The organism is Pseudomonas fluorescens (assembly GCF_001623525.1).
Lineage (GTDB): Bacteria > Pseudomonadota > Gammaproteobacteria > Pseudomonadales > Pseudomonadaceae > Aquipseudomonas > Aquipseudomonas fluorescens_Q.
Map to the genome: position 1 here is coordinate 3,038,809 of NZ_CP015225.1, position 57,671 is coordinate 3,096,479.

Annotated in this window: 53 protein-coding genes and 1 pseudogene (2 of these 54 only partly in view); 4 read left to right on the plus strand and 50 right to left on the minus strand. The window is 60.2% G+C overall.

The annotated features are described in order from the left end of the window. From fliQ to TK06_RS13220, 49 genes and pseudogenes are all read right to left on the minus strand, one after another. Nucleotides 1-109, minus strand: partial view of a flagellar biosynthesis protein FliQ gene (gene fliQ, locus TK06_RS12980; protein ID WP_014337170.1) — the start only. The gene continues 161 nt to the left of window position 1, outside the view; 109 of the gene's 270 nt are visible here — the first part of the coding sequence; it begins with the start codon at nucleotides 107-109; the stop codon falls past the left edge of the window. A 23-nt stretch (nucleotides 110-132) separates the two neighbouring features. Then, entirely contained in the window at nucleotides 133-882 is a 750-nt protein-coding gene (gene fliP / locus TK06_RS12985) for a flagellar type III secretion system pore protein FliP (RefSeq protein ID WP_003199111.1), read from the minus strand. Continuing rightward, nucleotides 882-1,292, minus strand: a complete 411-nt coding sequence (gene fliO / locus TK06_RS12990) for a flagellar biosynthetic protein FliO (protein ID WP_063325145.1) — start codon at nucleotides 1,290-1,292, stop codon at nucleotides 882-884. Before fliO ends, fliP begins: the two co-directional genes overlap by 1 nt. Nucleotides 1,293-1,319: 27 nt before the next feature. Beyond that, nucleotides 1,320-1,778 (minus strand): flagellar motor switch protein FliN, encoded by a 459-nt coding sequence (gene fliN, locus TK06_RS12995; protein ID WP_003199107.1) that lies wholly within the window; start codon nucleotides 1,776-1,778, stop codon nucleotides 1,320-1,322. A 72-nt stretch (nucleotides 1,779-1,850) separates the two neighbouring features. Next, the gene (gene fliM / locus TK06_RS13000; RefSeq protein ID WP_003184019.1) at nucleotides 1,851-2,819 is read right to left on the minus strand and encodes a flagellar motor switch protein FliM; all 969 of its coding nucleotides are present in this window, start codon (nucleotides 2,817-2,819) and stop codon (nucleotides 1,851-1,853) included. A 9-nt stretch (nucleotides 2,820-2,828) separates the two neighbouring features. Continuing rightward, the gene (gene fliL / locus TK06_RS13005; protein WP_013692537.1) at nucleotides 2,829-3,332 is read right to left on the minus strand and encodes a flagellar basal body-associated protein FliL; all 504 of its coding nucleotides are present in this window, start codon (nucleotides 3,330-3,332) and stop codon (nucleotides 2,829-2,831) included. A gap of 232 nt (nucleotides 3,333-3,564) precedes the next feature. Continuing rightward, a complete protein-coding gene (locus tag TK06_RS13010) occupies nucleotides 3,565-4,938 on the minus strand; it encodes a flagellar hook-length control protein FliK (protein ID WP_063322399.1) in 1,374 nt (457 codons plus the stop codon). An 88-nt stretch (nucleotides 4,939-5,026) separates the two neighbouring features. After that, entirely contained in the window at nucleotides 5,027-5,371 is a 345-nt protein-coding gene (locus tag TK06_RS13015; protein ID WP_063322400.1) for an Hpt domain-containing protein, read from the minus strand. Between the two features lie 31 nt (nucleotides 5,372-5,402). Then, complete coding sequence (locus TK06_RS13020; RefSeq protein ID WP_063322401.1) at nucleotides 5,403-7,109, minus strand: ATP-binding SpoIIE family protein phosphatase; 1,707 nt, start codon at nucleotides 7,107-7,109, stop codon at nucleotides 5,403-5,405. Between the two features lie 5 nt (nucleotides 7,110-7,114). Then, nucleotides 7,115-7,420, minus strand: a complete 306-nt coding sequence (locus TK06_RS13025) for an STAS domain-containing protein (protein ID WP_053182985.1) — start codon at nucleotides 7,418-7,420, stop codon at nucleotides 7,115-7,117. A gap of 102 nt (nucleotides 7,421-7,522) precedes the next feature. After that, entirely contained in the window at nucleotides 7,523-7,972 is a 450-nt protein-coding gene (gene fliJ, locus TK06_RS13030) for a flagellar export protein FliJ (protein WP_003199091.1), read from the minus strand. A 6-nt stretch (nucleotides 7,973-7,978) separates the two neighbouring features. Beyond that, entirely contained in the window at nucleotides 7,979-9,337 is a 1,359-nt protein-coding gene (fliI, locus tag TK06_RS13035) for a flagellar protein export ATPase FliI (protein WP_063322402.1), read from the minus strand. Further along, entirely contained in the window at nucleotides 9,327-10,172 is an 846-nt protein-coding gene (gene fliH, locus TK06_RS13040; RefSeq protein WP_063322403.1) for a flagellar assembly protein FliH, read from the minus strand. Before fliH ends, fliI begins: the two co-directional genes overlap by 11 nt. 7 nt (nucleotides 10,173-10,179) lie before the next feature. Further along, nucleotides 10,180-11,199, minus strand: coding sequence for a flagellar motor switch protein FliG (fliG, locus tag TK06_RS13045; protein ID WP_003199086.1), 1,020 nt, complete (start codon nucleotides 11,197-11,199; stop codon nucleotides 10,180-10,182). Continuing rightward, a complete protein-coding gene (fliF, locus tag TK06_RS13050; RefSeq protein WP_063322404.1) occupies nucleotides 11,192-12,976 on the minus strand; it encodes a flagellar basal-body MS-ring/collar protein FliF in 1,785 nt (594 codons plus the stop codon). Before fliF ends, fliG begins: the two co-directional genes overlap by 8 nt. Nucleotides 12,977-12,991: 15 nt before the next feature. Next, entirely contained in the window at nucleotides 12,992-13,318 is a 327-nt protein-coding gene (fliE, locus tag TK06_RS13055; protein WP_003199082.1) for a flagellar hook-basal body complex protein FliE, read from the minus strand. 200 nt (nucleotides 13,319-13,518) lie between these two features. Further along, entirely contained in the window at nucleotides 13,519-14,913 is a 1,395-nt protein-coding gene (fleR, locus tag TK06_RS13060; RefSeq protein ID WP_063322405.1) for a sigma-54-dependent response regulator transcription factor FleR, read from the minus strand. Nucleotides 14,914-14,918: 5 nt separating this feature from the next. After that, complete coding sequence (locus tag TK06_RS13065) at nucleotides 14,919-16,127, minus strand: sensor histidine kinase (RefSeq protein ID WP_063322406.1); 1,209 nt, start codon at nucleotides 16,125-16,127, stop codon at nucleotides 14,919-14,921. A gap of 110 nt (nucleotides 16,128-16,237) precedes the next feature. Further along, nucleotides 16,238-17,713 (minus strand): sigma-54 dependent transcriptional regulator, encoded by a 1,476-nt coding sequence (locus TK06_RS13070; RefSeq protein WP_003199076.1) that lies wholly within the window; start codon nucleotides 17,711-17,713, stop codon nucleotides 16,238-16,240. A gap of 169 nt (nucleotides 17,714-17,882) precedes the next feature. Further along, nucleotides 17,883-18,179 carry a hypothetical protein gene (locus tag TK06_RS13075; protein ID WP_063322407.1) on the minus strand — a complete coding sequence of 99 codons (297 nt, stop codon included), beginning with the start codon at nucleotides 18,177-18,179 and terminating at the stop codon, nucleotides 17,883-17,885. Between the two features lie 11 nt (nucleotides 18,180-18,190). Next, complete coding sequence (gene fliS / locus TK06_RS13080; protein WP_030141090.1) at nucleotides 18,191-18,586, minus strand: flagellar export chaperone FliS; 396 nt, start codon at nucleotides 18,584-18,586, stop codon at nucleotides 18,191-18,193. Between the two features lie 131 nt (nucleotides 18,587-18,717). After that, nucleotides 18,718-20,151, minus strand: coding sequence for a flagellar filament capping protein FliD (gene fliD, locus TK06_RS13085; protein ID WP_063322408.1), 1,434 nt, complete (start codon nucleotides 20,149-20,151; stop codon nucleotides 18,718-18,720). A gap of 82 nt (nucleotides 20,152-20,233) precedes the next feature. Beyond that, the gene (locus TK06_RS13090; protein ID WP_063322409.1) at nucleotides 20,234-20,599 is read right to left on the minus strand and encodes a flagellar protein FlaG; all 366 of its coding nucleotides are present in this window, start codon (nucleotides 20,597-20,599) and stop codon (nucleotides 20,234-20,236) included. 72 nt (nucleotides 20,600-20,671) lie between these two features. Continuing rightward, complete coding sequence (locus tag TK06_RS13095; protein WP_063322410.1) at nucleotides 20,672-21,523, minus strand: flagellin domain-containing protein; 852 nt, start codon at nucleotides 21,521-21,523, stop codon at nucleotides 20,672-20,674. A gap of 249 nt (nucleotides 21,524-21,772) precedes the next feature. After that, on the minus strand, nucleotides 21,773-22,042 hold the full coding sequence (locus TK06_RS13100; RefSeq protein ID WP_063322411.1) for a hypothetical protein: 270 nt from the start codon (nucleotides 22,040-22,042) through the stop codon (nucleotides 21,773-21,775). Then, entirely contained in the window at nucleotides 22,039-23,331 is a 1,293-nt protein-coding gene (locus TK06_RS13105) for a motility associated factor glycosyltransferase family protein (RefSeq protein WP_063322412.1), read from the minus strand. Before TK06_RS13105 ends, TK06_RS13100 begins: the two co-directional genes overlap by 4 nt. A gap of 83 nt (nucleotides 23,332-23,414) precedes the next feature. Further along, nucleotides 23,415-24,341 (minus strand): ketoacyl-ACP synthase III, encoded by a 927-nt coding sequence (locus TK06_RS13110; protein WP_063322413.1) that lies wholly within the window; start codon nucleotides 24,339-24,341, stop codon nucleotides 23,415-23,417. Nucleotides 24,342-24,540: 199 nt separating this feature from the next. After that, the gene (gene pseI / locus TK06_RS13115; protein ID WP_063322414.1) at nucleotides 24,541-25,593 is read right to left on the minus strand and encodes a pseudaminic acid synthase; all 1,053 of its coding nucleotides are present in this window, start codon (nucleotides 25,591-25,593) and stop codon (nucleotides 24,541-24,543) included. Continuing rightward, nucleotides 25,586-27,091 carry a UDP-2,4-diacetamido-2,4,6-trideoxy-beta-L-altropyranose hydrolase gene (gene pseG, locus TK06_RS13120; protein ID WP_063322415.1) on the minus strand — a complete coding sequence of 502 codons (1,506 nt, stop codon included), beginning with the start codon at nucleotides 27,089-27,091 and terminating at the stop codon, nucleotides 25,586-25,588. Before pseG ends, pseI begins: the two co-directional genes overlap by 8 nt. After that, nucleotides 27,088-27,789 (minus strand): pseudaminic acid cytidylyltransferase, encoded by a 702-nt coding sequence (gene pseF, locus TK06_RS13125; protein ID WP_063322416.1) that lies wholly within the window; start codon nucleotides 27,787-27,789, stop codon nucleotides 27,088-27,090. Before pseF ends, pseG begins: the two co-directional genes overlap by 4 nt. A 2-nt stretch (nucleotides 27,790-27,791) precedes the next feature. After that, nucleotides 27,792-28,952: a UDP-4-amino-4,6-dideoxy-N-acetyl-beta-L-altrosamine transaminase gene (gene pseC / locus TK06_RS13130; protein WP_063322417.1), complete on the minus strand. Its 1,161-nt coding sequence runs from the start codon at nucleotides 28,950-28,952 to the stop codon at nucleotides 27,792-27,794. Beyond that, nucleotides 28,949-29,950: a UDP-N-acetylglucosamine 4,6-dehydratase (inverting) gene (gene pseB / locus TK06_RS13135; protein WP_063322418.1), complete on the minus strand. Its 1,002-nt coding sequence runs from the start codon at nucleotides 29,948-29,950 to the stop codon at nucleotides 28,949-28,951. The genes pseC and pseB overlap by 4 nt, the downstream gene beginning before the upstream one ends. Nucleotides 29,951-29,975: 25 nt before the next feature. Beyond that, nucleotides 29,976-32,909, minus strand: a complete 2,934-nt coding sequence (locus tag TK06_RS13140) for a TIGR00180 family glycosyltransferase (protein ID WP_063322419.1) — start codon at nucleotides 32,907-32,909, stop codon at nucleotides 29,976-29,978. A gap of 51 nt (nucleotides 32,910-32,960) precedes the next feature. Further along, nucleotides 32,961-33,698 carry a cephalosporin hydroxylase family protein gene (locus tag TK06_RS13145; protein ID WP_063322420.1) on the minus strand — a complete coding sequence of 246 codons (738 nt, stop codon included), beginning with the start codon at nucleotides 33,696-33,698 and terminating at the stop codon, nucleotides 32,961-32,963. A 15-nt stretch (nucleotides 33,699-33,713) separates the two neighbouring features. Further along, entirely contained in the window at nucleotides 33,714-34,784 is a 1,071-nt protein-coding gene (locus TK06_RS13150) for a class I SAM-dependent methyltransferase (RefSeq protein ID WP_063322421.1), read from the minus strand. Continuing rightward, nucleotides 34,774-35,631, minus strand: coding sequence for an NAD-dependent epimerase/dehydratase family protein (locus TK06_RS13155; protein ID WP_063322422.1), 858 nt, complete (start codon nucleotides 35,629-35,631; stop codon nucleotides 34,774-34,776). The genes TK06_RS13150 and TK06_RS13155 overlap by 11 nt, the downstream gene beginning before the upstream one ends. Beyond that, a complete protein-coding gene (locus TK06_RS13160) occupies nucleotides 35,628-36,854 on the minus strand; it encodes a class I SAM-dependent methyltransferase (RefSeq protein ID WP_063322423.1) in 1,227 nt (408 codons plus the stop codon). The genes TK06_RS13155 and TK06_RS13160 overlap by 4 nt, the downstream gene beginning before the upstream one ends. After that, entirely contained in the window at nucleotides 36,851-37,411 is a 561-nt protein-coding gene (locus TK06_RS13165; protein ID WP_063322424.1) for a dTDP-4-dehydrorhamnose 3,5-epimerase family protein, read from the minus strand. The genes TK06_RS13160 and TK06_RS13165 overlap by 4 nt, the downstream gene beginning before the upstream one ends. Continuing rightward, entirely contained in the window at nucleotides 37,408-38,490 is a 1,083-nt protein-coding gene (gene rfbG, locus TK06_RS13170) for a CDP-glucose 4,6-dehydratase (protein WP_063322425.1), read from the minus strand. Before rfbG ends, TK06_RS13165 begins: the two co-directional genes overlap by 4 nt. After that, entirely contained in the window at nucleotides 38,472-39,245 is a 774-nt protein-coding gene (rfbF, locus tag TK06_RS13175; protein WP_063322426.1) for a glucose-1-phosphate cytidylyltransferase, read from the minus strand. The genes rfbG and rfbF overlap by 19 nt, the downstream gene beginning before the upstream one ends. A 269-nt stretch (nucleotides 39,246-39,514) precedes the next feature. Further along, nucleotides 39,515-43,086, minus strand: a pseudogene (locus tag TK06_RS13180) (glycosyltransferase). A gap of 94 nt (nucleotides 43,087-43,180) precedes the next feature. Continuing rightward, nucleotides 43,181-44,746, minus strand: a complete 1,566-nt coding sequence (locus TK06_RS13185) for a flagellar hook-associated protein 3 (RefSeq protein WP_063322427.1) — start codon at nucleotides 44,744-44,746, stop codon at nucleotides 43,181-43,183. A gap of 13 nt (nucleotides 44,747-44,759) precedes the next feature. Then, entirely contained in the window at nucleotides 44,760-46,826 is a 2,067-nt protein-coding gene (gene flgK / locus TK06_RS13190) for a flagellar hook-associated protein FlgK (protein ID WP_063322428.1), read from the minus strand. A gap of 10 nt (nucleotides 46,827-46,836) precedes the next feature. Next, the gene (flgJ, locus tag TK06_RS13195) at nucleotides 46,837-48,138 is read right to left on the minus strand and encodes a flagellar assembly peptidoglycan hydrolase FlgJ (protein ID WP_063325146.1); all 1,302 of its coding nucleotides are present in this window, start codon (nucleotides 48,136-48,138) and stop codon (nucleotides 46,837-46,839) included. 14 nt (nucleotides 48,139-48,152) lie between these two features. Beyond that, nucleotides 48,153-49,223, minus strand: coding sequence for a flagellar basal body P-ring protein FlgI (locus tag TK06_RS13200; RefSeq protein WP_161951755.1), 1,071 nt, complete (start codon nucleotides 49,221-49,223; stop codon nucleotides 48,153-48,155). A gap of 45 nt (nucleotides 49,224-49,268) precedes the next feature. After that, nucleotides 49,269-49,964, minus strand: a complete 696-nt coding sequence (gene flgH / locus TK06_RS13205) for a flagellar basal body L-ring protein FlgH (RefSeq protein WP_018614454.1) — start codon at nucleotides 49,962-49,964, stop codon at nucleotides 49,269-49,271. A 70-nt stretch (nucleotides 49,965-50,034) separates the two neighbouring features. Next, the gene (gene flgG, locus TK06_RS13210; RefSeq protein WP_053120245.1) at nucleotides 50,035-50,820 is read right to left on the minus strand and encodes a flagellar basal-body rod protein FlgG; all 786 of its coding nucleotides are present in this window, start codon (nucleotides 50,818-50,820) and stop codon (nucleotides 50,035-50,037) included. 49 nt (nucleotides 50,821-50,869) lie between these two features. Beyond that, nucleotides 50,870-51,607, minus strand: coding sequence for a flagellar basal body rod protein FlgF (locus tag TK06_RS13215; protein WP_003199043.1), 738 nt, complete (start codon nucleotides 51,605-51,607; stop codon nucleotides 50,870-50,872). A 346-nt stretch (nucleotides 51,608-51,953) separates the two neighbouring features. Next, nucleotides 51,954-53,516, minus strand: a complete 1,563-nt coding sequence (locus tag TK06_RS13220; RefSeq protein WP_063322429.1) for a sigma-54-dependent transcriptional regulator — start codon at nucleotides 53,514-53,516, stop codon at nucleotides 51,954-51,956. A 411-nt stretch (nucleotides 53,517-53,927) separates the two neighbouring features. On the opposite strand from TK06_RS13220, the gene phhA reads away from it, so the two are divergent. The 3 genes from phhA to TK06_RS13235 all read left to right on the plus strand — a co-directional run bounded on the left by phhA (nucleotide 53,928) and on the right by TK06_RS13235 (nucleotide 56,362). Then, nucleotides 53,928-54,713: a phenylalanine 4-monooxygenase gene (phhA, locus tag TK06_RS13225; protein ID WP_053120239.1), complete on the plus strand. Its 786-nt coding sequence runs from the start codon at nucleotides 53,928-53,930 to the stop codon at nucleotides 54,711-54,713. Nucleotides 54,714-54,812: 99 nt separating this feature from the next. Further along, nucleotides 54,813-55,169 carry a 4a-hydroxytetrahydrobiopterin dehydratase gene (locus tag TK06_RS13230; protein WP_003184087.1) on the plus strand — a complete coding sequence of 119 codons (357 nt, stop codon included), beginning with the start codon at nucleotides 54,813-54,815 and terminating at the stop codon, nucleotides 55,167-55,169. Beyond that, nucleotides 55,169-56,362, plus strand: a complete 1,194-nt coding sequence (locus TK06_RS13235; RefSeq protein WP_063322430.1) for an amino acid aminotransferase — start codon at nucleotides 55,169-55,171, stop codon at nucleotides 56,360-56,362. Before TK06_RS13230 ends, TK06_RS13235 begins: the two co-directional genes overlap by 1 nt. 192 nt (nucleotides 56,363-56,554) lie before the next feature. On the opposite strand, the gene TK06_RS13240 is transcribed toward TK06_RS13235, so the two are convergent. Further along, nucleotides 56,555-57,118 carry an NAD(P)H nitroreductase gene (locus tag TK06_RS13240; protein ID WP_063322431.1) on the minus strand — a complete coding sequence of 188 codons (564 nt, stop codon included), beginning with the start codon at nucleotides 57,116-57,118 and terminating at the stop codon, nucleotides 56,555-56,557. A gap of 162 nt (nucleotides 57,119-57,280) precedes the next feature. Here TK06_RS13240 and TK06_RS13245 point away from each other — a divergent pair, with 162 nt between their 5' ends. Then, a protein-coding gene (locus TK06_RS13245; protein ID WP_063322432.1) for a TrkH family potassium uptake protein crosses the window boundary here: on the plus strand, nucleotides 57,281-57,671 show its beginning. 1,064 nt of this gene lie beyond the right edge of the window; only the first 391 of its 1,455 coding nucleotides appear in the window; it begins with the start codon at nucleotides 57,281-57,283; the stop codon falls past the right edge of the window.

The following is a 57,671-nucleotide window of genomic DNA, read 5'->3' on the forward strand; positions in this document are numbered from 1 at the left end:
TTGCCACCAGCAACCCCACCAGCAGACTGGGGATCACCAGGATGGCAACCATTATGGTCGTCAGCCAGAGTGCTTCACGGAACAGGTCTACCGCTACTTCAGGCGTCATATCGCCCTCCCCGCACAAAAGGCCTAAACACCGCCGAAACTGCCCGCCAGGGTACCGATGATCAGCGCCCAGCCATCCACCAGCACAAACAGCATGATCTTGAACGGCAGGGAAATGATCAGCGGAGAGAGCATCATCATGCCCATGGCCATCAGGATACTGGCGACCACCAGGTCAATGATCAGGAACGGGATGAAAATCATGAAGCCGATCTGGAACGCGGTCTTGAGTTCAGAGGTCACGAACGCTGGCACCAGGATGGTCAGCGGCGCCTGGTCGGCACTGGGGATATCGGTGCGCTTGGACAGGCGCATGAACAGCTCCAGGTCGCTGCTGCGGGTCTGGGCCAGCATGAAATCCTTGATCGGCACTTCAGCCTTGGCCACGGCATCCTGGGCGGTGATTTTTTCTGCCAGGTAAGGTTGCAGCGCATCCTGGTTCACCCGGTCGAACACCGGCGCCATGATGAACATGGTCAAAAACAGCGCCATACCGGTGAGGATCTGGTTCGAGGGGGTCTGTTGCAGGCCCAGGGCCTGGCGCAGGATCGAAAAGACAATGATGATCCGGGTGAAGCTGGTCATCAGCATGACGAACGCCGGGATGAAGCTCAGCGCGGTCATGATCAGCAGGATCTGCAGGCTGACCGAGTATTCCTGGGCCCCTTCGGCGTTGGTTCCGAGGGTGATCGCCGGGATCGACAGCGGATCGGCGGCGAACGCCAACGGTGCGGCCAGCATCAAGGCCAATGCCAACAGAATGCGCAATGGCATTACTTTTTATCCTTCTGGTCTTTACCCAACAGTTCCATGAGGCGCTGGGCAAATTCGGGGCTGGCCTGCTCGGCGGAGGGCACCTGCACCGGCTCCTTGAGGACGTGCAAGGCGGTGATGGTACCCGGGCTCAAGCCGAGCAGGATCTGCTCGTTACCGACCTGTACCAGCACCAGCCGGTCGCGCGGTCCGAGCGCGCGGGAACCGACGATGTCGATGACCTGCCCCTTGCCAGCCGGCCCCGCCTGCTGCACACGCCGCAACAACCAGGCGAGAAAGAAGATCAAGCCCAGAACCAGCAGCAAGCCGAGCACCAACTGCGCCAATTGCCCGGCGATACCACTGCCTGCTACCGGCGCAGCGGCGGCCGTGGCAACCGGTTCGGCCGCCAGCACACTCAATGGCAGCATCGCGGCTGCAGCGAAGAAACCTTTCACTCAGCGCAACTTCTTGATGCGTTCGCTCGGGCTGATCACGTCCGTCAGGCGAATGCCGAACTTCTCATTGACCACCACCACTTCGCCATGGGCGATCAAGGTGCCGTTGACCAGTACGTCGAGCGGCTCGCCGGCCAGGCGGTCCAGTTCGATCACCGAACCCTGGTTGAGCTGCAGCAGGTTGCGGATGTTGATGTCGGTGCTGCCCACTTCCATGGAGATCGACACCGGGATATCGAGGATCACATCCAGGTTCGGACCATCGAGCGTCACCGGCTCATGACTCTTCGGCACGCTGCCAAATTCTTCCATCTGCAGGCGACTGGACGCATGGGCGCCAGTGTCGGCGGCCAGCAAGGCGTCGATGTCGGCTTGCCCGGCATCGCCGGTTTCTTCCAGGGCCGCGGCCCATTCGTCGGCCAGCGCCTGGTCATCCTGGGTATTCATATCGTCAGCCATCATGTTTCCTCGGCGGGCAAAAATTCAGTTAGAAGCAAAAAACCGTTACAAACTTAAGGCGTTCGACACCGCTCAGCGGCGTTCGATCGGCTCGATCACCTGCAACGCCAGGTTGCCTTTGTGAGAGCCCATCTTGACCTTGAAGGCCGGCACGCCATTGGCGCGCATGATCATGTCTTCCGGCATCTCTACGGGGATGATGTCCCCCGGCTGCATGTGCAGGATGTCCCGCAGGCGCAGTTGCCGGCGAGCGACCGTCGCACCGATCGGCACGTCGACATCCAGCACGTCCTGGCGCAAGGCATTGATCCAGCGCTCGTCCTGATCGTCGAGGTCCGACTGGAAACCGGCGTCGAGCATTTCACGCACCGGCTCGATCATCGAGTACGGCATGGTCACGTGCAGATCGCCGCCACCGCCATCGAGTTCGATGTGGAAGGTCGAGACCACAATGGCCTCGCTCGGGCCGACAATGTTGGCCATGGCCGGGTTCACTTCCGAGTTGATGTACTCGAAGTTCACTTCCATGATCGCCTGCCAGGCTTCCTTCAAGTCGACGAAGGCCTGCTCCAGCACCATGCGCACCACCCGCAACTCGGTTGGGGTGAATTCCCGACCTTCGATCTTGGCGTGACGGCCGTCACCACCGAAGAAGTTGTCCACCAGCTTGAACACCAACTTGGCGTCAAGGATGAACAACGCGGTGCCGCGCAACGGCTTGATCTTCACCAGGTTGAGGCTGGTGGGCACGTACAGCGAGTGCACGTACTCACCGAACTTCATCACCTGCACGCCACCGACGGCCACATCGGCCGAACGGCGCAGCATGTTGAACATGCTGATGCGGGTGTAGCGGGCGAAACGTTCGTTGATCATTTCCAGGGTCGGCATGCGTCCGCGCACGATGCGATCCTGGCTGGTCAGGTCGTAGCTTTTGACGCTGCCCGGTTCAGCAGCGTTTTCGGTCTGTACCAGACCGTCGTCGACACCATGCAACAGCGCATCGATTTCGTCCTGGGACAGCAGGTCCTGCACGGCCATGTCGTGTTCCTACTGCAATACGAAGTTAGTGAAGAGCAACTGTTCGATCACCACTTTGCCAAGCTCTTTCTGAGCGACTTCCTGCACGCTGGCCGTGGCTTTCTGACGCAACATTTCCTGGCCGACCGGGGTGGCCAGGGTGTCGAAATTCTGTCCGGAAAACAGCATCACCAGATTATTGCGGATCAGGGGCATGTGCACCCGCAGCGCCTCCAGGTCAGCCTGGTTGCGACCCAGCAGGGTAATGCTCACCTGCATGTAGCGTTGACGACCGTTCTGGGTGTAGTTGGCCACGAAGGCTGGCGCCATCGGTTCGAAAATCGCCGGCTGCTTGCCCACTGGCGCAGCTTCGACCGCCACTGCCGGCTTGCTTTGAGCGCTGTGCATGAAATACCAGGTCGCGCCCACAGATACACCGATCGCCAGGAGCAAACCCACCACGATCATGATGATCAGCTTGAGTTTGCCTTTGGTTGCAGGGTCTTTTACAGCTGCTGCTTCACTCTTCGCCATGCCAATAATCCGTCACTAATCGGGGTTTTCACTGTTGCACGGCAAGGCTGGAGCAAGTGTTATGCCAGAAGTGGCAAGAGAGAAGATGGCGGGCCGGATGCAATCTTTGATCGCCCTGAAACCAATGTGGGAGCGAGCTTGCTCGCGATAGCGAAGGATCAGTTACCTGCAAGGTAACTGACAAGCCGCTATCGCGAGCAAGCTCGCTCCCACTGAGGGGGGGGCTGTGACATCAGGCGTAGTAGTCGACCGCACTGGAGCCAATGACGCTGGTGGTACTGGCCGCCACTTCCGCAACGCTGGCCGGCAGGTGTTCATCCGCCGAGTCCACTCGCCCACCGGACGACGTCGTGCGCCCGGCCTGGGCTTGCTGCTGGGCCTGCTGCCCCTGGTTCTGCGAGCCTCGGGATTGATCGGACACGCTGACATCGACCTGGCCCATGCCCTGCTGGGCGAAACTGTCCCGCAAGCGATGCATCTGACCCTCGAGAGCTTCGCGAACGCCGGAGTGGGCACTCATGAACGTGACCTGGGTCTGCTGGTCCGGAACCATGTTCACCCGGATATCCAGGCGTCCGAGTTCGGCGGGTTGCAGCTGGATGTCGGCCGCCTTGAGATTGACGCTGGACAGGTACATCACCCGGTTGACCACCTCTTCGGTCCAACCGCTCTGATTCATCGCGATAGGTTGATTGACCGGCACCGCGTTGGCGGTCTTGGGCGTAGCAGCCTGGGTCAGTGCGGCCAGGCGGTTGGCGAAATCGTCCACGCGAGTATCACTGGAAGCGGCGCTCAGGTCCTTGAGGCCCTCGCTGATCAAGCCGCCGAATGCCTTGTCACCGCCCTGGCTACCGGACTCGGTACTGTTCTGGTCGGCCTGCACGGTGAGCATGCTCGCCATGCCTGCGGCGAAGGTCTGCGCCGAAGTCGGCTCACCGTCGAGCGACGCCGGGGCAGCAGTCTTGGATTGCGCCTGGCTGGAGGCGGAAACATGACCGCCCTGTTCCATCGCCAACCGCAAGGCGGGCAATGCGTCGAGCGGGTCGGCTTCAGGGTCAAAGGCTGGGTCGGCCTCCGGGACCACCGCAGCCTGGACTGGCGCAACCGGCGGGGCAAGCGGTGCCGCGACGGCTGTGGTGACCTGAGTCTCGGTCGTGGCCACAGGCGCAGGTTCCGGCGCGATTGTCGCCACCGGCACCGTCACGTCGGGTAGCAATCCTGGATCAAGGCTCGGATCGACGGGTGAAGCCTCCGCCACTGGCGTCTCAGCCGAATCAGCCTTGTCGTCACTGGCAGTCTTGTCGTCGGCGCTAACCGATTTGTCCGCGGGCAAGGGTTTGCCGCTATCGGCAACCGTCGGTTCCGAGGTGGCAGGGGTTTGGTTGCCGGTGTCTTTTTTGACGGTGTTACTGGAAGCGTTGTCGCGCGCCGATTTCACTGGTGGCTCAGGGGCCGCCGCAGCCTTGTCAGGCGCCTGCTTGGCGAAGACTTGAGCGAAGCTGGAGGCTCTATCCCCGAGATCCGGGGCCGCTGCCGGTGAATTGACGGCGGCCTTGGGCTTGGCCTGGACAGAGGCCTGAAGCAGTGTATTGGGGGTAACGGGCATAAAAAGGTCTCCGCTGCACTGGAATCATAGGTACAGTCGAGACTAGGCAATGCAAGGCACGGGCCAACGTCTGCCCGACCGTCAAATCTCAGCAGTGAAAGCCTTCGCGCTCTTCCCTGCAAAGCTTGCGAACATAAGCAAATTCGCTGTCGATTTCGTTGACCAGTTTCTCGATACCGCCCAATGACGGCTGCTTGGCACGTTGTTCCAGTTCGCCACACAGCTCGGCCAGACGGATAGCGCCCATGTTGCTGCTGCTGCCCTTGAAGCTATGGGCCGTGGCACTCAGTTTTTCAGCGTCCCGTGCCTCATGCAGCACGCGCAAGCGAGCCTCCGAGTCATTGAGAAACGTATCCAGCAACTCCAGATACCCCTCCTCCATGACTTCCTTCAGCGTGCTGAGGACGTCGCGGTCCAGATGAATCTCGTTCACTTGTTCACTCCCTGATCAAGAATGGCGCCGATTATGCCGGAGCCTCCCAGAAAAACTCCACGCGGGCACTACGACCATCGTCTGACCAACTGGCTTGGTGGCTCAACTGGCGTACCAGGCTCACGCCGCGCCCCGACAACCGATCAGTGTCCACAGGACGCGCCAGCACCCTGGCGACATCAAAACCCTCGCCACTGTCCTCGACCTCTATGGCCAGGCGACCACCGTCACCGCTTGGCGAGACATGCAAGTGCACCCGCACATAGCCGTCGCTCAGTTCATCCAGGCGCATGTTGCGCTCTCTGTAATAGCGGGCAAAACCCACTGCGTCACGCTTGAGGCTGGAGTCGAGCCCCAGCACCCCATGATCCAGGGCATTGGAATACAGCTCCGACATGACGCTGTAAAGGGCGCCACTTTGCACCCTGAGCCCATGGACCTCAAGTAACAACTGCAGCAAATAGGGCATCGGATTGAAGCGCTTGAGCGTCTGCGCCCGGAATTCGAAGCTCACCGACCAATCCAGAGGGCTGGACTGGCCGCTATCGGAATAGACCGGTGGCGGCGGATTGAGTTGCGTCGGGGCGACCAGTCGCAACTCGACCATGCTGAAGTCATCCCGCGACTCACCGCGAAAATCTCGCAAGGCCTGCTGGATGTCTTCAAACAGCAGGTCGGGTTCACGGTTGGCGGCAAACACCTGTTGCAGCCGTTCAACGCCAAACAGTTGCTCGTCTTCGTCAGTGGTATCGATCACGCCATCGGACAACAGGAACACCCGGTCACCCAGCGACATGGTATGCACTTCGGTGCGGTCATCGAATAATTGAGGGGTGAGCACGCCCAATGGCAGGTGACGCGCCGGCAATGGCGTACGCACGCCGCTGAGGCTGTCATGCAGGTATCCATCGGGCATGCCGCCGTTCCAGATCTCTACCGTGCAACGCTGGAAGCTCAGGCATAACAACGTCGCGCAACAGAACATGTCCACGGGCAGGATGCGTTTGAGCTTGGCATTCATCTCTCGCAGGATCTGCGCCAGGCCATAGCCTTTGGCAGTCATCCCGTAGAACACTTCCGCCAGCGGCATCGCGCCGACCGCCGCCGGCAAACCGTGGCCGGTGAAATCCCCCAGCAGGACGTGCATGTCGCCGGCCGGATTGAACGCTGCCAACAGCAGGTCACCGTTGAACAAGGCATAAGGCGATTGCAAGTAACGGATGTTCGGCGCACTCAGGCAGCCGGAGTGGGCGATCTTGTCGAACACGGCCTTGGCGACCCGTTGCTCGTTGAGCAAGTAGTCATGGTGCCGGGCAATCTGGTCGCGCTGCTCCACCACCGTGGCCTGCAACCGACGCAAACGGTCCATGGCCTTGATCTTGGCCGCCAGGATCACTTGGTTGTAGGGTTTGGCCAGGAAATCGTCGCCGCCCGCCTCCAGGCAACGGGCCAGGGCTTCGCTCTCGGTCAACGAGGTGAGGAAAATGATCGGGACCAACTGGTCCCCGGCCAACTGCTTGATTTTCTGCGCGGCTTCGAAGCCGTCCATTACCGGCATCATTGCGTCCATCAGCACCAGGTGCGGACGCTTTTCCAGATAGACGTCGACCGCTTCGGCGCCATCGGCCGCAGTGAGCACATGATGCCCCTGGCGGCGGACGATGGTCGACAACAGCAGTCGATCAGCGGCACTGTCTTCGGCAATCAGGACCGTCAGTGGCTCCGACGACGATTGCATGGCGATCAACTGATGTCGAACAGCTTGTCAAAATTGGAGATCGCAAGGATTTTCTTGACGTCGCTGCTGCTGTTGACGACCCGGATGTCCGACTCGTCGCCACCGGCATGATCACGTAACAGCAAGAGCATGCCCAAGGCGGAACTGTCGAGATAGGTGGCTTTCTTCAAATCCACCACAATGGACTCGGGCTTGTTATTGAGTCTCTCGTAAGACTCGCGAAACTCCTGGTGCCGTCCGAAATCGAATCGACCTTCGATCGAAATCGTCAATTTCTTCCCATCTTGGGATACTTCTGTAACGACTGACATGTTCAGCTTCCCTGTCATGGACATACGTGTACAAGGTGTAGCATCAGGTAGAGGTCTGAGCAAGGTTTTGCCTCGATCATCCGACAAAATCCTGGTTTCTCATCAATAGGGATTCTGACGCGGCAGGCGCTGGGACAACTCATCCAGCAGTTTCTGTTCGCGCTTGTCTTCCAGTTGCCGCGCCTCATCAATATAGCGCTGCACCAGTTTGCGCAACCCTTCGACCCGGGCAAACGCCTCTTGCCAGCTCTGACGGGCCTTTTCCAGGTTGTTCTGGTGCCAGACCAGGCTTTGACGCTGTTGGTCGATAGCGGTACCCAACTGCGCGAGGAATCCTTGGTAACCCAACAACCACTGCCCGGAAACCCCGTGGGCGCCACGGGCGATCCACTGTTCCTGGTATTCGAGTCGAAAGTTTTCGAGGTCAGCCAGCTTGCTTTCGGCGACTTTGACCTGGCCCTGGAAATAGGCCAGTCGCTGGACGGCGGTCTTCTCGGCCTTTTCGGCCATGTCCACCACTGGCGCCAGGCGTGCCGCACGACTCGTGGCCATGGCCGGTTACGTGCCTGAGACCGGGGCGAAAATAGTCTGCAAGTGCGCTTCGCTGGCGCCCATGCCGATGTTGTCGTTCAGGCTTTGGCGCAGATAAACGGCCATGGACGGGTAAAGACTGATGGCGGTGTCGGTCTCGCGATCACCGCCGGGGACATAGGCGCCGACGCTGATCAGGTCGCGGCTTTGCTGGTAGCGCGACCAGTACTGCTTGAACTGCTGGGCCCGCTTCATGTGTTCGGCACTGATCACCGACGGCATGACCCGACTGATTGACGCCTCGATGTCGATGGCCGGGTAATGCCCTTCTTCGGCCAGGCGCCTGGACAGCACGATGTGCCCGTCGAGTACGCCCCGGGCCGAGTCGGCGATGGGGTCCTGCTGGTCGTCGCCTTCGGACAGCACGGTATAGAACGCGGTGATGGAACCGCCGCCCTTTTCCGCATTGCCTGCGCGTTCCACCAGTTTCGGCAGCTTGGCGAATACCGAAGGCGGATAACCCTTGGTGGCCGGCGGCTCGCCGATGGCCAAGGCGATTTCCCGCTGAGCCTGGGCGAAACGGGTCAGAGAATCCATCAGCAACAGGACGTTCTTGCCTTTGTCGCGGAAGTACTCGGCAATGCGCGTGCAGTACATGGCTGCCCGCAGGCGCATCAATGGCGCATCGTCCGCTGGCGAAGCCACCACCACCGAACGCTTGAGCCCTTCCTCGCCAAGAATGTGCTCGATGAATTCCTTCACCTCACGACCCCGCTCGCCGATCAGTCCCACCACGATGATGTCGGCCTCGGTGAAGCGGGTCATCATGCCCAGCAGCACACTCTTGCCCACCCCGGTACCGGCAAACAGGCCCAGGCGCTGGCCGCGTCCGACCGTCAATAAACCGTTGATGCAGCGGATGCCCACGTCCAGCGGTACGCTGATGGGGTCGCGCTTGAGGGGGTTGATCGTCGGGCCGTCCATCGGCACCCAATCTTCGGCCTTCATGCCGCCCTTGCCATCCAGGGCGCGCCCGGCCCCGTCCAGCACGCGCCCGAGCATGCTCATGCCCATGGGCAGGCGACCGTTATCGGCCAGGGGTACCACGCGCGCACCGGGCGCGATACCGGCGACACTGCCCACCGGCATCAAGAAAACCTTGCTGCCGGAAAACCCCATGACTTCGGCTTCGACCTGCACCGGGTGGTAGCTGTCGTCGTTGATCACCATGCAACGGCTGCCCATGGCGGCACGCAGCCCCTCGGCTTCGAGGGTCAGGCCAACCATGCGCAGCAGGCGACCTTCCAGGATCGGTTGGCCGGCCAGCTCACTGGCCTCGGCGTAGCTGCCCAGGCGCTTGCCGAAGCTGGTTCGCTCAAGGCGCATCGCGGCTGTCCAGTGCAGAAGCGTCCAATTCAGGTACATCCAAGCCAGCATCGACCGGCGCGGCATCAGCGCTGATCAGGGGGTCGTCCGGCAGTTCCAGGCTCAGGTCGGGAGCGGCTGGATGCAGGGCCTGTTCGTGCAACTGGTCGAACAATTTGGCCATGATCTGGCTGATGCGGGTTTCAACGGTTGCGTCGATGCGGCTGTGTTCGGTTTCCACACGGCAACCGCCGGGCAGCAGCGAAGCGTCCTCGACGATACGCCAGGTTTCTTCATGGCGTTCGCGCAGGGCCTTGACCAGCTCGAAGTCCTGGGGATTGATGTACAGCCGCACATTGCCCACGCCCAATGGCAACAACTTGAGCGCTTCGCGCATGACATGTTCGATCTGGGTCGAATCGATGGCCAGTTCACGCTGGATGACTTGCCGGGCAATGTGCTGCACCAGCCCGACCAGGGATTTCTCGATCTGGGTGTCCTGCTCGGCGATGGGGTCGAACAGGTTGAGCATCAGCGATTCCAGCGCACGGAGCTTGGCCGTCAGCGCCACGTCGGCTTCCTGGCGGACCTTGAGCGTGGTGCTGTGGAAGCCTTCCTTTTCACCCACGGCAAAGCCTTCGTTGTAGGCCTCCTGGCGAATGCTCTCGACTTCCTCGAGGGTCAGTGGCTGGACTTCTTCCAGCGGCACTTCCTCCGGTTCCGGCAGCTCTTCCACCGGTTCCGGCTCAGGCTCGGGAACATGGGGGTCGAAGCTGGGCAGCGACCAGACGTCGAAACCACCGACGTCACGGGCGCGGATCAGGTCGCTGGGTGCTTCATCACTCTTGGCAGACATAACGACCTTAGATCATCTCTTCGCCGCCCTTGCCACCGAGAACGATCTCCCCGGCTTCGGCCATGCGGCGGGCGATGGTGAGGATTTCCTTCTGTGCGGTTTCCACGTCGCTGACGCGTACCGGGCCCTTGGCCTCGAGATCGTCGCGCAACAGTTCGGCCGCCCGTTTGGACATGTTCTTGAAGATCTTTTCCTTGACGCCTTCGTCCGACCCCTTGAGGGCCAGTACCAGCACGTCGGACGACACTTCGCGCAACAGCGCCTGGATGCCACGATCGTCGACATCGGACAGGTTGTTGAACACGAACATGAGGTCTTCGATCTGACCGGACAGGTCTTCGTCGAACTCGCGGATCGAATCCATCAACTGACCTTCGATGGAACTGTCGAGGAAGTTCATGATGTCTGCCGCGCGCTTGATGCCGCCCAGGGTGGTGCGCGAGGCATTGGAGTTGCCCGAGAACTGCTTCTCGAGGATCTGGTTCAATTCTTTCAGGGCCGCCGGCTGCACGGTGTTGAGCGAAGACACCCGCAGGATGATGTCCAGGCGGACCTTGTGGTCGAAATTGCCCAGCACTTCACCGGCCTGGTCCGGGTCGAGGTAAGCCACCACGATCGCCTGGATCTGCGGGTGCTCGTAACGGATCACGTCGGCAACCGCCCGCGGTTCCATCCACTTGAGGCTGTCCAGGCCACTGGTGTTGCCGCCCAGCAGGATCCGGTCGATCAGGCCGTTGGCCTTGTCCTCGCCCAGTGCCTGGGTGAGCATCTTGCGCACATAGTCGTCGGAACCGACGCCCAGGCTGGTCTGATCGCCGACGATGTCGACGAACTCACTCATCACCTGCTCGACCTGCTCACGGTGTACGTTGCCCATTTGCGCCATGGCCACGCCCACCCGCTGGACCTCCTTGGGGCCCATGTGGCGCAGCACCTGGGCAGCGTCGGTCGAACCCAGGGACAGCAGCAAGATCGCGGCTTTGTCGACCCGGGACAATTTGGCAACAGCGGCTCGATTATCACTCATCTGCGTTAATCCACTCTTTCACGACCTGGGCCACACGACCCGGGTCTTCTGCCACCAGACTCTTGATAGCGTTCAACTGAGCGTCATAGCCTTCGCTCGGGCTTGGCAGCAGAATGCTCTGCGGACCGCCGAGGCTGACGCGATCGTTGGCCAATTCGCCATCCAGGCCGCCCATGCCTCCCAGCTCGACATCGCCGAAAGCTGCCAACTGCTTGTTCTTGCCGCCACCGGTGATGTTGTTGAGCACCGGACGCAGCACGCCAAACACCAGCACCAGGATAAACAACACACCCAGTACTTGCTTGACCACATCCCAGAACCAGGGTTGCGAATAAAACGGAATATCGGCGACCACTTCACCGCGCTCCAGGGAGAACGGCACGTTGATCACACTGACGCTGTCGCCGCGGCTGGCGTCGAAACCGACGGCGTCCTGCACCAGGCGAGTAAAGCGCGCCAATTCGTCGGCGCTCCATGGCGCACGACTTGTTTCGCCGTTGGCCGCGTTGACCTTGACCTGATCGTCCACCACCACGGCGACCGACAGGCGATTCAAGCGGCCCTGCTGTTGCTTGGTGTGGCTGATGGAACGGTCGAGTTCGAAATTCTTGGTCGACTGCTGACGCTTGTCGGCCGGATACGGCGCCAGCATCGGCTGGCCGGTGGCCGGGTCCATGATCTGCTGGCCATTGGCATCGATCAGCGGCTGCCCAGGCTGGACCATGCCGGCGGCCGCGGTGGCGCCACCGGTGGTCTGCGGCGCGCTGGCCGGCGATGGCGGCTGGTTGCTCAGGGCACCCGGTACGCCTTGCGGGCCATTGCTGGCGGTACGCTGTTCATTCACCGACTGTTCGCTGCGCAACGCCGGTTGGTCCGGGTTGAACTGCTCGGAAGTGGACTCGACGGCACTGAAGTCGACATCGGCCGACACTTCGGCTTTGTAGCGATCGTTACCCAGGATCGGTTGCAGGATGTTGTGCACCCGCTGGGTCAGCATGCCTTCCATGCGGCGGCTGTAATCGAATTGCTTGCCAGCCATGGTCAGTTCGGAGTTTTCCGCCTGATCGGACAACAGGTTGCCTTTCTGGTCGACCACGGTGATCTGCGATTTGCTCAGTTCGGGTACGCTGGTCGCCACCAGATTGACGATGGCCACGACCTGGCCTGGCTCCAGGGAACGGCCCGAATACAGCTCGACCAATACCGAAGCGCTGGGCTTGCGCTCATCGCGCACGAACACCGAGCTTTTCGGGATCGCAAGGTGCACACGGGCACCCTTGACGTTGTTCAGGCTGGAAATGGTCCGCGCCAGCTCACCTTCCAGGCCGCGACGATAACGGGTCGCTTCCATGAATTGGCTGGTGCCCAGGCCCTGGTCCTTGTCCAGGATCTCGAAACCGATGTTGCCATCGGTAGGCGTCACGCCAGCGGCGGCGAGCTTGAGGCGCGCACGGGCAACGTCATCAGCCTTGACCAGCAACGCGCCGGAATTGGGTTCGACGGTGTAAGGAATGTCGGCGGAAGCCAGGGTTTCCATGACTTGCTTGGCGTCCATGCCCGCCAAGCTGCCATACAGCGGCCGGTAGTCCGGCTGCTGGGACCACAGCACCACGGCAAAACCAATCGCCACGCTGGCAGCCAGGCCGACCAACAGGCCCACCTGACGCAGCATGGTCATCTCGGAGAGATTTTCCAGGAAGGACAGACCGAACAGCGGCGGTTTGCCGTCTACCGGAGTGGCCTTGGCCGGAACGTTATCAACGGCTGCTTCTGCCATGACTCAATAATTTCCTTAAACCGGCATCTGCATGATGTCTTGGTAGGCTTGAACCAGTTTGTTACGAACCTGGGTCAACGCCTGAAACGAGACACTGGCTTTCTGCGAGGAGATCATTACGTCCGTCAGGTCGACGCCACTTTTGCCAATCTCGAAAGCACTGGCCAACTGGTTCGATGCCTGCTGGGTATCGTTCACTTTATTGACGGCCTGACCGAGCATGTCGGAAAAGCTGCTGCCACCCACCTGGGGGACCGCGACCGATTTAGGCTGGGCCATGGCGTCCATTTGCATGGCCCGCATGTCCAACATCAACCGATTAAATTCAATACCTTGGCTCATGGTCTACTCTCTCTGGCGGCCCGCATTTTTTTGACACTTACTCAGCGGGTATTCAGGTATTAGCAACAAGGGTGCCAGCTCCATGGCGATGGAAAACAAATGCGCGCACTGCCTCATTGTGGGAGCGAACTTGCCCATCACATCACTGACCCGCCGCTATCGCGAGCAAGCTCGCTCCCACAGCGGGGTCTTATGCTTATTCAACTGGCGAACAGATAAGCCTCGACATCCATGCCGGCGTCGCGCATTTGCGCCAGCTTGTAGCGAAGGGTGCGCGGGCTGATCCCCAGGCGTTCGGCGGCCTCCTTGCGACGACCGCGTTCGGCACGCAGGGTGTCGATGATCATCTGGAACTCGCGACGACGCAGGTCGTCTCCCAAGGCGCCGGCCGACTCGCCTTCCACTTCCACCGAGGGGGCAAAGGCCGCTGCTGGCACCGGCGACAGCGCAGGCAACGGCGCGCAGGCCACCGGCCCCGCCAGGCAGAAATCCTCCGGCTGGATCAGGCCACCCTGCTGCAGGATCAAGGCCCGCTGGATGGCGTTATCGAGCTCTCGGACATTACCCGGCCACGGGTAGGCAACCAGACAAGCCCTGGCTTCGGCTGAAAGCCGGGCCGCCGCGTGCTTCATTTTATTGACGTGCTTGTTCAGCAACCGCTCGGCCAGCGGCAGGATATCGGCGGTGCGCTCGCGCAACGGACGCCAAGCCAGCGGGAATACCGACAGGCGGTAATAGAGGTCCTCACGAAACCGTCCCGCGGCCACTTCGCTGGCCAGATCGCGGTTGGTGGTCGCCACCACGCGGATATCCAGGCTGATGGGCTTGCGCGCGCCGACCCGCTCCACTTCCCGCTCCTGCAATACCCGCAACAGCTTGGCTTGCAGGCCCATCGGCATTTCGGAAATTTCATCGAGCAGGATCGTGCCGCCGTCGGCTTGTTCGAATTTACCGGGCTGGGCCGCGATGGCCCCCGTGAACGAGCCCTTTTCGTGACCGAATAGTGTCGCCTCGAGCATGTTGTCGGGAATCGCCGCGCAATTGATGGCAATGAACGGTTCGCTGGCGCGCCGGGACTGCTGGTGGATATAGCGCGCCAGCACTTCCTTGCCCGTACCGGACTCGCCGGAAATCAACACGGTTGAATCGCTGCGCGCCACCCGCGCGGCCAATTCCAGCAGTTGCGCACTGGCCGGTTCGATGGCCACCGGGCCTTCGCCCTCGACCGCGAGGCTGCCCAAGGCATGGCGTGCGACCAAGTCCAGCAGTGCTTTTGGCTCGAACGGCTTGACCAGGTAATCCGCGGCGCCCTGGCGCATGGCGTCCACCGCGCGCTCGACGGCGCCGTGAGCGGTCATCAGCAAGACGGGCAGTTGCGGCTGACGGGCACGTAACAGGCCGAGCAATTGATGGCCGTCCATGCCCGGCATATTGACGTCACTGACCACCAGGCTGAACGCTTCGCGGCCCACCGCCAGCAGCGCCTCTTCCGCCGAACCGACGGCGGCGTAGTCGTGCCCGGCCAGCACCAGGGTATCGGCCAGCGCCTCGCGCAGGGCCCGGTCATCCTCAACCAGTAACACCTTGATCGCCATTGCTTTCACTCCACCCCTGGCGCATTGGAAAACAGCGGCAAGCACACCGTCGCACAGGTGCCACGGCCCAGCCGCGAGCGCAGTTGCAATTCTCCCTGATGGGCACGTGCCACAGCCTTGACCACGGTCAGGCCCAGGCCGGTGCCAGTGGTCTTGGTGGTAAAGAACGGCTCGCCCAGGCGCGCCAGCACGGCCGGCTCGATACCGCTGCCGTTGTCGCTGACAGACAGGCGCAAGGTGTTGTCCCGTGTGTACAAGTGCACTTTCAGCCGGACGTCGCCACCGCTGGCCTGGATCGCATTTTCGATGAGGTTCAACACCGCGCCCACCAACGTGTCGCGGTTACACAACACTTCGCCGACGTGACTGTCGCACTGCCAGCGGATCGGCAGCTCCTGTACATGGGTCAACGCCGCGGCCTGCAGTGATTGCAGCAAGGCCTTGGGGGTGACACGGTCAGTCAACGGCAGCTCGCCGCGAGCGAATACCAGCATGTCCCGCACCTGGTGCTCCAGTTCGTGCAGGCGCTCTTTCAAGCGTCCAGCGAAGCGTTGCTGGGTTTCCATCGGCAATTGCTGTTCAGTCAGATGACTGGCATAGAGCAGCGCGGCAGAAAGCGGCGTACGAATCTGATGGGCCAGCGACGCTACCATCCGCCCCAGGGAAGACAAGCGCTCGTGGCGAGCCAACTGGTCTTGCAGGTGACGGGTTTCAGTCAAGTCATTGAGTAGCACCAATTGCCCGGGCTCGGCGTCCAGCGAGCGCGTCGAGATGGACAGGCGCCGACCATCCTTGAGGGAGACCTCATGACCGTCGTCGTCCCGGGGCGCAAAGCAACGGGCAATGACGTGCCGCCACAGCTCGCCTTCCAGGGGCAGGCCGAGCAACTCGCAGGCCGCCGGGTTGGCTTCGCGCACACGGCCGTGGGCGTCGATGACGATCACGCCACCGGGCAACAGGTCGAGGAGATTTTGCAGACGATTGGCTAGGCGCTCCTTTTCCGCCAGCTCCTGCATGCGCTGGGCGCTGACCACGGCCAGCTCGCCCTTGAGCTCGGTGACCCGGGCTTCAAGCAGGCTGTAGGAATCCGTCAGTTGGCTGGACATCTGGCTGAACAGCGAAAATGCCTGCTCAAGTCCAAGCCGGCTTGCCTGCTCGGCGGAGGGCATGTGTCCCGGCTCGGGGACAGGAGACATCTGGGCGACTTGGGTCATCGTGCTCTCTCGCTTGGCTGACCGTCAGTTAAACGGAACGTTGCGAGGGCTATAGCAATACCCGTGCCGAAAAAAAACCGCCTGAAAATCAGGCGGTTGGAAAACAGGCGTCAATCATCCGCCTGTTCATCTCCTTCGCGACGGCTCATGCCGTACTTGCGCATCTTCTCCACCAGGGTGGTGCGACGGATGCGCAGGCGTTCTGCGGCGCGGGCCACGATGCCGTTGGCATCGTCCAGCGCCTGCTGGATCAGCCCTTGTTCAAGGCCTCCCAGGTAATCCTTGAGATCCAGGCCTTCGGGCGGCAGCAAGGCATTGGCGGTAAAGTCCGGCGTGTGACCGTTGATGGCCACCCGCTCCTCCAGGTCGCTGCGCAGGCTGTCGACCATTTGCTCGTCTTCGTCGTCGACGTAGCGGAATTTCTTCGGCAGTTCGTTCACGCCGATCACCCCATACGGGTGCATGATCGCCATGCGCTCCACCAGGTTGGCCAGCTCACGGACGTTGCCCGGCCAGCCATGGCGACAGAGGGACATGATCGCCGCCGAGTTGAAGCGGATCGAACCGCGTTTTTCGTGCTCCATGCGCGAGATCAGTTCGTTCATCAGCAACGGGATGTCTTCGACCCGCTCGCGCAGTGGCGCCATTTCGATCGGGAAAACGTTGAGACGGTAATAGAGGTCTTCGCGGAAACTGCCAACCTCGATCATGCTCTCGAGGTTCTTGTGCGTAGCGGCAATGATGCGCACATCGACACTCTGGGTCTTGTTGCTGCCCACACGTTCGAAGGTGCGCTCCTGCAGGACCCGCAACAGCTTGACCTGCATCGGCAACGGCATGTCGCCGATTTCATCGAGAAACAGCGTACCGCCGTTGGCCAGTTCGAAACGCCCGGCGCGGCTGGTGATCGCGCCGGTGAAGGCGCCTTTCTCATGGCCGAACAGTTCGCTTTCCAGCAACTCGGCCGGGATCGCGCCACAGTTGACTGGCACGAACGGCGCTTCGCGGCGCTTGGAGTGGTAATGCAGGTTGCGCGCGACCACTTCCTTGCCGGTGCCCGACTCGCCCAGGATCAGTACGCTGGCGTCGGTATCGGCCACCTGCTGCATCATCTGGCGCACGTGCTGGATCGCCCGGCTGGTGCCGACGAGGCTACGGAAGAGATTGGGTTCGCGATGCCTGCCACGCTCGCGGGCCTGGTCGTACATCTCGCGATAAACCTGCGCGCGATGCAGAGAATCCAGCAGCTTGCTGTAGCTGGGCGGCATTTCGAGCGTGGAAAGTACCCGGCGGCGCTGGTCTTCAGGCAAGTCAAGGGAAGAATTTTCGCCCATTAACAAAACCGGAAGGAACTCATCCCAGGTTGAGAGTGTCTTTAGCAAGCCCAAAAGCGTTGCGGGAGCATTTACGGTCCCGATAAGGACACAGATGACTTCACGACTGGACGACAATGAGCCGACAGCCTGCTGCCAGTCATGGCTTCCGCAGGGTAAATTTTCTTCACCAAGAAAATTTAGGATCACCGCCAAGTCGCGGCGGCGGACGCTATCGTCATCGATCAGGAGAATTTTGGTTTCACGCCACATGCAATAGCAACTTCCCTAGTCAACCCAATGCCCGAAATTAGGGGGCAAGCTAGACGCTTGCAGACTTGTCATGCCTGTAGACGCCTTAAATCTGTAAACAGCTACTAGTTAAGTCAAAAAACCGTGCACAGTCAAATTTATGGCGCAACGGGTTCGGATTAACTGAGCATTAACCGAACAGATGGTAAACCTTTGCGGCGTTCTGTGCTTGATGGATCTGTTGCATCTCGTCGACGATCGCCTGACGCTCTCCCGTCGCAGCCTCCAGCAATTGCCGATAGACCCCTAGCAATTCCTCAAGATTGATCCGCAACGCCGCCTCGTCCACCTGAGGCTCACCCAGGACGTCTTCCATGCAGGAACGGCAAGCCAGGTCCAATTGACCGATGGCTTCCCAGTTTCGCTCCGCCAAGGCATCCACCAAGGCATCACGGGTTTGTTCGATTCGCTGCAGGACAAGACTCATGAGAGCACTCCTTAGAATTGCGGACCAGCTGGCGCGATGCCGTCCCAGCCTTCCTTGACCGTGCGGAGCAGATCGGCGACTTCGTCGAGGATCTTCGGATCGGTCTTGGCATTGGCTTCGGCCAGGCGCTTCATCATGTAGGTGTAGAGAGCATCCAGTTCGGCTACCGACTCAGCCTGGTTCTCCAGGTCCAGGCCTTCACGCAAGCCACCGACGATGCCGATTGCCTTGCTGATCAGTACGCCTTTGTTGGCAATATCCTTGCGCTCCATCGCACCCTTGGCCTGGGCGATACGGTCCAGCCCGCCTTCCATGAGCATCTGCACAAGACGATGGGGACTTGCTTCGGAGGTTTGCGCCTGGGCGCCAATCTTCTGGTATTGGCGAAGGGCTAACATCGGATTCATGTTCTACCTCATCAAAAAACTTCGGTTCGTATAAACAGCGTATCGACGCTGCGTCAAAAAACTTTAGGTCGAAAAGCCAAAAGCCCGGAACGTTGTCAAAACGCTGCCGGGCTTTTTGCATCGGTCGAAAATCAGCTGTTCTTCTGTTGTGCCGTCAATGCTTCGAACATGGAGGTGATGTTGCTGGCGGTGGCTTTCAGCCTGCCGACCAGGGTGTCCATGTCGTTGTACTTTTTTGTCAGCACAGCAGTCAGGGTCTCGATCCGACGGTCCAAAGCCAACTGATCTTCGCCCAATTTCGCCTTGAGGATTTCAAGATTTTTGGAGCGTGCCGTCAGGATGTTATCGACAGGCTTGCCGTTGGAATCTTTTTTTCCCGTCTCGGTGTAGGGCTTGAGCGCATTCTGCATGCGCTCGATCAAACCATTTTCGCCAGTGAACAGCGTCTGGACTTCCCCCCCCAACTGCTTGGTGTTCAAGGCTTCGGTGAATTTCGCGCTGTTGAAATCAAGCGCACCCGTTGTCTGGTTGGTGGTGATACCCAACTGAGACAAAACGGTGAGTTTGTCGCCCGCTCCAGTTTCGGACAAAGGCGCACGAATGGCCGCCAACAGAGAGCGCGGCAACGAGTCGCCCGTCAGCGCTGCTGGGACCGAATTGCCATTAGCGTCCGTCGAAGGCTTGGTCAACGAGGTGACTGCCTTGGCAATGGCATTATAAGCATCAACGAATTTTTGGATCGAAGCTTTCAGGCCGTCGGCGTTGGTGGCGACGGTGACAGTCGTCGGTCCGGAGCCGGCGACGAGCAATGTCATGTTCAAACCAGAAATAACATTATCCAACTTGTTGGTTGGACTGGTCATCGACAGCCCATCGACCGTAAAAACGGCGTCCTTGGCGAGGCCAATTGATCCCGAAGAGGTTGCACTAGGCGTCCCCATCTCCACGGAACCGTTGGCAGCCAAGCTGGCAATACCGCTGAGCGAAATATCACTGCCTGCGCCAGTTTTTGTCGATCCCACCACTAAACGGGAACCAAAATTGTCCGTGACGATGTTGGCAGTCAAACCGCTGGAAGAATACTTGCTATTGATCGCGTCCCGAACCGACTGTAGCGTCGCGTCGGCCGGAATATCAAGCGTGTAATCCTTACCACTTTGACTAATGGTCAGCGTGCCAGCTTCTACGGCACTGGAAGCGCCACCGGCGAATGCGGCGGTGGCAACTTTTGATGACGTCGCCAACTGAGTGACGTTTACCGAGTAAGTGCCGCTTACCGCCGAGTTGCCGGCCGTCACGGTCAGCGCACTTGTGTTGGCGGAGGTGGCAGCCACGCCAGTAAATTGTGGGGACGTCGTGCTGCCCAGGCTTTCCAGTGCGGACTGGAAAGTCGCCAGCAACGACTTCAGGGTGCCAATGCCGGAAATATTGGCCGTATTGGTCTTGGTGGCGCGGTCGATCTGACCTTGCTTGGCCGCTTTGTCAGAATCAACCAGTGCCTTGACGATAGCAGTGGTATCAAGGCCAGAGCCTAAACCCAAGCCAGGTAGAATTGGACTTGCCATGTGGGACTCCCTTCAGTGTGTCGCCGGCCTTTTGACCATTACAACGCCCAAAAGAACATAACAACAGAATTCGTGCCAATTGTCAGGCTTCCGCACTGAACAACAAGCTGTTTGCATCATTCAAACTATTGGCCAGTTTCAGAACTTCTTCGTTTGGGATCTGGCGAATGACTTCACCGGAACCACTGGCGATCACTTTAACGACTACTTTGCCTGAAGGCTCATCAATAGAGAACTCCAGGTTGCGCTTGACCGATTGGACGAACTTCTCGATTTCCTGAACGGCCTTCTTCAGTTTGTCCTGTTCAGCAGCAGCATCCTTAGGGGCTTCTTTGACCGGAGCTACCACAGCAACCTCGGCCCGAGGCTTCTCCACGGGCTTATCGGCCACACTGGGCGCCGGTTTCGCCGCCGGATAAGACAAGTTCAGCTTCACGCTCATATCCATGTCCATCACCTCTTGAACGGAAAAAGCGAGAGAGTACGCAAGCGCACTCCCCCGCTAAAACTCATCCAGCTATTACTGAAGCAGCTTCAGTACAGCGGATGGCAACTGGTTGGCCTGGGCCAGAACCGAAGTGGAAGCTTGTTGCAGAGTCTGCTGCTTGGTCAGCTGGGCAGTTTCGGCAGCGAAGTCGGTGTCTTGTACGCGACCCAGTGCAGCGGCGGCGTTCTCGTTCACGTTCTGCAGGTTGGAGATGGTGCTAGTCAGACGGTTCTGTGCGGCACCGAGGTCGGCACGGCTGGAGTTGATGGTTGCCAGAGCAGCATCGATTGCAACGATTGCAGCAGAGGTGCTGGCTTCTGCAGTGGTGCTGTCGCTACCGGTGATGGCGATGGCAGCGGAGTCAACACTCAGCGTTGCAGCATCGAAGCCACTGTCCAGAGTCAAAGTGATCTGGTTGGTAGCACCGGTGTTGGAACCGACCTGGAAGGTCATAGTGCCAGCGGAACCGTCGATCAGGTTCTTACCGTTCAGGTTGGTCGACTCAGCGATACGGGTCAGTTCGTCCGACATCTGAGCAAATTCTTTGTTCAGTGCTTCACGGTCAGCGGTACCGTTGGAGTCGTTTCGTGCCTGGACAGCCAGTTCACGCATACGCTGCAGGATGTTGGTGGATTCCTGCAGAGCGCCTTCAGCGGTCTGAGCGATGGAGATACCGTCGTTGGCGTTCTTGATCGCAACAGTCTGACCGCGAATTTGCGAAGTCATACGGGTAGCGATTTGCAGGCCGGCGGCGTCGTCTTTGGCGCTGTTGATTTTCAGGCCGGAAGACAGACGGGTCATCGAAGTGGACAGAGCATCGGAAGCCCGGTTCAGGTTCTTCTGAACGTTCAACGATGTGACGTTGGTGTTTACTGTTAAAGCCATGACGAATTCCTCGTTGGTTGGGTACTGCGGCTTCCGGCCCTGGCAACCGCCGGGTGTGGCCTAGAGAACCTTCGTAATAGTTATCGTCGTAATCGGAACTTGCTTTAGCAGAATTTTCAAAAATTTTGCCATCAGGATGCCATCCCTCGTAAATCAAGGACTTGGCTGCGAGTAAAGGGTGGAAAAATGGCGCCAGGGAAACGCCGCTGGCGTCGCTTGAGGCGAATGGCAGCGGCGCAGCGGCAAAAATCAGAACGACTGATCAGCGGTCAGCAATTGACCCCATTCGTACTCCAGATAATCGGCCAAGGAGATCCAGTTCTGCGCTTGCTGATCACCTAGCATCAAGGCAAGTAGCGTGTTCCATGACGAGGGGACATCGCCCGGCATCGATTCAACCAAGGGCTGAGCCGATTCGATCAACACGACCATTGCCAACCCCGCCTCAACGTCCCTCCCGAGACGAAACAGGCGTGCGCATTCGCGGGCGTCATCAACCACTCCTTGAAGCGGGTTCATTGAACATACTCCGGGTGGAAATCAGTGCCCGCAATCATAGCCCCGTCCCGACTGCTGTTATGGAAACGCACCTGGGGGTTACCGGCAATAAAACGCTCCAGCTCGCAGAGGTAACTGCGGAAGTTGAGCTGGGTCTTGACTCGCCGGCCATACCCATCGAGCACCCAATGCCTGGATGCACCCAATTGCGGTCCCAAGTCACCGTCCCCCCAACCTGCATGAGTCTTGTCATGGGGAAAGGCAAAATCAGCACCGAAGAGCGTGACCTGCGCAGCCCCCATTTTCACCGCCAGATCGACAGCCGGATGAATCACGCTGCCGCCTACATGGAGTTCGGCCCGGCGCAACAGTCCCCGCATCTGAAGGTAGATGGGACTCGAAGAGTAACCGGCGTAACGCGGCCCCTGCCAAGCCCCGATCACCAACGGGTCGGCCATCGGCAGATAGACCAGGGCAATGGCGTCCGTACTTTCGGATGGAAGATGACGCGCCGAGATACGCTGGTCGATGCTGACCACGATATCCGGGGTAATGCCACGATCGATCAACGGTCGGTAAGCAGTATCGACACAAATCAGCAACGGTCGCTCGGTTTGTTTGCTCAGACGACGCAGTTTCTCGAAGTGCTGCTCGAGACTGGGGCCGGTAGCAACGACAAACGCCTCACGCCCGTTCAAGGTGCCGAACAGCTCGGCAACGTCACGATCTTCACGCACAAGACTGAAAGTCGACTGCAAGCGCTCGACAATCTCAGGGGACTGCGGATCGAACGCGCGGTTAGTGAAGTCCAGATGAATTTCACTGATCAACCGATCACGAATCTTGGCGCTGTAATCATCGGCCAGCACCAATTCGGCGGGAAGAGCGAAAAATGGCAGTTGGATTTCTGTGAGATCACCGGCATAGAGCAACGCCACTCTCGGATCGGCAAGCCAGGGAGATTGATCCAGCACCTGCAGCACCAGGGCGAATACCGCACCGTTGAGGACATGCACAAATAACCGTTCAAGTCCGGCCCGCTCCAGCAAGCGATTCTGCAGATCGCCGAGCCCGGTACCGTAGACATGCACAATGGAGGCATCCAACGCCACACTGGCGGCTTGCTGGTCCGCCTCGGCGAGACGGTCATGCCGGCTGGTCAGTTGGATACCATTGACGCTCAACGTCGACCCAAGCCCCTCTACCAGATCGACTTGCAATCCACCGACATCCTCCATCGACAAGCGCTCAGCCAAGACTGGCCAACGCTGCTGGATTATTTGGAGATTGCGCTCGAAGAACTCGCTCATGGTGTCTCGCTTTCGCGTCAGGCAAAAAAATAGCGTTCAAGGTTACACCTTGGACGCCATTTTTGTGCCTGGGTTTTATTGGCTCACGCGCGATGGATGATCGCCGAGCCCCATGACAGACCTACGCCGAAGCCACTCAACGCCACCCGTTTCCAGTCGGAATCGAGCACATGCTTCTCCAGCAGCAGTGGAATGCTAGACGACACGGTGTTGCCGGTCTCGACCATGTCCTTGATGAACTTCTCCGGCTCGCCCTCGAAACGTCGCGCCACGGCATCGACAATTGCCGCGCTGCCCTGGTGAATACAGAACGCATCGATATCACTGGCTTGCAGGTTGGAATCGGCGAGCAACTCATGCAGATGCGCCGGGACCTTGAGCAGGGCGAAGTTGAACACCTGGCGGCCGTTCATGAAGAACACACCGTCGCTGACCTTCAGGTGCGGCGCACCGGAACCGTCAGTGCCAAACTTGGCCTTGCCCAGTTGCCACGGCGCATCTTCACCCATCCAGGTGGCGGTGGCGGCGTCGCCAAACAGCATCGTGGTGTTGCGGTCTTCCGGGTCGACGATTTTCGAATACGGATCAGCCGTCACCAACAGGCCATTCTTCAGGCCAGCGGCCTCCATGAAGCCCTTGATGGCGTAGATGCCATAGACATAACCCGAGCAACCCAGGGAGATATCAAACGCTGCCACCGTGGTAGGCAAGCCGAGCTTGTCCTGGACGATGGCGGCCGTGTGCGGCAAGCCTTCTTCATCGCCATTTTGCGTAACGACGATCAGCACGTCGATGGATTCGCGTTTCAGGCCGGGATTGTTGGCAAACAGCGCGTTGACCGCTTCGACACAAAGGTCAGAGGTTTCCTGCCCGTCATCCTTGCGTGGCAAGAAGGCCGAACCGATCTTGCCAAGGATGAATTCTTCATCCTTCTCAAATTTTGCACCTTGTGCGTAATTGTCCACGCCGGCTACAGGAACGTAGCTCGCAATGCTTTTTATGCCAATCATTACGGCTTCCCAATCAAAAACAGCCCAATACCACCGCTCGCAAGGAATCGAGGGGCGCCGACAAGCGGGAAGTGTAAAGGGCTATCACTGGTCCTGATAAGGGCCAGGCGCCATCTTCCCGGTCAATACAATACAGTGAAGATGCGCGTTATGACTCGCAGGTCACGCCAATTTTCCGAATAAGGCCTTTTTGAAAGGGCTATTCAACCAGCGACCAGGCCAATGGAGTGCCACGTTTGATGGCTTGACGAGCACAACGGCCCATCAGGGAGTCGGCGTACTTGGGAGGCAGTCCGAGACCTGGGCGAATAGCCCGGACGTTCTGTGCTGTAAACGCGTCGCCAGGGCTCATGTCTTGCGTCACGTACAGAGAACGCCGATAGACCAGCGACTTGCGCTCAGCCTCGGTCACGCCATAGTGCACCTGCCCCATGGCTTGCCAGGCACGCTCGGTTTCGATCACCAGCGCCGCCAGCTCCGCAGGCTCAAGGGAGAAACTGGCGTCCACCCCACCCGCCGCGCGGTCGAGAGTGAAGTGTTTCTCGACCACGGTTGCCCCTAACGCCACAGCGGCGACAGACACGCCAACCCCCATGGAGTGGTCCGACAACCCCACCTCACAGCCGAATAATTCCCGCAGATGAGGGATAGTGCGCACATTGCTGTTGGCCGGGGTGGCCGGATAGGTACTGGTGCACTTGAGCAATACCAGATCCTTGCAACCGGCCTCCCGGGCCGCCCGTACAGTTTCGTCGAGTTCAGCAACGCTCGCCATGCCGGTGGAAATAATCAACGGCTTGCCGGTGGCGGCCACTCGCCGGATCAGCGGTAGATCGGTGTTTTCGAAACTGGCGATCTTGTAGGCCGGCACGTCGAGGGCTTCAAGAAAATCCACGGCCGTCTCGTCAAACGGCGTCGAGAACGCCAACATGCCCAGCGCCTTGGCACGGGCGAAAATCGGAGCGTGCCATTCCCACGGTGTGTGGGCCTTTTCATACAGCTCATAAAGCGACGTTCCGGCCCACAGGCTGTTGGGATCCTTGATGAAAAATTCACCCTCATTCAGATCCAGCGTCATGGTCTCGGCGGTGTAGGTCTGCAATTTCAAAGCGTGCGCACCGGCCTTGGCCGCAGCCTCGACGATTTCCAGCGCCACCTCCAGGGACTGGTTATGGTTGCCACTCATTTCGGCAATGATGAAAGGCGGTGCCTCAGCCCCAATGACACAGTGGCCGATCTTGAAACTAGCCATGGAGGTGATCCTTCAAGATGCGCGTAAACACGCAAGTGTTTTGAGTAAAGCCAGCCTGGCTAAACAGACTCAGGGAGGCTCGATTGGCGGGCAATATCTGAGCGCTGAGGCTTCGTAATTGAGGCCAGTGGGCAACGGCAAACGCTTCGCCGCAGGCCAGCAATGCCCTTCCCCAACCAAGCCCGATGCGGCCTTCGAACAGATAAATGGATACGAGCGCGTCACTGCCTTGCAGGTCATAGCGCAATACGCCTACCGGTCCATCAGCCGCTTCGCCGACCAGTAGCAGGCGTTGCCCGTTGACCAAGCTGGCTTGCAGCCATTGGCAATGACTGCTCCAGTCAATGCATGATGTATCCATCGATACGCGGCGTACAGCCTCGGCGTTACGACCTTCGAAAATCAATTGGGCATCGGCCTGTTTAGCTGGGCGAACCCTCAATAATGCACCGGCCAGCGTGGCAGCGACCCGCTGAACACCCAAGCCATCGACCAACCGCCGGGAATGCTCAGCCAAGCTTTTGCGCAAGCCTTGATTGCCTGCCACGAAGCCGATGGCCTGGCGCAACTGTCCGACCGTGACATTCTCTCGAGGGCCTAGATAAACGTGGGCTCCAAACGTCGCCATCGCCTCACTATTGGCGTGCTGATTATTCGACACCGCGATGCAGATCGTGGGCAAGCCCAGGGCAGCGCGCTCCCAACTGGTACCGCCACCAGCCCCAATGAACAAATCAGCTTCGATCATGAGTTGATGGAAATGGCCGACAAAGCTGTGCAAGCGCCAGTGGGGTCGACTCGCAGCCATTACCTGCATCCGAGCCCAGGCCGGGTTGTCCGCACCGGCGACAAAATCGACTTCAAGCGCCGGGAAATCCGCCAACGCCAACATGGCATGGTGGGTTTGCATCGCCGCATCAAACCCGCCAAAGTTAACCAGCACTCGCTGGGCCCTGGGCTTGATGTCAATCGCCTCACAGCGAAACTCATCGCGCAACAGGGCGTAACGCGGTCCGAGCAGCGTTCGGCAAGACTTGGGCAACAAACCCGTGTAGGCGGCCCGGGTACCAGACACGTTTTGGTTGAGCAGCAGATCGACGCTGTAGGTACGGGTCGCCAGATCATCCACTGCCATGATTCTTGGGGCAAAGCACCGGGCAGCCGTCTGCCAGTGATGGTCCAGGCCATAATGATCGACGATGACCCAATCGAAACCAGGCTGGTCGCTCGATACCTGTTGCAACGCCGCGATATCCGCCTGCCAGGGCAGCAAGGATTCAATGGCCTGCTGCGGATCCTCCCCAGGATAGAAATCCGGTAAGGCGAACGTCTCGAAGCCCTCCGCCGCCAACGCGTGTAAGCGATGTCCTGGCAATTGGCGGCAGGCAAACGTGACATGCGCGCCGTGCCCACGCAACACGCGAGCCAGGGTCAGGCAGCGGGCGATGTGTCCGCTGCCAATGGTTGGCGAAGCGTCAGCGCGGATCAAAACCCTCATTCCAGCTCCCCACCTGCCTTCAATGCGGCGTAGAGGTATTCGGCTCGCTTCCAATCCTCTGGTGTGTCGATGTCCTGTACCAGATGACGAGGCAGGACCACCGGCAAGCTCTTGGGCGAAAACAACACGTCACCGCGCAACCAGGCCTCCCGGCGCCCCCAGTAGAACTGGCCCGCGTCCTGGAACGCTTCGGGCAAGTCCTGGGAGCGAGTGTCGCGAAACTGAGGATAGAGCGGCGTCAGCGCGCCCTGCTCATCCAGCGTCAAGGCACGTTGTACGGGAAAGCCGAAACCCGTCACCGAAAGTGCGTACGATTTGTCAGGATGCGTACGCAGCGCTTCATACCCCTGGCGCAGAAACCGCCCCTGCAACAGCGGCGCGGTGGCATAGATACAACAGGCGAAATCGAACGAGCGCTCGTGCAGTTCAGTCAATGCGTGGGCAATCACGGCTGCCGTCCCGGTGAAATCATCAGCCAGCGACGCCGGCCGCATGAACGGAACTTGAGCACCATGAGCCTGCGCCATATCGGCGATTTCTTCGTCGTCTGTACTGACCACTACCTCATCGAACAGCCGAGAGGTCAACGCGGTTTCAATCGACCGGACAATCATTGGCACGCCATCGAACAGCTTCAGGTTTTTGCGTGGAATCCGTTTGCTACCGCCACGGGCAGGGATGATCGCGACTGAGCTCACCGTCACTCCTCAAGCATTTCGCGCAGTTGCTCGACCACATAGTCCTGCTGTTCATCACTGAGGGTAGGAAACATGGGCAAGCTGATGGCCTCGGCGTAATAACGCTCGGCCTGGGGGAAATCGCCTGCGGCAAACCCAAGGTCGCGGTAATACGGCTGCAAATGAACCGGGATGTAATGAAGGTTCACGCCAATCCCGGCTGCACGCAAGCCCTCGAACACCTGACGATGACCAAGCGTGATGCTATCGAGTTGCAAGCGCACCACATACAAATGCCAGGCCGACTCGGCTTCAGGTTGCAAGCCGGGCAAAACGAGCGGCAAACCTGCCAGCAGATGATTGTAGCGCGCCACCCGTTCGCGACGCCGAGCGATGAAGTCATCCAGTTTATTCAGTTGCGAAAGTCCCAACGCAGCCTGCAGATCGGTCATGCGGTAATTGAAACCCAGCTCGACTTGTTGGTAGTACCAGGGGCCGTGACTGGGTTCGGTCATCTGCTGCGCGTCGCGAGTCATCCCATGGCTGCGCAGACGTTGCAGCCGCTGCGCGAGTTCCGGGCGATTGGTCAGGACCATGCCGCCTTCACCGCTGGTGATGATCTTCACCGGATGAAAACTGAACACGGTCATGGCCGCAAACTCGCCACACCCCACCGGGCGACCAGCATAAGACGCCCCGACTGCGTGGGATGCATCCTCAATCACCGTGAAGCCATATCGCTCGGACAACTGGGCGATATGGCGCATGTCACAGCTTTGCCCCGAAAACGCCACCGCCACCAACACCTTGGGCAGCGTTCCGTCACGCTCGGCCTCTTCAAGCTTGGCGGCCAGCGCACAAGCGTCAAGATTCCAGGTCAGCGGATCAATGTCGACAAAATCCACCAGCGCACCGCAATACCGACCGCAGTTGGCCGAGGCCAGGAACGTATTGGGGGTGGTCCATAGACGATCCCCAGACCCCAACCCCGCTGCCAGACAGGCGATGTGCAGTGCGGCCGTCGCGTTGCACACCGCCACGGCGTAAGCGGCCTGACAACGATTGGCCATGGCCTCTTCGAAATGCTCTAGGGTCGGCCCCTGGGTCAGCCAGTCGGACTGCAATACGGCCACCACCGCATCAATGTCAGCCTGATCGAGGCTCTGCCGACCGTAGGGGATCATGCCGATAACCGCGCGTGCAGGTCAGCGATCTGCTCCACCGACAAAAAGTGCGGGTTGGTGTCAGAACGATATTCGAAGTCTTCTGCCACGGGCTTGCCTCGCTCACCCAGGTTGTCGACACCAAAATCCACATCCACACTGGTAAAGCGAATGGACGGCTGGATGGTGTAGTGATCGGCAAACTCGATGGTCATGCGTGCATCGTCCAGCGGCACCATCAGTTCGTGGAGTTTTTCACCAGGGCGAATCCCGACGTTTTTGTGGGGCAGATGCCCAGCCATGCCCGACGCCAGATCGACGATGCGAATCGACGGAATCTTTGGCACGAAGACTTCCCCACCGTGCATGCGGGCAAAGCTGTCGAGCACAAATTGCACGCCGTGATCGAGGGTAATCCAAAAACGGGTCATGCGTTCATCGGTAATCGGCAACTGCGTCGCACCGTCCGCAATCAGTTTGCTGAAGAACGGCACCACTGACCCCCGCGAGCCGGCGACATTGCCGTAGCGCACCACGGCGAACCGGGTCTGCTGTTCACCCGCAATATTGTTCGCCGCCACGAACAGTTTGTCCGACAGCAACTTGGTCGCGCCGTACAGATTGATGGGGCTGGCCGCTTTGTCGGTGGACAGCGCAACGACTTTTTTTACGCCGTTATCGATGGCCGCTGCGATGATATTTTCCGCGCCATTGACGTTGGTGCGAATGCATTCGGTGGGATTGTATTCCGCGGCCGGCACCTGTTTGAGGGCCGCGGCATGCACCACATAATCAATGCCACGCATGGCCTGGCGCAAACGATCGGCATCGCGCACGTCCCCCAGGAAATAGCGCATGCATGGCGCATTGAAGGTTTGTTGCATCTCGTACTGCTTGAGTTCATCGCGGGAAAACACCACCACGCGCTTGGGCTGGTATTGCTCCAGCAACCGGCGGATGAAATTGCGCCCGAACGAACCGGTACCGCCTGAGATGAAAATCGATTTGCCGTTGAACATACCTGATTCCTTTTGCCTGGAGGGCTTATGCGAGCAACCGCGACCAGTCGACAGCCGTGGCGGTGCCCAGCGCAAAACCGGTGCCGGTCAAGGCCAGGTTCGGGTTGCGGGCGGCGTCATGCTCGAAGCGCGCCTGCCACTTCTCGTGCAAGGCGTCGGCCGCCTCCGGCGCATCGGGGAACGTACCGGCGTGCAGCATCTGGGCCTGGGGTGTCCAGACCGTGAGATAACCCGCGTCGGCGGTTTTCAGGCACAAGTCGACGTCGGCAAAGGCCTCGGCGAAATGATCTTCGTCCAGGCCGCCTACGGCTTCGAACAAGTCTTTACGGATCATCAGGCAAGCGCCCGACACCGCCGAGTAGTTCTGCTCCACTTGATGGCCGTTGAGGTAGCCCTTGGCGTCCTTGCGTTCGCCAACGAACACCGAGGCCACCCTGCCATCGGGCTTCAGTACCAGCCCAGCCTGGGTAGTGACACCACGGTTATCCATTTGCTTACTGCCGACAATCCCCACCTCGGGCCGTTGGGCCTGATTGAGCAGGCTGTCGAGCCAGTTGGCATTGATCACCTGCGCTTCGGCCGACAACAGCACCAGATACTCGCCCTTGGCCTGCGCGCTCGCCCAGTTGTACAGGGCCGACGCACTGAGGCGCCGGTCGCTGCGCAGAATGCGGATCCGCTCGCCCTTGCCTTCCAGACTATCGAGCCACTGAGCCAGTTCCTCGGATTGGCTGTGGTTATCGGCGACCAGTATTTCATGCCGATGGTAGCGGGTGCGTTGCAGCACGCTGACCAGCGCCCGCTGTACCTGCTCGAAATTGTCTCGACTCTCGAGAATGATCGACGCCAGTGGCCGCTCGGCATGCTGGTAATCGATCTGGTAAGTCAGCGGTAACGCCGAGGTGACCTGGGCGCGATAGCCGCGGGCGGCCAGGTGGCGCGTCAGGACCTGACGCTCTTGGGGCTTTTCCTCTTCCGCCGGGGCGTTGCAGATCAGCAACGGCTCGGCCAGGTGTGCCAGGCCGGCCAGCCCTGCGTCTTCAATCAGGCGCAACAGCAGATCCTGCTCCAGGGCCTGGGTGTATTCGGGCGTGAATCCGCGAGCCTGGGCCAGCACTTCGCGATTAATCAGCCAATGTCGCGCCATCAACGACGGCACCGATTGCAGCAGATCGAGGTTGACGCCCGGGCGGAACACATCGGTGAGGCTGCCATCAGCCTTGCGCTGGATTTCATCCATGGCCACGGCGCGCACGCCTTCGGCACCGATCAGCTCGAGACTGGCGCGCAGCAGGCCGCTGGTGGTGAACTGGTCACCGGCCTCGGCAAGCACCATCCAGTCAGCAGTCGATTGCCCGATGATCTGATTGACGCGCTCAACATAATTGGAGGTGCTGACTTTGACGAAGTGCACCGTATCACGCACGGTGGTGGTCGCCGGCAGGTCGCCGGTGGTGAACACTACTACGTTGAAGGCTTTGCTATGGCCGTTGACCAAGCTATCGAAGGTGGCCTGCAGCTTGAACATGTCAGCGTCCAGGTCCAGCAGCAGAATGCCAAAGCGCGGTCCGCCCTGATGCTCGGACAGATGAGCAGCGATGGAAGCGAGCTGTTGTGCGTCCGGGTTGCGCGCTTCAAGCCAGCTCAATAGACGACCAGAGTGCATGTTTTCCAGCAACCGGCGATCCTGCTGCCCCGGTACCGAGTCCAACCGCTCGGCCCAGGCCTGCAACTTCATCGCTTCATCAGGTTCTTCACTGGTTTTCAACGATTCGGCCAAGCGTTTGACCACGGTACGGTTGAACGCATAGAGACCTTGGGCTTCCCACAAACGGCTGCGCAAGGTGCGCTCGTTATCGTTGGGTTGCACGCGCATCAGTTCATGTTGGCGCAGCAGAATGCCTTCCAACTGCTGAAGCTGCAGACGACCGGCTGGCATGGCATGCAACAGGAATTCAAACTCTGTCAAGAGATCGAATACCCGCTGGTTGTAAAAAGGCATCTCGACAAATTGTTGCGGGCCAAACGAACGGACAGGCTCGCCAGCCGCCTCCAACCAGGCGGAACGAATGATCTGAGTGCCTTTGAGTGAGCGTCCCTGCAGCAGGCAGTCAGCCATGGCCGCGAAGCTGTCCAGGGCAATCTGCTTGATCCGCCCCGGCGCCTGCTCGCGCAGCGGTGTCGGAAGCGACGCCAGGAACTCGGCGAAGTGCTCTCGCTCAGCGACGCTTTTTGCATCTTTGTAGCTCAGCACCGTCAACACGTTGGTGTTGTGCTCTGAACCGCCGTAGTTGAGTTCGCGGACGGCGAACGGAATCGGCAGGATCCGCGCCTTGGCGCAAGCCAACAGGTAAAAGGTATGGCCAATTTCCTGCCACTCGAAACTGGTCCCTGGCGGCAGCATGCCGTACCACTGTTGCAGCAGGTCAGTGCGGGTCACGGCGTAGAACGGCGGCAGGAACTGATCCATGAAACGGATCACACGGTCCTCGGCCAGTTCGCTGTCGTAGTCCTCATGTACCTTGCGGTCACGGCGGAAGTAGCAGACTTCCGTGGCGCAGGACAAATACATGATGCCGTAGCCGTGGCAAAGGCCGTAGTCGGGATTGGCTTCGAGAAACTCCACCGACTCGGTCAAGGCATCGTGCAGCAGGAAATCGTCATCAGCGGCGAACACCATGTAAGGCGTCCTGACCTCGTTGACGCCATAGGTCAGTTTTTCCTGAAGCCCTTTGTAGGTGAACTGAGGCAAATGGCGATAATCAACCGACGGAAAATCACGAGCGATTTGCTCATCGCGCTCAACCGACGAATCAAGCACCAGCACCGAACAGGGGTAGCTGCTGTAGTAATGCAAGGTACGCCGCAGGAATGCGCTGCGGTTGTGGGAGATGACCACCACGGTGAACCGCTCGCTCAGCGGTGCCACGTTGTTTTGAAGCATATTTCGAACCTGCATATTTCCTAGTCCCCACAACCTGCCAGACGCCAATGACTTGAAACGGATGGATTAACGAACCCGACGCAGATAACCATCCGGTGCAACAGTGATCAGCAGCTTGTTCTGCAGTTGCTGGTCAATTTCAAAGCAGTCGTTTTCTTCAAGGTATTTCCACACAGCGGTTTTCGGGTTGTCACCCGGGCCCCATGGGCGATCCGGGAAAAAGTCAGCTGGCATGTCTTCCACCACCGTATCCATCACCACGCAATAGCTGCCCACCGAAACCAGCGGCGCATACAAACGCAGCTCTTCGAGCACATGATCATGGGTGTGGTTGGAATCGAGCACCAGGATGACTTTCTTGCCTTTGGCCGCTGCATGGACCTGCTCAGCGATGGCCGGATCGATGCTCGAACCCTCGATCATCGAGATGCGTTTGCTCATCGGGTGGCTCTCGATGGCTTCACGGTTATGAGGGCGGATATCCAGGTCGATGCCCAGCACTTCGCCATGGCCTTGCAGCTCCAGCAACGAGGCGTAATAAATGATCGAACCGCCGTGGGCGATGCCGCATTCGATGATCAGGTCAGGCTTGATCTGCCAGATCAATTCCTGCATCGCCATCATGTCCTGTGGCAACTGGATGATCGGCCGCCCCATCCAGGAAAAATGGTAGCTGTACTTATGGCGGGCCGATTCGTTGAAAAACTCCTTGGCCAAGCCGACCAGCTTCTGGTCTTGGCCTTGACCGGCGATTTCGGTCTGGCATTGGGCTTCGAAAGCTTTATGGATAGTGTTGTCGGTCATGTTCGAATCTCGCGGTTATTGGAACGAAGCGCTGTCAACGGCGTGGTAGACGTAGCGCCCACCGGTCATCCGCTTGATCTCTTCGAGGTAATTGGAATTCATTACAAATACGTGCGCCCCTTCAGGCAGAGCACCCATCGCCTCCTCGGGCGAGGAAACCCGTGCACCGCTCAACGGCAGATACCGCCCTTGCTTGGCCGGATTGATATCCACCACGCAGTCCACTGCAACACCGGCTCGTTGCAGGAATAGCGAGTAGATCACGCCTTTGGAGGAGGCCCCCCAGATCGCCGAGCCTTGTTGCGGTGCAGCCTGAACAATCTGTACGGCGCGACCGAGGCTGGCGGTGAATTCGTCGGGCAATTGCAGGGCGGGAACAGGCTGTTCCGGCTTCAGGCGCAATGTGGCCAGATCGGCAACGATGTACAGGTACTGGCCGCCGAACAGGTGTCCGGCTTCGTGTACCGTGCCGAACATCCGGCGCAGGTCATCGAGGCGGAAATAATTGACGTGCTCGTAGAACAGGTCGAACCAGGCACGATGCTCCAGGATCCAGTCCAGGCACGGCACTTCGATGTAAATCTGCCCGCCTCGGTTGGCCGCTGCAATTTCAGCAAGAAACGCCACCGGGTCCTGGATATGCTCCAGAACGTGACGCAGCACCACCGCATCGGCCGACAGGCCCAGATCGCGGGTGAACGGCGCCTTGATCACGTCGGCGTTGTCGCCCTCATAGGCCGGGTCGATACCCGTGATCGCGTAACCACGTTCCTTGAGCAGTTCCAGGAAATAGCCTTTGCCGCAACCGACCTCGATCAATTCCTGGCCGCTGAAATGCCGGGCGATGATGCCTTCCACGTCAGCGAGATGCTGCTGGAACTGACCGGAATGGGCCTGTTCATTCTGGTAGTCGCTGTCATAGCTGAGCTTATCGGCATCGAATGCCCGATTGAAAACCAACCCGCTCACTTCGTCCTGGACCAGGACCATGTCGGCACTCGCCGAGGCTCTGGCCGACTGCTCATCGGCGAAGGTACGGTTCTGCAGAACCGGAAGGCCGGTGGCCCGGTACAGCTCACGCATCATGTTCGGCTCCCAACAAGGTGTGCAAACGCTCGGCCACGCCCCAGAACGCCATGGGTTCGTGAGTCGGATAGGGGTAATGGCCCAGGTTCAGGCGAATGGCCGCGCCACGCTCGCGCAGCCGTGTTTCCACCAGCGAGCGAACCGACACTGGTACGCCACTTGAGCAATTGACGACACCATTGAACTCGCGCCGCAACAACAGCCCCGCCAGATAAGCAGTCGCTGTTTCGATTGCCAGGTAATCGCGCAACTGCTCGCCACCCGACATATCGAATACCGGTGCCCGGGCATCGATGGCCCGGTCCAGCGCCGCGAGCAGGCTGTTGGGGTTCTGACCGACACCGTGCAGGTAGAACAAGCGCGCCCACTGCAAGGTAAACGGGTGCTCGCGCTGCAGGTGTTCAAGAAACAGGCGCAAGGTATTTTTTGCCAAGCCGTACGGGTTGGCCGGTTGCGGCGCAATCTGCTCATCGAGCGGCCCGCTCTGCAGGCCATACTCGAAGCAGGTGCCCGTGACCAGCACCTGTCCTACCCCCGCCACGACGGCTTGTTTGATGAACTGATAATCGGCCAGCAAGTTATGTTCGAAATGAAACAATGCCTGGTAATTCGGCAGTCCCGGCCACGCCAGATGCGCCAAGGCATCGACGCCCTCGACCAAAGCAGCGACGTCCAGTTCTGCTGCGTGGACATCGGCCGCGACGAATTCAACTTGGTCGAACCAAGGCAATGCCCTGGCCGGCTCCAATCGGCGCGCGACGGCTCTAACCTGGCAACCGCGAGCGAGCAAGGCCGCAACCAGATGACGGCCGACAAAGCCGGTGGCGCCGGTCACTAAAACCTTCATAGCAGCGTCAACTCAGGCACCGCGATGACGAATTGCCCGCCCCATTGGCGAACCTCAGCCAACTGCTGGCTGACTTCGCTCAGCAAGTTCCAGGGAAGGACAAGAATGTAGTCGGGTTTCTCTATCGCAATACGCTCGGGCGACACAATAGGAATCCGACTGCCCGGCAAGTACTTGCCCTGCTTGTGCGGGTTGGCATCCGCCACCCAGGTCAGCAGGTCCGGCTTGACCCCGGCATAGTTGAGTAAGGTATTGCCCTTGGCTGCGGCGCCGTAACCGACCACACGCTTGCCATCGGCCTTGGCCTGTAACAGAAAGCGCAGCAACCCATGTTTGATGGCTTCGGCGGCCGGCGCCAGGGTGGCGTAGTACGCAGCGGTTTTCACGCCGGCATCCCGTTCGGCCTGCAATTGCTGTTGCACTGTCGCCAGCACTGGCCGGCGAATGCCGTCGGCCCGCTGGACGAACACCCGCAGCGAACCGCCATGAGTCGACAGTGGGCTGACGTCGAACACCTCCAGGCCGTTGCGCTCACACAAGGCCTGTACGGCAGTCAGCGACAGGTAGGAATAATGTTCGTGATACAGAGTGTCAAATTGCTGCCCGGCCATCAGCGTCAGCAGTTGCGGAAACTCGAACGTCGCCACCCCCGTCGGCTTCAGCAACGTGGCAAAACCTGCGAGGAAATCGTTGATGTCCGGTACATGAGCCAGCACGTTATTGGCCGCCATCAGATCGGCAGCCCAACCCTCACCCTTCAATTGCGCAGCCGTTTCGCGACCAAAGAACAGCTCACGAATCTCCAGGCCTTTCGCACGGGCAGCCTCGGCGGTGCTGTGGGTCGGCTCGACGCCCAGGCATGTGATGCCGCGCCTGGCGACGTACTGCAACAGGTACCCATCATTGGCGGCAATTTCCACCACACGACTATCGGCGTCCAGCCCAAAGCGCTCGACCATCTCGGCCACGTAGCGCTCGGCATGGGCCAACCAAGTGCTGGAGAACGAACTGAAATAGGCATACTCGGCGTCGAACAGGCTGTCGGCGCGAGTGTAGTCTTCGGTTTGCACCAGCCAGCACTGCTGGCACACAGCGACCTTGAGGGGTAGCCATTGTTCGGCCTGTTCCAGTTGGTCGGCCCGCACGTAGGCGTTGGACGGCGGTGACGTACCGAGGTCAATCAGTGGCAACGCCAGGGCTGTCCCGCAACCGCGGCAATTCATAGACACACTCCAGCGAAACGCTCATCGAGCAAGGGATGACTGCTGTCCCGGGTCGACAGATTATTGACAGGCAGCGGCCAGGCAATCGCCAGCCGCGGATCACTCACCGACAGGCCGCCCTCGTGCTCCGGGGCGTAGTCGGCGCTATGCAAGTAAAGCAGCTCGGCATCGTCGGTCAGGGTCTGGAACCCATGGGCAAACCCGGCCGGGATCAACAGGCTGCGGCCATCACCCGCCTTCAACTGCTCGGCATGCCAATGCAGGAACGTTTCGGAATTGGGTCGTAGATCCACGGCCACGTCCCAGACTTCACCCCGCAGGCAGGTGATCAGCTTGGCTTCCGGTTGTGCTGCATTCTGATAATGGAGGCCACGCACGCTGCCCCGCTCACGGGTGCAGGAATGGTTGATCTGGCGGATATGAAACGGCTGGCCGAACGCGCTCAGGCTGCCTTCGCAGAACAGCCGGGCGAAATGCCCGCGCTGGTCTTCGAAGCGCTTGTGCTGGACGCTGAACAAGCCGGCCAGCGGCAATGCCTTCAATGCGAACTCGCTCACAACGTGCCTCGGTACAGGTTCAACTGACCCAGCGTGACTTGGCGCATGTCATCGCCGTTCTGCCACGCCAGATGCCAATCAAGGGTTTGGGCAAGACACTGCTGCAACGACCAGCGCGGCTGCCAACCCAGCGATTGCCGGGCGCGGCTGCTGTCCAGACGCAGCAGGCCAGCCTCATGTAAGTCGCTCGGCTCGATGCGCAGGCCGGGCGCTTGCGGCCAGCGCTCGGCCAATAACTGGACGACTTCGCCAACGCTGCACATGTCCGCTTCGCCAGGGCCGAAGTTCCAGGCACCGGCAAATTCCGGCCCCTGCTCATAGAGGCCAGCGGCCAACTGTAGATAACCGGCCAACGGCTCCAAGGCGTGTTGCCACGGGCGCACGGCTTGTGGATAACGTAGCGTCACCGGCTCGTCCGCCGACCAGGCCTTGAGCACGTCCGGAATCAGCCGTTCAGGGGCAAAATCACCGCCGCCCAATACGTTGCCAGCCCGCGCCGTGGCCAAGGCCAGGCCGTGCTCAGCGAATCGCTCGGCCGAAAAGAACGACGCGGCATAAGACTGCGCCAGCAATTCGCAGCAGGCCTTGCTGCTGCTGTAGGGGTCGTGACCACCCAAAGGTTCATTTTCGCGATAGGGCCACAGCCATTCCTGATTGGCGTAGACCTTGTCGGTAGTGACCAGGACACAGGCGCGCACGCCGCCAATCTGACGGATCGCTTCGAGCAGGTTAAGGGTGCCCATGACATTGCTGGAATAGGTACCCAACGGATCGCGATACCCCTCACGCACCAACGGCTGGGCCGCCAGGTGCAGGACAATCTGCGGCTGCACGTCGGCAAGCACTTCCAGCAAGGCACCAAGGTCACGCAGGTCAGCACGCCGATCGTCGATGCCCTCGCCCACCCGGGCCAACTCGAACAGGCTCGGCTTGGTGGCCGGGTCCAGGGAAAAGCCGCAGACCTGGGCACCCAGGCTTTGCAGCCACAACGTCAGCCAACTGCCCTTGAAACCGGTATGACCGGTCACCAGCACCCGCTTACCGCGCCAGAACTCCGGGTTCAGTCCCATTGCTTCCATGGAGCCTCCCCGCTTTGCCACAGGGCTTCGAGGTGGTTTTTATCCCGCAGGGTGTCCATGGGATGCCAGAAACCGTCGTGCTGAAACGCCTGGAGCTGCTGCTCGGTCGCCAACTCCGCCAGCGGCTCGGCTTCCCAGGAAGTCTGGTCGTCAGCGATATAAGGCAGGACCTTCGGCGAGAGTACAAAGAAACCACCGTTGATCCAGCCACCGTCACCCCGGGGTTTTTCAGTAAAGCCCAGGACCGTATCGCCATCGCGTTCAAGCGCGCCGTAGCGTCCGGGAGGCTGGACTGCAGTCACCGTGGCGAGCTTGCCGTGTGACAAATGAAAATCCACCAGCGCGCCGATATTGAGGTCCGAAACACCATCGCCATAGGTGAAGCAGAACGCCTCTTCATTTTCCAGGTAACGGGCCGCACGACGCAGCCGTCCGCCGGTCATGGTGTCTTCGCCAGTGTCGATCAGTGTCACGCGCCACGGCTCGCTGTAGTTCTGGTGAACGTCCATGCGGTTGTTGCACATATCGAACGTGACATCGGAGGTGTGCAGGAAATAGTTGGCGAAGAAATCCTTGATGGCATAGCCCTTGTAGCCCAGGCAGATCACGAAGTCATGGATTCCATGGGCGGAATACTGCTTCATGATGTGCCAAAGAATTGGCTTGCCGCCGATTTCGATCATCGGCTTGGGCTTGAGGTGCGACTCCTCGCTGATCCGCGTACCGAGACCACCTGCCAAGATAACTGCCTTCATCGTCTCCCCTCTTGTTCATCACCGGGCTCGGCCAAGCGTTGTTTCGCTTTGCGGGCGCGGGGATTACACCTTCAATGCCGATCCGGGCGCTCCGATTCGCCGGAAGCGCTCGTTTTATGGCGATATGAGGGGGGGCTTGCAGGAAACGCGCCAGCTCTGGCGGGGGCGGTTTCAGGGGGAGAAGTCACAAAGACAGCCGCTTTCGGCCTTTATGGCGAGGGAGCAGCTAGCTCCCTCGCCATGGGTATCAATGCTGCACGAGGCAACGTTCAGTCCGGCAACCACCCCCACAACCAATGCTGCAAGTTCTTTCCGCTGAGCATGTAGTCCCGCAATACGGCTTCGCGCAGTTCATCACCCATGCGGTAACTAGCGTCCGGATCGGCCAGGTGCATGCGGATTGCCGCGATCCATTCCTCAGTGCTGTTGCTGCGCACTTTGGTACAAGGCAGGAAACCGTCGTAGGCCTTGGTGTCGGTGCAGATGACCGGGTAGCCACAAGCACCGTATTCCAGCAAACGCAGGTTGCTCTTGCAGTCGTTGAAGATGTGGAACTCCAGTGGGGCCAGGGCCAGGTCGAGGTTCAGGCTGGCCAGTTTGAATGGATAAGTGTTAAGGCCGACCGAGCCATGAAACTCGTGAATATACGGACGCAGAGCTTCCGGGCACATACCGAAGAACACCCACTCCACCTCACCGGCGAGCTGTTTAACCACGTCGACGATGATCTCCAGATCGCCGCTGTGGCTGGTCCCGCCCCCCAACCCACCCGAGGCTTGGCGGACGTACCGCGCCGACTGGTCAATCGACTCCAGGGCTCGGGCGGCAGCATGTTGGGCACGATACGGATTTCACTGTGCATGCTGGACAAGGCATCAGCAAGCGAAGGTGTCGTCACCACCACGCGATCACACAACCCGATTCCTTCGCGCAGCATCTGCTCGGTATTGGCCGGCTTGTTGCGCGCATGCGTGTTTTTCTTGGGCGCCTTGATGACGTAGTCGTCGAGCTCGAAGATCCGCAAGGCACCGGAATATTTCTTCATTCTCAGGATATCGCCGGCGGCCCCTTCGCTGTAGCGCCCCTGCAATACGATCGTATCCGGCGACAAGCGCTCGATCTCAACGGTCGAAGGCGACTCGTAGGCGACTCGGGCGATTACCCGTCCGGCGGCTTCCAATTCGGCCAACGGGGCCGTGACGCGATAGTGGCCAACCGCGGTGGAGTTGACCGGCAAGCCAAGTATCAATGGCAGGGCGCGGGTGCAGAACGGGTTCCAGTTGTTGCGCAGCGACGGTTCCAGGCTGAAGCTGGAAGCCCCCAGGCTCAGTGCTGGGTTGTAGCCCGGATCCCGGGCGATCTGCGGCAGCCATTTGCGATAAAAGACTTCGTGTTCGCGCTCCACCAACGGGGTTTCTTCAGATTGGACAGCGGGCGATTGCGGGTCGACTTTCATCACCGTGGCGTAAGGCGTCCAGACCACCAGATAGCCGTTTTTGCCTGCGCGCAGGCACAGGTCGACGTCGCTTAGGCCGAAGGTGAAAGACGTATCGTCCAGGCAGCCGAGCTCATCGAAAACCTGCTTGCGCACCATCAAACAGTCGCTGCTGACCGAACTCCAGTTCTGGGTCGTATGCAAACGCTGCATGTAGCCGCGCGAAGCCGCTGACTCACCATAGAACGGCGTGCCCACCGGCCCAGCCAACCCGAGAATCTGCCCGCCGCCAACAATCGTGCCTTGAGGACTGAGTATTCTCGCACCGACCACCGCAACCTCAGGACGCTGGGCATGATTGACCATCTCGTCCAGCCAGTCATTTTCGTAAGCAACCAGATGCGGACTAAGCAATAGCAGGTACTCACCCCGAGCCTGGGCAGCGGCGAAATTACGCACCGCGGCATCATTGTCCTCGCCGACATGACGCAATACCCGCAACATGCTCGCCCCCAACTGCGACATGCTCTCCAGCCATTCAAGCATGGCCGGATCCCGGACGCCGCTGTTTACGATCAGGATTTCATAATGGGTATAGGCCGTGCGCTCGATCAGACTCTCAGCGCAACGCTGCAAGGCTGCGAGCGAGTCGCCGGTCCGCATGATGATCGATACTAATGGGCGGTTACCGTTGCGGTAGTTGATGCGGTTGATCAATGGCAACGTGTCCGGGGAAATCTCGTGATCGATGCCGATACGGTCCAGGTGCGCGCCAACCAAGCGAGCATTGCCCTCGATGACCTCGGGCAGCGACAACCATTGGGCGAAGCTGAGGACCGACTCGACCTGGATTTCCGCGATGTGTTCGATGGTCTGAGGGCCAGCCTCCTCCACCAGGCGCCAGAGCAGATCATGGGGCGCCAATTCACCCTGGGTCGGCTCGAAGCCGCCGAGCGCCATGAATCGTTCACGCTCGAAAGCGAGGGTCCGACCGACATAGGGGTAGGCGCGCATCAGGTCCAGATTGAAGTCCGGCTTGAACACCGGCTCGAAGGACTCGCCATCCACCAACGCGCCTTCATCACTGTAGACGCAAAGGATGCCTTGGCTCCCAGTAACGCGCTCGGCCAGGATCAGCAATGCCGAATCACGCAGCACATCGCCTGCTCGCAGCACGTAGAACCAGTGCGCGCCTTCCAGCTGTGGAACGATGGTATTGAGCTGACTCGGCCAATCGACCTGATAAGGCAGTTGCAGCACTCGCTCGTCCACTTCGCAATGTGCGTCGGAAAGCACCACTGCGGCCTGGGCTGGATACAACTGATCCTTGATGCTATGTAACGTCGCTGCAAGCGCCGGCGCATCACCGAGAGCGTCGATGATCACAGTTACGATGTTTGGCCGAAACGGCCAGCTATCGATGCGCGCAGGCATGACGCGCTGTTCAACCTCGGTGAACCGGCGGACAGCCAGCCACTCACGGTAAAAATCGGCGTAGCTCTCACTTTGCGCCCCTACCCGACCGTTGACGACGGTGTTGCGGTTGCCCAGCACGCGGGTTACGCAGAGCTCCTGCCAGGCATGAGGCTGGTCAGTGATTTTATTCAAATCGATGCAACGCACCCAACCCGAGGCTGGAGCCGCTTCACCGCTGCGCGCAACAAGCATCTGCGCCAGCCATTCCCACTCTAATTTGGCAGCCTTGAGCATTTCCGGGGTCTTGCTCAAACGCTCCGGGTAGAGGCGCTCGATGCTCAATACAGTGTTCAAGGCAATCAGATTGCCGCGTCGCATCAGACAGACAAACAAAGCAAAGTCGAGCAAAGCGACAAACCCGGCGCCCTCCTGAATCAGCGCGGGCAACAACTCCAGCACATCGGCGCGACGCATCAGGGTCGAACTGAAATTGCCAATGAAGTTGGTTGGCGTGCTCTCGAAAATCGCCAGCATGTCGTCGCCCTTGAGCAAGGCGTCATTAGGCGAGAAGCGGCAGTTGTCCACGCGGGGTGGCAAGATGAAGTTGCCTGCGTCGCACAACAGCCGAAGCGCGAACACCACACTCACGTCAGCATGATCCATCAACGCCTGGGCCTGCATCGCAATGCTCGGTGCGAATAGACGATCGTCATCGCATAGCACCTTGATGAACTCACCGCTGGCCTCTTCGACACAGCGCAACAGGTTGCCCTGAAGCCCCAGTCGCTGCGGGTTTCGCAAATAGCGGATCGGATGGGACGGCTCAGGGAAGGAGTCGACGATCTGGCGAATCTCATCGCCAGGCGAGTCATCGCAAACGATGATCTCGATGTGTTCGTAGGTCTGGGCCAAGGCACTGAGCAGTGCCTGGTCAAAAAACCGAGGGTTGTACGCGGGGATGACGATGCTGACGAGGGGAAGTGACTTCACGGTTAAAACTCTCGAGCGGCGGGCCCCGGCCTTTTCAGGTCGGAGCCCCGGAACCGCTTAAAAAAAGACGGTTGGCGGCTCGGTCGATACCGGCTCAGATCTTGTTGAACAGACCCAACTGCGCGATTTTGCTGAAGGCCAGTTGCGAGGCCTGCAACATGGTCTGCTGCAAGGTCAGACGCGTCATCACTTCGGCCGCATCGGAATCGCGGATCGACGATTGAGTCTGGTTATTGGCCAACAACAGGCTCTGGTTCGTATCGCTTTGGGTTTCCAGGGCCTGACCACGTCCACCTACGGAACTCAAGGCACTGGACAACTGATCGGTGCCACTGGCCAGGTTGCCGATACCGGAAGCCAGCGAAGCCTGCAGCTTTTGCAACGCGATTGGATCACCGTTGGTAGGCGTGTTCAGGGCAGTCTTCAACTGGTTCACGGTGTCCAGGATGTTCTGGGTCTCGTGGGTGTTGACCGCGATGCTGAACTGGTCGTCTGCCCCAGGCGTCCCGTTCAGCGTGAAGCTTACGCCCGAAGCGGTGGCTACGTTACCGGCCAGCGTACCGCTGGACACCGGCTGGCTGTTAGCGGTCAGTGGCGCGGCGTACAGGTCGAAATCGGTGGCGCTGGTGAATTTCAATACCGCCGAACCGGTAGGGAAACTGGCGTGGTAAGCCACCGGATCGGTGATTTCACTGCCGGTAATCTGTACCGCGGTCGGGTTGCCTGGGCTGCGCATCGGAACAAAAGTGTCCGGCTTGGCAGCCAGGGTGAAAGTATGGCCTGGCAACACGGTGCCAGGCACATCACCCGTTTGCAGATTGATGTTCAGCGTCAATTCCACACCACGGAACTGGACTGCCTGCCCACTTTTGCTGTTAGGGTCGAACGCGCCGCCCTGGCTGGCTTCGGCGGTCACGTCATTGCCGAGCGCGTCGGTAATTCTCAGTTGCGTGCCGCTGGTGAATTCAACGGTGTAGGGCTCGCCGCCACGGAATTTGCTGTTATAGCTGACGCTGGACGATACCTGGCCATCGGACAAGACCACCCGCCCGTCATTCACTGCCGGCGCGGTCATGGTGACCTGACTGCGGCTGGTGTTGACGGCCTGCTGAAACACTTCCCAGCCGGTACTGTTGGTCGCCATCGACATGGTGTCGCCAACTGGCAGGTCGAGGGTCACCTGATCACCGTTGTAGCTGTAGCTGCCATCGGTGTTGCGGGTGAACGGGATGGTGTCGCCCTTGGAACCGGAGAAGATGTACTTGCCGTTCTCGTCCTTGCTGTTCATCAGGCTCAACAACTGTTCTTCGATCTGCGCCAACTCCGAAGCGTTGGCCTGGCGGTCGGCGTCGGTGTAACCGGCGTTGCCGGCACCGACAGCCAATTCCTTGGCACGCTGCAACACGTTTCCGATGCTGGTCATCACCGCTTCGGTGGTACCCAGGGTGGCCTTGATGGTGTTGGCGTTGGTTTCAAACTGGGCCAGCATCGAAGCCTGGTTGCCCAATTGCAGCAGGCGCGAAGCCCCCACCGGATCATCGGCGGCGGTATTCACGCGCACCAGACTGCTGGCTTCCTCGCTGGTCTTGACGACATTGGCGAAGTTCTTCTGGTAGTTCGCAGCCGTGCTTTCGTAAAACTGAGAGGTAGAAATGCGCATGGGCTACGGCTCCTTAAAGACTGTTGATCAATGTGCTGAAGATTTCCTGCGCCGCCTTGATGATCTGCGAAGACGCGGTGTAGTACTGCTGGAACTTGACCAGGTTGCCGGTTTCTTCATCCAGGTCCACACCCGACAACGAGTCGCGAGCGTTCTTGGCGTTGTCCAGGATCGCGCCGGTGGCGGCGCTGTCGAGCTTGCCCTGGGCGGCCTTGGCACCGACGCCTTCCACCAGCTTGCCGTAGGCGTCGTTCAGGGAAATACCTTTGCTGCCGGAGTTGGTATCCACCGTCTGGGCGGTCTGCAACCCGGCCAGGATCGTGCCGTTACGGTTATCCAGGCTGCCGGGCTGGCTGAGGCTGATATTGATACCCGCCCCCTGGGATGGCGCACCGGCGATGGACATATCGAACGTGACGGTACGCTGCACCGGCGGTACGGACGAGTCCATGATTGGGTTGCCGCTGGCATCCTTGAGCGGAACGCTCAGGCTCAGGGTGTTGCTCTGGCCCGGCTTGATCGTACCGCTGCTGATCGTACCGCCTTGGGCGTCAAGCAACTGGTAAGCCTGGCTCGTGCCGTCAGCCGAAGTCGCGCCGAACACCACCTTGACCGGCATGGAGTTTTTGATGCCGTTCTGGATGATGCTGGTGGTGGCTTCATCATAGATGTCCAGCTTGGTCGTCATGGTCGGCTGGCCGCTGGCCGGGATGGTCAGCGTGCCACTGCCGCCCGGCGTAATGGCGGCGCCCAGCGGGGCTGCGATCGCCAGCCGCTTGGAGTCGGTCATTTCGGTCTTGATGCTGCCCGCGGCATTGCGGGTCGGGGTGATCTTGAACGAATCGCCTGCAGCCGCAGGACCGTTGGCGAAGGTCAGCGAGAAGCCATCGACGACCGGTGCTGGCGTGGTCGTGGTGCTGAACGCGCCCAGCGAGGTGTTGTCAGGCAAGCGCTGTACGGTGTAGTTGGTGGCGCTGGTGAAGGTGATCTTGTAGTCGTTGGTGGTCAGCTTGCCGGTGTCTTCGATGGACACGTTGAAGTTGCCGGAGCCTGCGCTGTTGCCCAGCGAGGCGACGCTGCGCTGGCTCATCTGCGCGGCGCTGTTGATGCTGCTGAACAGGTTGGAACCAAACGCACCGTTCTTGTCGATGCCTGAAGCCTGGATGCTGTTCATCTGATCGGCGACGACCAGGGCCACGCGGCCCAGCTCGTTCATTGCAGGGTCGAGCACGGTGCTGCGGTAGCGCATCAGCCCGCCGATTTCGCCGCCGGTGAGCACCTGGGTAAGGTCCATGACGCTGGAACCGCTGTTGAGCTGGATGCCGATGCGCCCTGGATCGTTCTTGTCCGGCACCGCTTCGAGTTTATTGGTGATGTTGCCCATCACCAATGGCTGGCCGGACCCCAGGTAGATGTCCAGGCTGCTGCCGTTCTCCACGACCTGGGTGCCGGTGAAGGTGGACAGCTGGCGAATGGTCTCGCTGCGGGCGTCGAGCAGGTCGTTCGGCGCACCACCGGCATTGGAGACTTCGGCGATTTTCTTGTTCAACTGGGCGACGGTGGTGGCCAGGTTGTTGATCTGGTCGACCATGTTCGACAGGTTGCCGTTGATGTTTTCGTTCTGCGCGGTCAACTGGCTGGCAACCGAGTTGAAACGGTTGCTCAAGGCCTGGGCATCGCTGAGCAGCAACTGCCGGGATGCATCGTCACCCGGTTTGGCGTTGACGTTCTGCACCGAAGCGAAAAACTTGGTCAGCGCGCCGTTGAGGCCAGTGCCGCTGTCCGACAGCAGGGAGTCAAGCGGGGTGATCTGCCCCTGGTAGGCCGCCGCATCGCTGTTGAGCGAGGTGGTGGTTTTCAGTTGCGCTTCAAGATACGAGTTATACACCCGGCGCACATCGGCCAGGGTCGTGCCGGAACCAATGAACACGTTGCCGTATTGGTTCGACGCCTTGGTGGTCTGCACGGTCTGCTGGCGCGAATAGCCTGCGGTATCGACGTTGGCGATGTTGTTACCCGTGGTCACCAACGCGGTCTGGCTTGCTGACAGACCCGACATCCCTATATTGAGCAAACTCATGGTTCAGACCTTATAAAGTCGTGGTGGCGCCTGCAGAAGCGTAGTTTTGGTAACTCGTCATCTGCCGGGCTATGTTCGAAATCTTATTCGCGTAGTTCGGGTCGGTGGCATAACCGGCCTTCTGCAACTCGCGTACAAACTGTTCGGGTTTATCGGCCGACTTCAGCACATCTTGATAGCGACTGTTGCTTTGCAGCAGGTTGACCAAGTCATGGAAACTGTCGCGGTACGAGGCGTAGGAACGGAACTCGGCCGTCTCCTTGACCATCGCCCCATTGCGGAATTCGCTGGTGATCGCCCGGGCCGAATCGCCCTTCCAATTGGCGCTGGCCTTGATACCGAACAGGTTGTGGCTGCTGCTGCCATCGGGCTGGCGCATGACCGATTTGCCCCAACCGGTTTCCAGGGCGGCCTGGGCCACCAGGTAACGCGGGTCGACACCGATGCGGTCGGCCGCTTCCTTGGCCATTGGCAGCATGGCATTGACGAATTCGTCGGCATCGCGGAAGGCCTTGCGTGCCGGTGCCAGCGGCGGCTGGGCCACGGCGCGGCCATAAACCTGCATGTCGCCTTTCGGCTCGGCAGCCTTGAGTGCAGCCAACCAGTCGCCATTGGCCAGTTCGCCAGTCGCCGGTTTGACGGCGGCGATGGCGCGATCCGTCAGGACGTTCTGTGCAGGCACATCGGCGTTGACCGCGGCCGAAGGCACCAGCCCGGCAAGCAGACGGTCAGCCAGTTTCGGTGGCAGGGCCAGGCGACGCTGGTTGAGCAGTTCCATGTCGTTGCGGTGGATACCCTCGGCCCCTTGCGGCGTACTCACAGCCCGCGAAGCCCACAGCGGACGCTGGCCGTTGCTACGCGACAAGGGACCGTCGGTAGGCAATGTACCTGCCGCCACCGGCGTCGGAACCCGCTTGGCCACCTTGTCCAACGCATCCTGTTGCTTGGCGGCGGACAATGTGGCCGCCTCACCAGGGGCCGTAGGCTTGTTCTTGGACATCTGGCGCAACAGCACATCGGCCAGCCCGATGCCGCCGCCTTCGCGAGACATGGAAACGGCCAACTGCTGGTCGTACATTTCCTGGTACTGCTTGGCCTCGGGGGTGTTCATGGGATTGTCCTTGCCCAGGACCTCGGTGGCCGAACGCATGGACTTGAGCATCTCGCCAATGAACAGCGACTCGAACTCCTGGGCCACCTTGCGCAGGTTACCGTCGCTGTTCTTGTCGCCGACCTTGAGCTGATTGAGGCGGTTCAGGTCCGAGTAGGAAGCCGAATCCCCGCTGATCAAGGCGCCTTTGCGCATATCCACCATGGCCGGTGTCCTTAAATCACGATCAGGTCGGCTTGCAACGCGCCGGCCTGCTTCAAGGCTTCGAGAATCGCCATCAAGTCGCCCGGCGCCGCGCCGACCTGGTTCACCGCCCGGACGATTTCATCCAGGGTAGTGCCCGGGCCGAACTTGAACATCGGCTTGGCTTCTTGCTCGGCATTGACCCGCGAACGGGGCACTACGGCCGTCTGGCCGTTGGACAACGGGCCAGGCTGGCTGACGATCGGGTCTTCGGTGATGGTCACGGTCAGGCTGCCGTGGGTCACGGCGGCCGGGGAAACCTTGACGTTCTGGCCGATCACGATGGTGCCGGTACGCGAGTTGATGATGACTTTCGCCACCGCCTGGCCCGGATCGACCTCGAGGTTTTCCAGGATCGACAGGTAGTCGACCCGCTGGCTCGGATCCAGCGGCGCGGTGACGCGGATCGAACCGCCGTCGATGGCCTGGGCCACGCCTGGGCCAAGCATGTCGTTGATCTTGTCGACGATGCGCTTGGCGGTGGTGAAGTCGGAACGGTTGAGGTTCAGCGTCAGGCTGTTGCCCTGGTTGAAACCGCTCGGCACCGCACGTTCCACCGAAGCACCGCCGGGAATGCGGCCGGCCGACGGAACGTTGACGGTGATCTTCGAACCGTCGCGCCCCTCGGCATCGAAACCACCCACCACCAGGTTGCCCTGGGCGACGGCGTAGACGTTGCCGTCGATCCCCTTGAGCGGCGTCAGCAGCAGAGTGCCGCCACGCAGGCTCTTGGAGTTACCGATGGACGAGACGGTGATATCCACCTGTTGGCCAGGCTTGGCGAACGCCGGCAGATCAGCACTGATCGATACCGCCGCGACGTTTTTCAACTGGACGTTGCCGGAACCGGCCGGCACCTTGATGCCGAACTGCGACAACATGTTGTTGAAGGTCTGCAGGGTGAACGGGGTCTGGGTGGTCTGGTCGCCGGTGCCGTTCAGGCCCACGACCAGGCCGTAGCCGATCAACTGGTTGGAGCGCACGCCGGAAATGCTGGCGATGTCCTTCAAACGCTCGGCCTGAGCGGTAAAGGCTGCAGACATCACCAAGGCACCGATCAACAGCTGCTTAAGATTCAACTGGGCCACCTAGAAAGGGAACTTCGGGCTGAGGAAGAAACGGTCGAACCAGCCTGGCTGACTCGCATCGGCAAAGGCACCGGTGCCCGAATAGGTGATGCGCGCATCGGCCACACGAGTTGACGGAACAGTATTATCGGTAGAGATGTCATCGGCGCGAACCATGCCGGCGATGCGCACCAGCTCGTCACCGGTGTTGAGGGTCAGCCACTTCTCGCCCCGTACGGCAATGATGCCGTTGGGCAGCACATCGGCGACGGTCACGGTGATCGAACCGGTCAGGCTGTTGCTCTGGCCCGACTGACTGTCGCCCTTGGTGGCCCGGTCGGCACTGTAACCGGCGTTGAGGCTCAGGTCATTGCTGCCGATCGGGTTGTTGGTGGTCAGGCTGGAGCCGAACAGCGAGGTCAGGCCGACGCTGGTTTCGCTGGTCTTGTCGATCTGCGAGTTGGCGTTCTTGCTGGCTTGGGTCCGCTCGTTCAGGGTGATGGTGATGATGTCACCGACCCGGAAGGCCTTGCGGTCGCTGTACAGGTTCTGCTCGAAGCCGGCCTGGTAGATCGAGCCATTGTTGGCGGCAGCCGGCAACGGCGTGCGTGGCAACACCGGAGCGTAATACGGGTCATTGGGCCTGGGTGTCGGCGCGACACAGCCCGCGAGTGCGGTGATGCCACTCAGTGCCAGAACAGATACGAAGCGTTTCATGACCCTACCTCTTGGTGTTGCAGGCGACCCTGGGGTCGCCCTGTCTACGTGGTGACGGACGTTGTGACGATTACAGATTCTGCGTAACGAACGAGAGCATCTGGTCGGCGGTGGAGATCACCTTGGAGTTCATCTCGTAGGCACGCTGGGTGGTGATCATGTTGACCATCTCCTCGACGGTGCTCACGTTGGAGGTTTCCAGGGTGTTCTGCAGCGTGGTGCCGAAACCGTTCAGGCCCGGGGTGCCGACTTGCGGCGCGCCACTGGCAGCGGTTTCTAGGAACAGGTTGTTGCCCACCGCTTGCAGGCCGGCCGGGTTGATGAAGTCGGCGGTCTGCAGGTTGCCGATCACCTGGGCGGCCGGGTTGCCTGCCACGGTGATGGACACGGTGCCGTCACGGCCCACGGTAAAGGTCTGGGCATCGTTCGGAATGACGATCGCCGGCTCCAGGGCGAAACCGCTGGCGTTGACGATCTGGCCATTGGAGTCGAGGTGGAACGTACCGTCACGGGTGTAGGACGTGGTGCCGTCCGGTTGCAGGATCTGGAAGAAACCGCGACCGTCGATGGCCATGTCCAGCGGCTGCTCGGTGGTCTGCAGGCTGCCGGCGTTGAAGTTTTTCTGGGTGCCGACAATGCGCACACCGGTACCCACTTGCAGGCCCGACGGCAATTCGCTGTCCTGGGTCGATTGGGCGCCAGGCTGGCGTTTTACCTGATACAGCAGGTCCTGGAACTCGGCGCGGTCACGTTTGAAACCCGTGGTCGAGACGTTCGCCAGGTTGTTGGAAATAGTGGAAAGGTTGGTGTCCTGGGCGGACAGACCTGTTTTGGCAACCCATAGAGCCGGAAGCATTCGATTCTCCTCGTACGCCTGTTTTTCGGCGCAGCGCTGTAATTAATGATTAGATCTGCAAGACCCGAGCCATGGCTTCATCGCCTTCTTTGGCGGTGTTCATCATCTTGACGTGGAGCTCGAACTGCTTGGCCAAGGCCAGCACCGAAGTCATTTCATCCACGGCGTTGACGTTGCTCGCCTCCTGGAAACCCGACACCAACTGCACGTTGGCATCGATGGGTGCCGGCTGGCCGTCCTTGGTCCGGATCGAACCGTCCAGGCCCTTGGTCATGTTCTTGAGGTCCGGGTTGACCAGCTTGATGCGGTCCACTTCAGCCATCACCCGCGGGCCTTCGCCCATGGCGCGAATGCTGATGGTGCCGTCCTGGCCAATTTCGATTTTCTGCTCTGGCGGCACGGCGATCGGCCCGCCGTTGCCCATCACCGGCATGCCGTTGCCAGCCCGCAGCACGCCCAGGGCGTCGACATTGAGGCTGCCGGTGCGCACGTAGCTTTCACCGCCGTCGGGGTTCTGCACGGCCATCCAACCCGGCCCGCTCACCGCGACGTCGAGGTCACGACCGGTTTCCACCAGTGCGCCCGGGGTGAAGTCAGTGGCAGGCCGTTCGGACATGGCAAAGGCCCGCGCCGGAAAGCTGTCGCCAAACACCGGCATCGAGCGCGCCTGCTCCAGGTCTTTCTGAAAACCATTGGTGGAGATGTTCGCCAGGTTGTTGGCATGGGCCCGCTGTGCCAGTGCGTTCTGGCTGGCGCCGGTCATTGCCACATAAAGGTACTTGTCCACTGTCGTTCCTCTGCATGCCGGACGTTTGCCGCCCACTGCTGTGTTGCACAGCCTTAAGCAATTTGCAGACCAACTTTTTTCTGGCGCTGATAGCCCCGGTAAACAAAGGGCTTGGAGGTTCTGGAAGGGATTGTGCAAATGTATCGAAGACGAAAAACCGGCGGTCTCGTGCCGCTGCAAGGCAAAGGTTTACCCATCCGACAGCTGCACCACATTTTTGTGGCGAGGGGATTTATCCCCGCTGGGGTGCGAAGCGCCCCTAAAAACGGACACTCAAGTGTGTCAGGTTGACTGCTTTGGGGCTGCTACGCAGCCCCGCGGGGATAAATCCCCTCACCACAATTGATTACGCACTGGGGTCTTTGCCGACTTCATATTCGCGCAATTTATTGGCAATGGTCGTATGGGAAACCCCCAGCCGCTTGCCCAGTTGCCGGCTGCTCGGGTGCTCCGAATACAAGCGCTCCAGCACCGCTTTCTCGAAACGCCCAACGATCTCGTCCAGCCCCCCCTCCAGGGAAAAATCGCCAAGGGGTTGGCGCACGCCGTAGTCCGGCAAGCGGATATGCTCGGCCTTCACCGTGCCGCCATCGCACAGGGAAACGGCCTGGAACAGCACGTTTTCCAACTGCCGGACGTTGCCCGGCCAGTGGTAGCGACTCAGACGCTCCATCGCCGCCGGGGCCAGCTTGGGCAGCGGACAACCGATCTGGCGGCTGGCCTGGTCAAGAAAATGCTCCACCAGCGGCGCCAGGCCATCGAGGCATTCGCGCAGCGGTGGGATGTGCAAGGACAGCACGTTCAAGCGGTGGTACAGATCCTGACGGAACTCGCCCCGGGCGCAGAGTTCGGACAAATCGACCTGGGTGGCGCAGATCACCCTGACGTCCAGGTACACCTCTTCATCGCTGCCGACACGCCGGAAGCAACCGTCCTGCAGAAAGCGCAGCAGTTTCACTTGCAGGCGCGGGCTCATTTCCCCGACCCCGTCGAGGAACAGCGTCCCCCCGGCGGTCAGCTCCAGCAGGCCGAGCTTGCCTTCGGCCCGGGCGCCTTCGAAGGCCCCCGGCCCGTAGCCGAACAGTTCGGTCTCGGCCATGGACTCCGGCAGCCCGGCACAGTTGAGCGCCATCAATGGCGATTGCCCGCGCGGGCTCGCCAGGTGACAGGCGCGGGCCAGCAGTTCCTTGCCAGTGCCGGTTTCGCCTTCTATCAATAGCGGCGCGTCCAGCGGGGCCATGCGCCGGGCCTCTCGGACCACCGCCGCCATCACTTTCGAACTCTGGAAAATACTGTCGAAGCCGCGCAGTTCCTGCTTGCGCACGTTATAGATCCGCTCGCCCACGCGGTCGGCCCGGTGCAGCGTCAGCACCGCACCGGCCATGGCCTCGCTGTCGTCGTGCTCCGATTGCAGTGGCGCGATGTCGGCCAGGAACACATCGCCCTTGACCTTGACCCGCAGGCCGTTGATGCGCGACTGGTTGGCGCGCACCAGTTCCGGCAAGTCGAAATCCTCGGCATAGCGGGACAGGGGAATGCCCGGCACCTCGTCCACTCGCACCCCGAGCAACTGCGCCGCTGCCCGGTTGGCCGCAACGATGGAGCCACCCATGTCGATAGACAGCACCGGGAATTCCAAAGCGCCGAGCAAGGCGTTGAGTTCCATGTGCCGACGCTCACTGGGCATCAGTCCTACGCGCTTGACGCCAAACACCCCGGCGATGCCTTCGAATTTCGGACGCAGCGCCTGGAACTGGATGTTGATCAGGTTTGGGCAGTGCAGGTAGATCGCGTTGCCATGCTCGCCACCGACCTCGCCTCGGGCGACGTTGATACCGTATTCCACCAACAGGTTGAGAATGTCCCGCAGGATGCCGATGCGATTCTGGCAATGGACTTTGATGCGCATGAAAAGGCCCGGATGTGGATGAGAGAGTGGTGCCCCATTCAAGCCCGACACACACCTTGTGGCGAGGGAGCTTGCTCCCGCTGGGCTGCGAAGCGGCCCTGTTATTGGGACTGCTGCGCAGTCCAGCGGGAGCAAGCTCCCTCGCCACGGGTTTTGTGTTGGTTTTTTGTCTAGGCACACAAATAGTTGTCAAGATTATGTGACAGCTGCAGGCCATTTCCCAGCCAAAAATCTCGACACGGCCACAGCTCGACCTCATACGTAACGAAAACTTTACAAAATCGCACGTACTTGCCCCTACCCACCTGATTTCTTCGGCTGCACGCGCTCCTGCTTCGGGTTATCTCTAATGCATCGCTGGACATAAAAACAAACAACCTTCCCCACGAGGGAAATCAGCAGGAGAGCAGCATGAAGCAGACGCAGTACGTGGCCCGCGAGCCCGATGCGCAAGGTTTTATCCACTACACCGCCGAAGAACACGCGGTGTGGAACACGCTGATCACCCGCCAGTTGAAAGTCATCGAAGGCCGCGCGTGCCAGGAGTACCTGGATGGCATCGACAAGCTGGGCCTGCCCCACGACCGTATCCCGCAACTGGACGAAATCAACAAGGTGCTGGGCGAGACCACGGGCTGGCAAGTCGCCCGGGTGCCAGCGTTGATCCCCTTCCAGACCTTTTTCGAATTGCTCGCCAGCAAACAGTTTCCTGTGGCGACCTTCATTCGTACCCGAGAAGAGCTGGATTACCTGCAAGAGCCGGACATTTTCCACGAGATCTTCGGCCACTGCCCATTGCTGACCAACCCTTGGTTCGCGGAATTTACCCACACCTACGGCAAACTCGGCCTACAGGCCTCCAAGGAAGAACGCGTCTACCTGGCGCGCCTGTACTGGATGACCATCGAGTTCGGCCTGGTGCAGACCCCGCAGGGCCGGCGCATCTACGGCGGCGGCATCCTGTCTTCGCCCAAGGAAACCGTGTACTGCCTGTCGGACGAACCGGAACACCAGGCCTTCGATCCGCTGGAAGCCATGCGCACGCCGTATCGCATCGACATCCTGCAACCGGTGTATTTCGTGCTGCCCGAACTCAAGCGTCTGTTCGACCTGGCTCACGAAGACATCATGGGCATGGTCAAGCGCGGTCGGGAGCTGGGCTTGCATGCCCCGAAATTCCCACCAAAAGCGGCGTGAACCGCCTCTTTTAATCCCAATTGAGTCTGTTGCACGACGCTGCTTTGCTTTAGCGTGGATGCATCGACGTTTTCCAAATATTCGATCCAGGAACACACCATGAACACTCTGAACCAAGCCCATTGCGAAGCCTGCCGCGCCGATGCCCCGCAAGTCAGCGACGAAGAACTGCCGGTGCTGATCAAGCAGATCCCCGACTGGAACATCGAAGTGCGCGACGGCGTGATGCAACTGGAAAAAGTTTTCCTGTTCAAGAACTTCAAGCACGCCCTGGCGTTCACCAACGCCGTCGGCGAGATCTCCGAGGCCGAAGGCCACCACCCAGGCCTGCTCACCGAATGGGGCAAAGTCACCGTGACCTGGTGGAGCCACTCCATCAAGGGCCTGCACCGCAACGACTTCATCATGGCCGCCCGCACCGATGACGTGGCCAAGACCGCCGAGGGCCGCAAGTAATGCATTTCGACGCCATCGGCCGGGTCCCCGGCGACCCGATCCTGGGCCTGATGGAGGCCTACGGGGCGGACGCCAACCCGAGCAAGTTCGACCTGGGCGTGGGCGTCTACAAGGATGCCCAGGGCCTGACGCCGATTCTTCAGTCAGTGAAACAGGCTGAACAACGGCTAGTGGATCGCCAGACCACCAAGACCTACATCGGCGGCCATGGCGACGCTGCATTCGGCCAATTGATCAACGAGCTCGTACTGGGCGCCGACTCGCCGCTGATCAGCGCAAAACGTGCCGGCGCCACCCAGACACCGGGCGGTACCGGTGCGCTGCGCCTGAGTGCCGACTTCATCGCTCAATGCCTGCCGGGCCGTGGCGTGTGGCTGAGCAACCCGACCTGGCCGATCCACGAGACCATCTTCGCCGCGGCCGGGGTCAAGGTCGGTCACTACCCTTACGTGGGCGCCGATAACCGCCTGGATTTCGAGGCGATGCTGGCGACCTTGAACCAGGCCCCCAAAGGCGATGTCGTGCTGCTGCACGCCTGCTGCCACAACCCCACCGGGTTCGACCTGTCCCATGAGCAATGGCGTCAGGTGTTGGAGGTGGTGCGCGACCGCGACCTGCTGCCGCTGATCGATTTCGCCTACCAGGGCTTCGGCGATGGATTGGAACAGGACGCCTGGGCGGTCCGGCTGTTTGCCCAAGCCCTGCCGGAAGTGCTGGTCACCAGTTCCTGCTCGAAGAACTTCGGCCTGTACCGCGATCGTACCGGTGCGTTGATCGTCTGTGCCCGGGATGCCGAGAAGCTGGTGGACATCCGCAGCCAACTGGCAAACATCGCCCGCAACCTGTGGTCGACACCGCCGGATCATGGTGCGGCCGTGGTGGCGACCATTCTCGGCAACCCGGAACTCAAAAGCCTGTGGGCCGATGAAGTCCAGGCCATGCGCCTGCGCATCGCGCAATTGCGCAGCGGTTTGCTGGAGGCCCTCGAACCCCATGGCTTGCGCGAACGCTTCGCCCATATCGGCGTGCAACGCGGGATGTTTTCCTACACCGGCCTGACGCCGGAACAGGTCAAGCACCTGCGCGAACGCCACAGTGTCTACATGGTCGGCACCGGCCGGGCCAACGTGGCCGGCATCGACGCCACGCGCCTGGACCTGCTGGCCGAAGCGATTGCCGACGCTTGCAAGTAACCCAAGGCCAGGCACTTTCCCTGTGGCGAGGGAGCTTGCTCCCGCTGGGCTGCGCAGCAGCCCTGAGACTTGGCACCTCGGCGTGTCAGGCGGCCTCTAACCAGGCTTTTGGGGCGGCTTCGCCGCCCAGCGGGAGCAAGCTCCCTCGCCACAGTGGATCCCCCCCCCAAGTCATCCGCCGCCCTTGAGACGTTACTGGCCCGTCCACTCCCGGACAAACTGCCCGACATCTTCCTTCGGCGCCGTGCGCGCTTCTTTCTGCGGCGTGCCCAGGTAGAGGAAACCGATCACCTCTTCCCCGTCCTCAAGGCCAAGCCCCCTGGCCACATGCGGCGAGTACGCCAGTTCACCGGTACGCCACACACCGCCAACCCCCTGGGCATACGCCGCCAACAAGATGCCATGGGCCGCGCAGCCGGCCGCCAACAGCTGCTCGGATTTGGGGATTTTGAAATGGTCCTGCAGACGGGCGACCACCACCACGACCAAGGGCGCGCGCAATGGGCCGTTGAGGGCCTTTTCCACGACGCTCTCCGGTACCAGCGGGTCATTGAACCGCGCGGCTTCGGCCAGCAGTTCGCCCATGCGATGCCGCGCCTGACCTTCGACCGTCAGAAAACGCCATGGCCGCAACTGGCCGTGATCCGGCGCCCGCATGGCCGCGGCAAACATGAGCTCGCGCTGCTCCGCAGTGGGGGCCGGGTCCACCAGGCGCGGGACGGAAACACGGTTGAGCAAAGCGTCGAGAGCCTGCATCGGCCACCTCCTGAAAAAATGTCCAGCTATTCTAGTGGCTGTGCGGCGAGTTCGTCAGCGCAAATTCCGCGGCCAGTTGCCCACTCGGCGCCGGGTGCCGGTTTACAGGGCGCTTGTCGCGGGTAGAATGGCGCCCTTCCTTTTCCAGCCTGAGCGGACTTCATGGCGTTGCCGACCCTGCGGATCATTGGTTTCATCATCGGCATCTTCCTGATCACCCTGGCGATCTTCATGGTCGTGCCCATGGCCACCCTGATGGTCTTCGAGCGCACCGCCGACCTGCCGTCGTTCCTCTGGTCGAGCATGATTACCTTCGTCGCCGGCCTGGCCCTGGTGCTTCCGGGGCGCCCGGAACACATCCACCTGCGCCCGCGCGACATGTACTTGCTGACTGTCAGCAGTTGGCTCGTGGTGTGTATCTTTGCCGCGCTGCCGTTCCTGCTGACCCAGAAGATCAGCTATACCGACTCGTTTTTCGAAAGTATGTCGGGCATCACCGCCACCGGCGCCACCGTCCTGAGCGGCCTGGACACCATGTCCCCGGGCATCCTGA

Coding starts and splice junctions, on each gene's coding strand:
- fliP (WP_003199111.1), bottom strand. CDS start 882: ATGCCATTGCGCATTCTGTTGGCATTGGCCTTGATGCTGGCCGCACCG.
- fliO (WP_063325145.1), bottom strand. CDS start 1,292: ATGCTGCCATTGAGTGTGCTGGCGGCCGAACCGGTTGCCACGGCCGCC.
- fliN (WP_003199107.1), bottom strand. CDS start 1,778: ATGGCTGACGATATGAATACCCAGGATGACCAGGCGCTGGCCGACGAA.
- fliM (WP_003184019.1), bottom strand. CDS start 2,819: ATGGCCGTGCAGGACCTGCTGTCCCAGGACGAAATCGATGCGCTGTTG.
- fliL (WP_013692537.1), bottom strand. CDS start 3,332: ATGGCGAAGAGTGAAGCAGCAGCTGTAAAAGACCCTGCAACCAAAGGC.
- TK06_RS13010 (WP_063322399.1), bottom strand. CDS start 4,938: ATGCCCGTTACCCCCAATACACTGCTTCAGGCCTCTGTCCAGGCCAAG.
- TK06_RS13020 (WP_063322401.1), bottom strand. CDS start 7,109: ATGCAATCGTCGTCGGAGCCACTGACGGTCCTGATTGCCGAAGACAGT.
- TK06_RS13025 (WP_053182985.1), bottom strand. CDS start 7,420: ATGTCAGTCGTTACAGAAGTATCCCAAGATGGGAAGAAATTGACGATT.
- fliJ (WP_003199091.1), bottom strand. CDS start 7,972: ATGGCCACGAGTCGTGCGGCACGCCTGGCGCCAGTGGTGGACATGGCC.
- fliI (WP_063322402.1), bottom strand. CDS start 9,337: ATGCGCCTTGAGCGAACCAGCTTCGGCAAGCGCCTGGGCAGCTACGCC.
- fliH (WP_063322403.1), bottom strand. CDS start 10,172: ATGTCTGCCAAGAGTGATGAAGCACCCAGCGACCTGATCCGCGCCCGT.
- fliG (WP_003199086.1), bottom strand. CDS start 11,199: ATGAGTGATAATCGAGCCGCTGTTGCCAAATTGTCCCGGGTCGACAAA.
- fliF (WP_063322404.1), bottom strand. CDS start 12,976: ATGGCAGAAGCAGCCGTTGATAACGTTCCGGCCAAGGCCACTCCGGTA.
- fliE (WP_003199082.1), bottom strand. CDS start 13,318: ATGAGCCAAGGTATTGAATTTAATCGGTTGATGTTGGACATGCGGGCC.
- fleR (WP_063322405.1), bottom strand. CDS start 14,913: ATGGCGATCAAGGTGTTACTGGTTGAGGATGACCGGGCCCTGCGCGAG.
- TK06_RS13065 (WP_063322406.1), bottom strand. CDS start 16,127: ATGACCCAAGTCGCCCAGATGTCTCCTGTCCCCGAGCCGGGACACATG.
- TK06_RS13070 (WP_003199076.1), bottom strand. CDS start 17,713: ATGTGGCGTGAAACCAAAATTCTCCTGATCGATGACGATAGCGTCCGC.
- TK06_RS13075 (WP_063322407.1), bottom strand. CDS start 18,179: ATGAGTCTTGTCCTGCAGCGAATCGAACAAACCCGTGATGCCTTGGTG.
- fliS (WP_030141090.1), bottom strand. CDS start 18,586: ATGAATCCGATGTTAGCCCTTCGCCAATACCAGAAGATTGGCGCCCAG.
- fliD (WP_063322408.1), bottom strand. CDS start 20,151: ATGGCAAGTCCAATTCTACCTGGCTTGGGTTTAGGCTCTGGCCTTGAT.
- TK06_RS13090 (WP_063322409.1), bottom strand. CDS start 20,599: ATGGATATGAGCGTGAAGCTGAACTTGTCTTATCCGGCGGCGAAACCG.
- TK06_RS13095 (WP_063322410.1), bottom strand. CDS start 21,523: ATGGCTTTAACAGTAAACACCAACGTCACATCGTTGAACGTTCAGAAG.
- TK06_RS13100 (WP_063322411.1), bottom strand. CDS start 22,042: ATGAACCCGCTTCAAGGAGTGGTTGATGACGCCCGCGAATGCGCACGC.
- TK06_RS13105 (WP_063322412.1), bottom strand. CDS start 23,331: ATGAGCGAGTTCTTCGAGCGCAATCTCCAAATAATCCAGCAGCGTTGG.
- TK06_RS13110 (WP_063322413.1), bottom strand. CDS start 24,341: ATGATTGGCATAAAAAGCATTGCGAGCTACGTTCCTGTAGCCGGCGTG.
- pseI (WP_063322414.1), bottom strand. CDS start 25,593: ATGGCTAGTTTCAAGATCGGCCACTGTGTCATTGGGGCTGAGGCACCG.
- pseG (WP_063322415.1), bottom strand. CDS start 27,091: ATGAGGGTTTTGATCCGCGCTGACGCTTCGCCAACCATTGGCAGCGGA.
- pseC (WP_063322417.1), bottom strand. CDS start 28,952: ATGATCCCCTACGGTCGGCAGAGCCTCGATCAGGCTGACATTGATGCG.
- pseB (WP_063322418.1), bottom strand. CDS start 29,950: ATGTTCAACGGCAAATCGATTTTCATCTCAGGCGGTACCGGTTCGTTC.
- TK06_RS13140 (WP_063322419.1), bottom strand. CDS start 32,909: ATGCAGGTTCGAAATATGCTTCAAAACAACGTGGCACCGCTGAGCGAG.
- TK06_RS13145 (WP_063322420.1), bottom strand. CDS start 33,698: ATGACCGACAACACTATCCATAAAGCTTTCGAAGCCCAATGCCAGACC.
- TK06_RS13150 (WP_063322421.1), bottom strand. CDS start 34,784: ATGATGCGTGAGCTGTACCGGGCCACCGGCCTTCCGGTTCTGCAGAAC.
- TK06_RS13155 (WP_063322422.1), bottom strand. CDS start 35,631: ATGAAGGTTTTAGTGACCGGCGCCACCGGCTTTGTCGGCCGTCATCTG.
- TK06_RS13160 (WP_063322423.1), bottom strand. CDS start 36,854: ATGAATTGCCGCGGTTGCGGGACAGCCCTGGCGTTGCCACTGATTGAC.
- rfbG (WP_063322425.1), bottom strand. CDS start 38,490: ATGGAAGCAATGGGACTGAACCCGGAGTTCTGGCGCGGTAAGCGGGTG.
- rfbF (WP_063322426.1), bottom strand. CDS start 39,245: ATGAAGGCAGTTATCTTGGCAGGTGGTCTCGGTACGCGGATCAGCGAG.
- TK06_RS13185 (WP_063322427.1), bottom strand. CDS start 44,746: ATGCGCATTTCTACCTCTCAGTTTTACGAAAGCACGGCTGCGAACTAC.
- flgK (WP_063322428.1), bottom strand. CDS start 46,826: ATGAGTTTGCTCAATATAGGGATGTCGGGTCTGTCAGCAAGCCAGACC.
- TK06_RS13200 (WP_161951755.1), bottom strand. CDS start 49,223: ATGTCTGCAGCCTTTACCGCTCAGGCCGAGCGTTTGAAGGACATCGCC.
- flgH (WP_018614454.1), bottom strand. CDS start 49,964: ATGAAACGCTTCGTATCTGTTCTGGCACTGAGTGGCATCACCGCACTC.
- flgG (WP_053120245.1), bottom strand. CDS start 50,820: ATGCTTCCGGCTCTATGGGTTGCCAAAACAGGTCTGTCCGCCCAGGAC.
- TK06_RS13220 (WP_063322429.1), bottom strand. CDS start 53,516: ATGCGCATCAAAGTCCATTGCCAGAATCGCATCGGCATCCTGCGGGAC.
- phhA (WP_053120239.1), top strand. CDS start 53,928: ATGAAGCAGACGCAGTACGTGGCCCGCGAGCCCGATGCGCAAGGTTTT.
- TK06_RS13230 (WP_003184087.1), top strand. CDS start 54,813: ATGAACACTCTGAACCAAGCCCATTGCGAAGCCTGCCGCGCCGATGCC.
- TK06_RS13235 (WP_063322430.1), top strand. CDS start 55,169: ATGCATTTCGACGCCATCGGCCGGGTCCCCGGCGACCCGATCCTGGGC.
- TK06_RS13240 (WP_063322431.1), bottom strand. CDS start 57,118: ATGCAGGCTCTCGACGCTTTGCTCAACCGTGTTTCCGTCCCGCGCCTG.